Source organism: Nocardioides sp. JCM 18999 (assembly GCF_055391175.1).
Genome location: NZ_AP043887.1, coordinates 2,358,732 through 2,415,233, shown reverse-complemented (window position 1 = coordinate 2,415,233; position 56,502 = coordinate 2,358,732). Strand labels below are relative to the sequence as shown.

Below are 56,502 nucleotides of genomic sequence, written 5' to 3'. Positions count from 1 at the left end.
TTCGCCGCCGGAGGCCTGCTGCTGCTCCTGATGGTCGGCACCGCCTGGCTGGTCGCCCGGCAGGTGGTCAGCCCGGTCGGACTCGCCCGACGCGTCGCCGAGCGGATCACCGCCGGTCAGCTGCACGAGCGGCTCCCGGTGCACGGCGAGGACGACCTCGGCCGGTTGGCGTTCTCGTTCAACCAGATGGCCGACGTGCTGCAACGCCAGATCCGGCAGCTCGAGGACCTCTCCCGGCTCCAGCGGCGCTTCACCTCCGACGTCTCCCACGAGCTGCGCACGCCGCTGACCACGGTCCGGATGGCCGGCGACATGCTGTACGACGGCCGGGAGGACTTCGACCCGGCGACGGCGCGTGCCGCCGAGCTGCTGCAGACCGAGCTCGACCGGTTCGAACGGCTCCTGACCGACCTGCTCGAGATCAGCCGGATCGACGCCGGGGTGGCGGTCCTCGATCACGAGGACATCGACCTGGTCGAGGTGGTCCGACGGGTCGTCGATGCCGCCCGTCCACTGGCCGAGCAGCGCGGACTCGGCGTCCGGATCGACGCCCCGGACGTGCCGTGCCGGGCCGAGGCCGACGTCCGGCGGGTCGAGCGGATCCTGCGCAACCTGGTGACCAACGCGATCGACCACGCCGCCCCGCCGGGTGCCCGCCCCGGCGCCGACGTCGTCGTCACGATCGCCTCGGACCCCGGCGCCACCGCGGTCACCGTCCGGGACTTCGGTGTCGGCCTGGCCGCGGGGGAGTCGGCGATGGTGTTCAACCGGTTCTGGCGGGCCGACCCGGCCCGGGCCAGGACCAGCGGCGGCACCGGTCTCGGGCTGGCGATCGCGCTCGAGGACGCCACCCTGCACGGCGGCTGGCTCCAGGCCTGGGGCGAGCCCGGCCGCGGGGCCAACTTCCGGCTCACCCTGCCCCGCCGCCACGGCGGCGTGCTGCGGCACAGCCCGCTCCCGCTCGCCCCTGCCGACCTCAAGGAGGTCACGTCGTGACCCGCACGGCCCGTCCTGCCCGCCCCGGCCGTCTGATCGCGCTCGCGATCGTGGCCACGGTGGCCGTCGCGACCCTGGTGTCGGGGTGCATGGGCGTTCCGACCGCGGGCCCGATCGTTCCCGTCGGTCCGGGAGACCCGTCGGCGACCACGCCGGGCATCGCGATCGACCCGCGCCCCCCGCGCGAGGGAATGGCCCCCGGCGAGATCGTGGACGGGTTCCTCGAGGCGATGCTCGCTGCGCCCTCGCAGACCGCGACCGCCCGGAAGTTCCTCACCCCCGAGGCCAAGCAGGGCTGGAAGCCGGACACGGAGATCCTCGTCTACTCCGGCCGCGACCAGCCGGTCGCGAGCGGGAACCACGTCACCGTGAACCTCGGACCGACCTGGCGGGTCGACGGGCGGGGCGTGTGGCGCGGCGCGGTCAGCACGTCCGAGCGCTCGTTGGACTTCTCGATGGTGCGCGACGGCGACGAGTGGCGCATCGCCGAGGTGCCCGACGCCCTCCTCGTCCCGGACTGGTGGTTCGAGGGCCGCTACAGCCAGATGTCGCTCTACTACTTCAACACCAGCGAAACGATGCTCGTCCCCGAGCCGATCTTCGTCCCGCGGGGCAACCAGCTGGCCACCGTCCTGGTGCGCAACCTCGTGCTCGGCCCGAGCCACGACCTGGTCGGGATCTCGCACTCCGTGATCCCCGCCGACGTCGGCGACGGCCTGTCGGTGCCGATCGACGACGACGGGGTGGCCGAGATCGAGCTGACCGGCGACCCCGGCCAGGCGCCGCTGACCAGCGACCAGATCAGCCTGATGACCGCCCAGATCGCCTGGACCCTGCGTCAGGATCCGGACATCACCACCGTCCGGCTGTCCATCGGTGGCGCGCCGGTGATCCAGCCCAACGGGCGCAGCGACTTCGACGTCGCCGACGCCGGACCCCAGTTCGATCCCGCCGGCTACCAGTCCACCCCGATGGTCTTCGGGCTGAGCGAGGGTCGTGTGGTCGCGGGGACGCTCCCGTCGCTCAACGCCACCCCCGGCCCGCTCGGTCGGAGCGCGCGGGGTGTCCGCAGCATCGGGGTCGACCTGCGCGGTCAGCAGGTCGCCGCCGTCACGTCGAGCGGGCACACGCTCCTGCTCGGTTCGATGAGTGACGCGGAGGGCGAGACCCAGACGCTGGTGCGCAACGCCGTCGACCTGCTCGAACCGCGATGGGACGGCGAGGGTCGACTCTGGCTGCTCGACCGGCGACGCCGGGGAGCCGAGGTCAGCGTCGTCGTCGACGGCGATCGCCGCACCGTCGACATCCCCGGCATCACCCGGGCCGACGTCCGCCGGTTCCTGGTCTCCCGGGACGGCACCCGGATCCTGGCCGTCGTCCGCGAGGACGGGGTCGACCGGGTCGTCGCCGTCCGGGTCGGGAGCGACGCCTCCGGGACCCCGGTCGTCGCCGGCACCGCCCAGACGATCACCCCCGACCTCGGCCGGATCGACGACATCGGGTGGGCCAGCCCGACCACGGTCACGGTGCTGCACGGTCTCGCCGAGGCGGCGCGGGTCACCACGCTCGCCGTCGACGGCGCCGGGGCCGCGCTCCAGCCCGGCGGCACCCTGGTCGGGGAGCCGCTCTCGGCGCTGGTCACCTCACCCGCCGCCGGCCAACCGGCCTACGGCGTCGAGGGCACCACCCTGCTGAGCCTCTCCGCGGTCGGGCGCGACCAGGTGCTCTCCGCGCCGATCGCGTCCCTCACCTACGCCGGCTGAACCGACTGTCCCCAGCGCGCGCGACGCCGCCGGCGCCCAGTGACCGGATCGGTTCAGGCTGGACCGGTGACCGACCTGCGTGATGCCGTCCTCGACCTCCTGCTCGGGTCGCGGTGCGTGGGCTGCCAGCGACCCGGGCGACCGTGGTGCGACGCCTGCGAGGCCGGCTCGCCGGTGGTCCCGACGCCCAGCTGGCCGACGCCGACGCCGCCGGGCCTGGTGCCGCCGGTCGCCACGGGGGAGTACGCCGCCGGGCTGCGTGCCCTGGTCGTCGCGTTCAAGGAGCACGGTGTCCGGGGCGTGGAGGAACCGCTCGGCCGCCGCCTCGCCGCCTCGGTCGCCGCTCACGGGATCGACGACGCCCTCGTGCTGGTGCCGGTGCCGTCGCGCAGCGCGAGCGTGCGCTCCCGCGGCCTCGACACCACCGCGGTGCTCGCCCGGCACGCCGCCCGCCTGCTGGGCCGCTGCGGAGCCGACGTCAGCGTCTGGCCGGGTCTGCGGCTGCACCGGGTGGTCCGGGACCAGGCCGGGCTCGGGGCCGCGGCCCGGGCGGACAACCTGCACGGCTCGATGGCCACGTCCACGCCGGCGCTGCGTCGCCTCGCCCGCCACCGTACGGCGGCCCGGATCGTGATCTGCGACGACGTGCTCACCACCGGAGCCACCGCTCGAGCGGCCCAACGAGCGCTGTCCGACGTCGGGTTGCAGGTGGCCGGGATCGCGGTCGTCGCGGCCACCCGGCGAAGGTTTTCCTCTCCCGGGGTTGGCTCGCCTTGACCGGGGGTCTACCGTCTCTTCATGGAGTCCGTTCGGGTCCGTGATTGCGTCGCACTGACGCCCGGTCACCGAGCGTCAGCGCGACAAGCCGATGCCAGTCGCAGGCAAAACGGTCCACGTAACCCACGCGAGTGGGGAGCATGGTGCGGCTTAGTCGTAAGTCCTGCCTGGCGGCCGCGGTCAGATACCGCGGAGGTGCTGGAGACGGTGGCGTGGCAGAAGCCGCCAAGCCGCAGCAGGCGAGTGTGGGGTCAAAGATCAGGTCGGCCGAACGGATTTCCATGTCCACACACGGGTCTGCGTGACCCACTCTCCACCCAATCCGGCGGTAGCACCGTCGGGCGCTAGGAGGTCCCTATGGACATTGTTGTTACGGCCCGCAACTGCGAGGTCTCCGATCGGTTCCGTGACCACGTCGCGGAGAAGCTGCACCGCTTGGAGAAGCACGACCATCGCCTGATGCGGGTCCACGTCGAAGTGGATTGTGAACCGAACCCCCGCCAGCACAAGGACGCCGTGCACGTCGAGCTCACGGCTTACTCGAAAGGACCCGTGATCCGGGCCGAGGCGTGTGCCGCCGACAAGATGGCAGCCCTCGACATGGCGCTGGACAAGATGGCCTCCCAGATGCGTCGCGCCTCCGATCGGCGCCGGGTCCACCGCGGACGCCACACGCCCGTCTCCGTCGCTGCTGCGCTCGCCGACATCCAACCCCCCGAGGTGATCGTCGAGTCGGAGACCGAGCGGTCGGTCGGACCGATCGCCGTGCTGGGTGACGGCCCGATGGTGGTGCGCGAGAAGGTGCACCCGGCCGCAGCGATGACCCTGGACCAGGCCCTCTACGAGATGGAGCTGGTCGGCCACGACTTCTACCTGTTCGTGGACAAGGAGAGCGAACGACCCTCGGTCGTCTACCGACGCCGGGGTTACGACTACGGAGTCATCGCTCTCGACCTCGCCGAGTGACCCCCTGACATAGTCCGTCCGGGTGGTTCGTGTTTCGTCTCACAAGACGGCCGAACCACCCGGACGTGTCATGATGAACCCATGGCCGCCGCTCTCGACACCCCAGTCCGGGTGATCATCGTCGACGACCAGGAGCTTTTCCGCCGAGGACTCGCGATGGTCCTGTCCACCGAACCGGGCATCGAGGTCGTCGGTGAGGCCGGTGACGGCGAGGCCGGCACGGCCCAGGCGACCCAGACGTCCCCCGACGTGGTGCTGCTGGACATCCGGATGCCCCGCCGGACCGGGCTCGAGGCGTGTGCTGCGATCAAGGCCGCGGTGCCGGCCGCCAAGATCATCATGCTGACGGTCTCCGACGAGGAGGCCGACCTGTACGACGCCGTCAAGGCGGGCGCCAGCGGCTACCTGCTCAAGGACTCCTCCGTCGAGGAGGTCGTCCAGGCGGTTCGGGTGGTCGCCGACGGCCAGTCCCTGATCAGCCCGTCGATGGCGGTCAAGCTGATCGACGAGTTCAAGCAGATGTCTCGGCCCGAACGGGAGAGCGGCACCGGCTTCAAGCTCACCGAGCGCGAGCTCGAGGTGCTGCGCCTGGTCGCCACCGGGATGAACAACCGCGAGATCGCCAAGCAGCTCTTCATCTCCGAGAACACGGTGAAGAACCACGTCCGCAACATCCTGGAGAAGCTGCAGCTGCACTCCCGGATGGAAGCCGTGATGTACGCCGTCCGGGAGAAGCTGCTCGAACTGCCGTGAGCTCGCTCTCGCGGGCACAGGCCCGCCGGATCGCGCTCGCCGCCCAGGGTTTCCTCGACCCCGCCCACGAGGTGCCGACGATGCGCACCTTCACCCGGACGCTCGAACGTACCGGCGTGCTCCAGGTCGACAGCGTCAACGTGCTCCAGCGGGCGCACTACATGCCGCTCTACTCCCGGATGGGGCCCTACGACACCGACCTGCTGCGTCGCGCCTCCGAGGAGCGCCCCCGCCGGATGGTCGAGTACTGGGCCCACGTCCAAGCACTGATGCCGGTCGAGCTGTGGCCGGTGATGCAGTGGCGGATGCAGCACTACCGGGAGCGGCAGTTCAAGTGGTGGAAGGACGTCCCCGTCGACCTGCACGACGGACTCCTCGCCGAGATCCGCGACCGCGGCGCCCTGACCGCGCGTGACCTGGACACGGGTGCTCCCCGGACCAAGGAGCACTGGGGCTGGAACTGGTCGCAGGCCCGGATCGCGCTCGACTACCTGTACATGACCGGTGAGGTCGCCATCGCCGGACGCACCAGCCAGTTCGAGGTCCGCTACGACCTGCCCGAGCGGGTGATCCCCGCCGCCGTCCTGGACCGGCCCACCCCGACCAGGGAGGAGGCGCAGCGCGAGCTGGTGCGTCGGGCGGTCCGCTCCCACGGGGTCGGCACCGCCAAGGACCTCGCCGACTACTACCGGATGGGTGTCACCGACACGAAGACCGCCCTGGCCGACCTGATCGAGGCCGGCGAGGTGCAGCAGGTCCAGGTGGAGGGATGGCGGCAGCCGGCGTACCTCTTCTCCGGGGCCCGCCTGCCGCGGAAGGTGCAGGCGCGGGCGCTGCTGAGCCCGTTCGACCCCGTGGTGTGGGAGCGGGCCCGCACCGAGGCCCTGTTCGACTTCTTCTACCGGATCGAGATCTACGTCCCCGCCGAGAAGCGGGTGCACGGCTACTACGTGCTGCCGTTCCTGCTCGGGGACCGGATCGTCGCCCGGGTCGACCTCAAGGCCGACCGTCGGCTCGGGGTGCTGCTCGTCCAGGGCGCCTACGCCGAGCCCGGAGCCCCGGCCGACACGGCCGAGGAGCTGGCTGCGGAGCTGCGCCGGCTGGCCCGCTGGCTCGGGCTGGACGACGTCGTGGTTGCGCCCCGCGGCGACCTGGCCCAGGCTGTCGGAGCCGACCTCGCCCGTTCGTAGGCCCGTTCGTAGGAGAGACATGACCCGCACCCGCGCCCACAACATCGCTGTCTCGCTGGACGGCTTCGCCACCGGCGAGGGCCAGTCGCTCGAGACCCCGTTCGGACATGCCGGCATGCGGTTGATGGAGTGGTTCTTCCCGACCCGGACGTTCCAGGCCCAGACCGGGAACCGGGAACGGGTCGCTGTCGATCCCGCCACCGACCCCGACGACGCCTTCGCCGCGGCGGCCTGGGAGGGGATCGGAGCGGAGATCATGGGGGCCAACAAGTTCGGTCCGCCCGGATGGGCCGACGACCCGGAGTGGACCGGCTGGTGGGGTGACGAGCCGCCGTTCCACACCCCGGTCTACGTCCTCACCCACCACCCGCGGCCGTCGATCGTCATGGACGGCGGCACCACGTTCCACTTCCGCGACGCCGCCCCGGCCGACGTCCTGGCCGAGGCGACCCGGGCCGCCGACGGGCTCGACGTGCGCATCGGTGGGGGACCGACGATGGTCCGCGAGTTCGTCGCCGCGGGTCTGGTCGACCACCTGCACGTGGTCGTGGTGCCGATCCTGCTGGGTCGCGGTGTCCGCCTGTGGGACGGCCTCGAGGGGATCGAGTCGTCGTACGACGTGGCCTCGGTCACAACGCCGAGCGGAGTCACCCACATGACTTTCACGCGCCACCGGTAGAGTTCTCCCTCGTGGCCATTCTCGACAAGATCCTCCGCATCGGCGAGGGCAAGATCCTCCGACAGCTCGAGGGGATCGCCCAGGCAGTGAACGCGATCGAGGACGACTTCGTCGCGATGAGCGACGAGGAGCTGATCGGTCAGACCGAGGCTCTCCGTGCCCGCTACCAGGGCGGCGAATCGCTCGACGACCTGATGTACGAGGCGTTCGCGACCGTGCGTGAGGCGGGCAAGCGGGTCCTCGGCATGCGCCATTTCGACGTCCAGATCATGGGTGGTGCGGCGCTGCACCTCGGCAACATCGCCGAGATGAAGACCGGTGAGGGCAAGACCCTCGTCGCGACGCTGCCGGCCTACCTCAACGCCCTGGCGGGCGAGGGCGTGCACGTGGTCACCGTCAACGACTACCTGGCGACGTACCAGTCCGAGCAGATGGGCCGCATCTTCAGCTTCCTCGGGCTGACCACCGGCGTGATCCTGCCCGACATGACCCCGGCGGAGCGCCGGACCGCGTACGGCTGCGACATCACCTACGCGACCAACAACGAGCTCGGCTTCGACTACCTGCGCGACAACATGGCCTCCTCGATCGAGGACTGCGTCCAGCGCGGCCACTTCTACGCCTGCGTCGACGAGGTCGACTCGATCCTGATCGACGAGGCCCGGACCCCGCTGATCATCTCCGGCCCGACCGAGGACGACGTCAAGTGGTACGGCGAGTTCTCCCGGATCGTCGCGAAGATGGAGATCGACAAGCACTACGAGGTCGACGAGAAGAAGCGGACGATCTCCGTCCTCGAGGACGGCATCACCGTCGTCGAGGACCACCTCGGCATCGAGAACCTCTACGAGTCGGTCAACACCCCGCTCATCTCCTTCATGAACAACGCGGTCAAGGCCAAGGAGCTGTTCCGCAAGGACAAGGAGTACGTCGTCATGAACGGCGAGGTGCTCATCGTCGACGAGCACACCGGCCGCATCCTGTCCGGTCGCCGCTACAACGACGGTCTCCACCAGGCGATCGAGGCCAAGGAGGGCGTCGAGGTCAAGGAGGAGTACCAGACGCTGGCCACGGTCACGCTGCAGAACTTCTTCCGGCTCTACGACAAGCTCTCCGGGATGACCGGTACGGCCATGACCGAGGCCAGCGAGTTCGACAAGATCTACGGTCTCGGCGTCGTCCCGATCCCGACCAACAAGCCGATGCTCCGGATCGACCAGGCCGACCTCGTCTACCGCACCGAGGAGGCGAAGTACCTCGCCGTCGTCGAGGACGTCGCGGAGCGCAGTGCGTCGGGTCAGCCGGTCCTGATCGGAACGGTCTCGGTCGAGAAGTCCGAGCACCTCTCCGCGCTGCTGCGCAAGAAGGGCGTGCCGCACACCGTCCTCAACGCCAAGGCGCACGAGAACGAGGCCAAGGTCGTCGCGCTCGCCGGTCACAAGGGCGCCGTCACGGTGGCGACCAACATGGCCGGTCGAGGCACCGACATCATGCTCGGTGGTTCGGTCGAGTTCCTCGCCGACCAGGAGCTGCGTCAGCGCGGCATCGAGCCCACCGGTGAGACCGAGGACGCCTACAACGAGGCCTGGCCCGCCACCGTCGAGTCGGTCAAGGCCCGCGTCGCGGCCGAGCACGACGAGGTCAAGGAGCTCGGCGGTCTCTACGTGCTGGGCACCGAGCGGCACGAGTCCCGCCGGATCGACAACCAGCTGCGTGGTCGTTCCGGCCGCCAGGGTGACCCGGGCGAGTCGCGGTTCTACCTCTCGCTCGAGGACGAGCTGATGCGCCTGTTCAAGTCCGAGTGGGTCGACCGGGTGCTGCAGGCTCTCCGGATCCCCGACGACGTCCCGATCGAGGCCAAGCGCGTCACGGGCGCCATCGCCAGCGCCCAGGGCCAGGTCGAGTCGCAGAACTTCGAGTCCCGCAAGAACGTGCTCAAGTACGACGACGTGATGGACCGTCAGCGCAAGGTCGTCTACTCCGAGCGTCGCGAGGTGCTCGAGGGTGCCGACCTGGCCGAGCAGATCCGCACCTTCCTCGACGACGTCGTCGAGGGCGCGGTGAAGAGCCACACCGAGGAGGTCACCCAGGAGTGGGACCTCGAGCAGCTGTGGACGGACCTCGGCCAGCTCTGGCCGGTGTCGCTGGACCTCGAGGAGCTCGAGGACGAGGCCGGTGGCCGCGAGGGCATGGACCGCGACGACCTGATCGAGGACCTCAAGACCGACGCGCACGCCGCCTACGACCGCCGCGAGGAGGAGATCACCTCCGAGGTCATGCGTGAGCTCGAGCGCCGTGTCCTGCTCTCGGTGCTCGACCGCAAGTGGCGCGAGCACCTCTACGAGATGGACTACCTGCGTGAGGGCATCTCGCTGCGGGCCTACGCCCAGCGCGACCCGCTGGTCGAGTACCAGCGCGAGGGCTTCGAGATGTTCAGCGCGATGATGGACTCGATCAAGGAGGAGGCCGTCGGCTTCCTGTTCAACCTCGACGTCCAGGTCGAGTCCGAGCAGGAGGTGCACTACCACGCCGACGGCACGGCGCACGCCGGGCCGATGCACGAGGGTGCCTTCGCCGAGCCGCCGGCCGGCCTCGTCGAGGCGGCCGCTCCGCAGATCAAGGCCAAGGGTCTGGACACGCCCGCGAAGCCGCGCAACCTCACCTACTCCGCGCCGGACGAGTCCGGGGACGAGTCGGTGGTGAACCCGTCGGCGACGGTCTCCAACGCCGACGACCCGTTCGCCGGCGTGGGTCGCAACGAGGCCTGCCCGTGCGGCAGTGGCAAGAAGTACAAGGCCTGCCACGGTCGTTCCGGTGGACCGACGGGGCAGAGCTCGCGGGTCGGCTGAGCCGGGCCCGTCACGGGCTCAGCTGAAGTCCAGCGCGGTGCAGACCCAGCGGTCGCGCTGACGCTCGAAGCGGGCTGCCACCGCACGGGACCGGTTGCCGTACCGGACGTGCAGGCCGGCTTCGACGATCGCGTCGCTGACGAAGCAGGTGTGCACGCCGACCACGCGCGGATGCACGGGTTGCACCCGTGCCTCACCCGGGTGGTGACCGCCGGCACGAGCCACCAGCTCGGCCCGGCGGCGCAGGTCGGCGAAGACCCGCGGCGCCGTCCACCGCGAGAGCTGGTGCGGCGGGCGGTCCCCGCCCACGATCTCCACGGCCGCCTGGGCGTACCGGGTCGCCCACAGCTCGACCTCCCGTCGCGCTGACGCGCCGATCTCGACGACGTCGGCGCCGGTCCCGGTGGTCGTCGGCCGAGTCCGTGGCGGTTCCCGCCGGGGCTCCAGGGCCAGGGCGAGGGTGCCCTGGACGCTCGCGATCGGAGTGGTCGGCAGGGCGACCACGCGGGCCGAGCTCATCGCCGGCTCCCGACAGCGGCGAGTGCGTCCGGCACGGTGAGCGCCATCCCGGGCAGGATCACGCCCGGGTCGGCGCCGATCAGCTCACGGTTCGCGCGATACAGCTCGTTCCAGCCCCGAGCGACGGCCTCGACGTCGGCGTCGGGAAGCAGGCGCTCGGTGATCCGCCACAGCGAGTCGCCTGGCCGGACCTCCACCCGGCCGTGGGTCGGGTCCTTCTGGTCGCTGCGCGTGCTCGGCTGCTGGCGCGCTCCGGGATCGACGTCGGTGGTGCGGTCCGGCAGCGGCAGCCCTGCGATCAGGGTGGCGATCTGAGCGGCTTCCGGGTCCTGGCCGTGGTCGGTGGCGGCCAGCGCCGGAGCCGCCGCGGCGAGGGTCACGCCGCACGCCAGGAAGACCAGACGACGCAGCCCGGCGGGGACCCCCGGACGCTGTTCCCGAGGACTCGCGCGCCACGCGTCGGCGACACAGGCGAGGACGGCGAGCCAGCCCCAGGCGAGGCAGGCCAGCAGGGCGAGAAGGCAGGCCCGCAGCACCAGGGCATCGAGTCCGAGGGTGCCCGCGGCCGGGCGACGGAGCTCGCCGAGGAGCTGGTGGGCCAGGAGCGCGGCGGCCACGGTGGCCCCGGCGGCGACGGCGAGCGAGCGACAACGAGACGAGCGCATACGAGTCCTCCCGAGATCCGTATCTTTGCGTTTGCGTTTGTTTGACTATCAAACGCCTCGTTTGTTGAGGTCGTCAATGGCGACTCCAGCGGTTGGGGACAAGGCGGGAGTCGGTGCGCCCGGGGGCGGGGCGAGCCTGGCTCGGGTCAGGCGTGGCGGACGGCGGCCAACGCCGCCAGGGCCGTCAGCGTGACGCGCCCGTCGGCGCCGACGACCTCGACGAAGTCCGCCCCGACCCGGGCCAGGACACCCTCCACGGTGCCGCCGTCGGTCAGGTGGACCACGCACGGCGTCCCCGCCTCGGCCAGCCCGCGCAGCGCCGAACCGAGCCCGAGGCGGGCCGTGACCGGCCAGGCGATCTCCGGGACCGCGCGTGGTCGGCTCCCGCGGACGGTCATGATCGCCGCCTGCCGGATCAACCACTCGGCGCGGTGCAGGCGGAGCAGCAGCCAGCCGGTGCCGACCCGGTCGATGGTCCCGTGCAGGGCTCCGACGCCGTGCACCTCGAGGCTGACGTCGTGGCCGACCTCGGCCATCAGTCGGGCTGCGAGGGTGACCTGGAGGTACTCGCTCCGGCTGCGATCGGCGAGCTCGTCGTCGCGGTCGGCCTGGAACGCAGACTCGGCCCGAGCCTCGAGGTCGTCGAGCAGGGCTGCCAGCGCGAGCGGGTCGCTCGGTTCGGCAGGCTCCTCGACCATCGAACGGCTCAGGTGGCGTCGACGTCGAAGGGGGGCTTCTCGCCCGGGCGCAGCGGTCGCTGCCGCGGTGCTCCCGCGGCCGCGCCCTGAGCGGCCATCTCCTCGTCGGTGAGGATCTGGTTCATCTGCTTGCGGACGAACTCGCGCGGGTCCAGGTCACGCAGCTCGAGGTCGGAGTACTCCGGCCCCAGCTCGGTGCGCAGCTGGTCGCGGGCGCCGTCGGCGAAACGCTTGGCCTCCCGGGCGAACCGGCCCGCCTGACGGGCGAACTCCGGGAGTCGGTCCGGGCCGAAGACCAGGATCGCGACGAACGCGATCACGGCGAGCTCCGGCAGGCCGACTCCGAACATGCTGGGAAGCCTAGAGGATCGGGTCGATCAGAACTTGCTGGACGGGGTCAGCCCGAGCTGGAGTCCGGCCAGCCCGCGACCGCGACCGGTCAGGGTCTCCGAGATCCGGACCAGCTCGAGCGCGGCCGGTGCGGTCGGGTCGGCCTCGACGACCGGCTTGCCGGCGTCGCCACCCTCACGCAGGGACATCTCGAACGGCACCTCGCCGAGCAGCGGGACGGGAGTGCCGAAGCGCTGCGACAGGGTCGCGGCGACCCGCTCACCGCCACCGGCGCCGAAGATCTCGAGCCGGTGCTCGATGCCCTCCGCCGTGCAGTGCGGGCACGGCAGGTAGCTCATGTTCTCGACCACGCCGACGACGCGCTGGTGCATCATCTCCGCCATCGTGCCGGCGCGCTCGGCGACCTCGGCGGCCGCCTCCTGGGGCGTGGTGACCACGACGACCTCGGCGTTGGGCAGGTACTGGCCCAGCGAGATCGCGACGTCGCCGGTGCCCGGCGGCAGGTCGAGCAGCAGGGCGTCGAGGTCGCCCCAGTAGACGTCGGCCAGCATCTGGCGCAGGGCCCGGTCGAGCATCGGTCCGCGCCAGGCGACGACCTGGTCGCGGCGCGGCTTGAGCATGCCGATCGAGATCACCGAGACACCGGACGCGGTCGGCACCGGCATGATCAGGTCCTCGACCTGGGTCGGGCGTGAGTCGGCCACCCCCAGCATCGCCGGGATGGAGTGGCCGTAGATGTCGGCGTCGACGATGCCGACCTTGAGCCCGGCCCGGGCCATCGCGACAGCCAGGTTGACCGTGGTCGAGGACTTGCCGACGCCACCCTTGCCGGACGCGATCGCGAAGACGCGGGTCAGCGATCCGGGCTGGGCGAACGGGATCTCACGCTGGGCCGCGCCGCCGGAGAGCAGGTTGCGCATCTCGGTGCGCTGCTCGTCGGTCATCACGCCGAGCTCGAGGTTGATCCCGGTGACGCCGTCGACCGCGTCCAGCGCCGCGGTGACGTCCCGGTTGATCGTGTCCTTGAGCGGGCAGCCCGACACGGTGAGGAGGACCTTGACGTCGACGACGCCGTCGGCGGAGACGTCGACGCTGTCGACCATCCCGAGCTCGGTGATCGGCCGCTTGATCTCCGGGTCGTTGACCGTCGCCAGTGCCGCCTGGATCCGCTCGAGCAATGCTTCGTTCCCCGTACTCACGAGGGGAGAGCCTACGCGCCCGGTGCCTCGCGTCCCGCTTCGGTGTCTCGGTCCCGCTGGTCGCCGCGATCCTCACGTTCGTCGAGCTCGGCCAGGAGCGAACGCAGCTCGGAGCGGAGGAAGTCACGGGTGGCGACCTCGCCGAGCGCCATCCGGAGCGAGGCGACCTCGCGGGCGAGGAACTCCATGTCGGCCTGGGCCTGGGCGTTGACCCGGCGGTCCTGATCGGCGATCACCCGGTCGCGGTCCTCCTGGCGGTTCTGCGCGAGCAGGATCAGGGGGGCGGCGTACGACGCCTGCAGGCTGAGGATGAGGGTCAGGAAGGTGAACGAGTAGGGGTCGAAGCGTGCTTCCTCGGGCGCCAGTGTGTTCCACAGGAACCAGACGACGACGAACGCGGTCATCTGGATGAGGAACTTCGCGGTGCCCATGTAGCGGGCGAACCGCTCGGCGAAGACTCCGAACTCGTCGGTGTTCAGGGTGGGACGCCTGATCAGTCGGCTGCGACGCAGGTCCCGCGGCGTGTCGAGCCGGGGGCGCGGGGTCGGGTCCGAGGTCTTAGCCATGGCTGCGCACCGCCTTGTCACGCCAGTCGTCGGGAAGCATGTGGTCGAGCAGGTCGTCGACGCTCACGGCGCCGACCAGGCGTCCGTTGTCGTCCACGACCGGTGCTGCGACGAGGTTGTACGTCGCCAGGTGGGCCGCCACCTCGTCCAGCGTGCTGCCGGGACGCAGCGCCTGGAGGTCGGTGTCCATCGCCCCGGCGACCAGGCTCGAAGGAGGTTCACGGAGGAGCCGCTGGATGTGGGCGACGCCCAGGAACTTGCCGGTCGGTGCCTCCAGCGGCGGGCGGCAGACGTAGACCAGCGCGGCCAGGGCCGGGGTGAGCTCGGGGTTGCGGACGTGGGCCAGTGCGTCGGCCACGGTCGCGTCGGGTCCGAGGATGACCGGTTCGGGGGTCATCATGGCGCCGGCGGTGTCCTCGGCGTAGGACAGGAGCCGCTTGACGTCCTCGGCCTCCTCGGGCTCCATCAGGTCCAGCAGCGTCGCCGCGGTCTCGGGAGGGAGCTCGGCGATCAGGTCGGCGGCGTCGTCCGGCGACATCTCCTCGAGCACGTCGGCGGCGCGCTCGGAGTCGAGCGCCTCGAGGATCTCGACCTGGTCGTCCTCCGGGAGCTCCTCGAGCACCTCGGCGAGCCGCTCGTCGTCGAGGCTGGCCGCCACCTGGCGACGACGCTCGACGGGGAGGTCGTGGATCAGCTGGGCGGCGTCGGCCGGCCGCATCTCGGAGATCGCCTGGACGAGCTGGGTCGCCGCCTGGGTGGGGGAGCGCTGCGACAGCCCCGCGACGTCCTGCCACTCCACGACGTGGGTCTGGCCGCGGCGCCGCAGGCCCTTGGAGGGCTCCTCGACGGCCACGCGGGAGAGCACCCAGTCCCGGTTGCGGGCCTGCTCCATCGCGACGTCGTAGACCGTCCCCTCGATCCCGTTGGTCGTGATCGTGACCTGCCGGTCGAGCATCTGGCCGATCACCAGGGTCTCGGTCGGACGCTGCTCGAAGCGGCGCATGTTGACCAGCCCCGTGGTCGTGAGCTGGCCCGAGTCGATGCTCGTCACCCGGGTCATGGGGACGAAGATCCGGCGTCGACCGAACACCTCGACCAGGACCCCGAGCACCCGAGGCTGACTGCCTTCGGCTCGGACGCTGACGACCAGGTCGCGGACCTTGCCGACCTGATCGCCGACCGGGTCGAAGATCGGCAGCCCGACGAGTCGGGCGACGTAGACGCGCGTCGGTGTGGTGCTCACGTGCCAACGCTAGTGGAACAGTCGGATCGCCCGCCCGTAGGTGGTCGGTGTCGGCAGGGCGGGATGCCCGATCAGGGTGGTCACGATGTTCGCCACGTTCGCGTTGCGCAGCGGCTGCGCCCCGCCGTACCCGGGCCGCGTCGTGCCCGGATCGCGGAAGGTCGGGTTCAGCTGGTAGAGGTCACCGACCGTGATGCCGTGGCCCCAGACCACCAGCGGAACCTGGTAGTTGGTGAGGGCGCTGCCGGTGGTGCTGCGGCCGCTCCCGCCGCCGCTGGAGGTCAGCACGACGGCGGTGGAGCTCGCCAGTGCGGGCGTGGAGCGGATCAGGGCGATGATCCGACCGACCCGGGCGTCGGCCCGCCGGACGGCGCTCAGGTACTTCGTGCCGAAGAACCCGTGGGCCTCGCCGACGAGGCGGGGATTCGAGAGCTGGACGTAGGAGACGGTGCGCGGGTTCGAGGTGAGCTGCTTGGTGAGCACCGTGATCGCCTCGGAGTCCTTGGCCCGGATGCTGGCGGCGGTCAGCTTGTTCGTGCCGTAGTCCACGCCCTGGCTGTCGGCGAGCCCGGCGCGGGCGCTCCGGATCACGATCGCGGCGTTGGGGTCGGTCGACATGAAGCTGGTGCTGCCGCCCTGGTTGTGCACGGTGTCGAAGAGCGTGTTGACGTAGGCGCCGGTCTTCGACTTCAGGGTGCGGTACGACTTCAGCCGGGGCTTGTCCTGGGCGAACGAGACGTTGTGCCCGCCGAGCGACGTGCTCACCGGGCGGCCCGTCAGGGTGGTGACCAGGTTCGGCAGGGAACCGACGTTCTCCGCGGTCGTGCGCGCGTTGAGGGTGCTGACGCCCGTCGCCCGCAGGGCGGCGATCCGGGGCGCGTAGCCGGCCCGGGCACCGCTGATCGCGGCCGAGGGCAGCCCCTCCACGTCGAGCACGACGACCCGCTTGATCCCCGAGCGCTGGACGGCGGGGGCGGCGATGGTCGTGTCGGCCCAGATCACCGGGTGGTCGGTGGTCTTCTTCACGTACGCCGAGCGCACCGACTGGTAGCCGTTCCACTGCACGTCCGGGGTGGTCATGATCCAGTCGATCTGCGGCGACTTCGGCAACGTGCAGCTCTTCGTGGTGCGGATGCCGCCGTTGACGGCCCGCATCGAGGTCTTCGCGGTGAAGCGGCAGTAGAACTTCGACCGGTCGTTCATGTCACCGGTGAAGATGATCGGCGTGGTCGGGTGCTGGGCACGGAGCGCGTTGAACGTCGCGGCCTGGATGTCGACCGACTGGTCGCGGTACTTCTGCGCGTTGCCCTCGGTGTTGGCCGGGTTGTGCGTGTTCGTCACGTACACCTGCTGACCGGTCGCTCTGTTCTGCAGCAGCACGATCGGCTTCACCACGTTGCGTCCGCTGAAGTAGGGCGCGTTGTAGTAGCTCTTGCTGATCGCGGTCCACAGGTCCTTGCGCCAGGCGATCGAGTTGTCGTTGACGTTGCCCTGGTTCTTGCCGGCGAACGATCCACCCGGCCACAGCTCGAAGCTGGCGCCCATCTCGGCCTTGAAGACGGCGATCTGAGGGACCTGCATCTCCTGGAACCCGATGATCTGGAGGTTGTTCGCCCGGATGATCTGGTTGGCCTGGGACTGGCGGGCGCGGCCGTCGAGCCAGCCCTTGCGGTAGCCGCTCCGGCTGGGGTCGGTGTGCGAGTAGCCCAGCACGTTGAACGTCGAGACCCGGGCGGTCGTCGGCAGCCACGGCGCGGTCGGCGTCGGCGGGCTGGTCGGGCTCGGGCTGGTCGTCGTCGAGCTCGATGCCGAGGCGGAGCCTGACCCTGCGGCCAGTGTTGCCTGCGGTGCCGTAGCGGGGGTGTGGGCCGCGAGGACCAGCGCTCCGCCGGTGGCGATGACGACGAGGCTGACGCCGAGGGCGATCAGGGCGCGCCAGGAGAACCCTGGTGCGCGCGCCGACTCGGCGCTCTGGTCGGGGTGGGACTGCATGAGGTCTCCAGACCTTCGGGAAGCGATCCCAGCCGATACTAATGTGACAGCAGTGATTTCTGAGGCGGCCGGACGCGGGAAAAGACCGTCCTGGGTCGGAAGCCGCGGGTAAGATCTGGCGGTGCCTCGCCTCTCCCGCTCGCTCGTCCTCGACGTCTCCGTCGTGGCCGCGATCCTGATCCTGCTCGCAGGACTGGTCGGCGCCGGGATCTGGTTCAACCGGTCGACCTCGGAGGCCGGACCGCCTCCGAAGGCGGTTGCCTCCGGCACCGTCCAGCACTCCTCGCTCGGGCCGTCGCCCTCGGCCAGCCCGGCCTCGCAGGACCCGTCGCCGAGCGCCTCGGCCGCAACCGCGCCGACGACTCCGGCCGGACCGGGCATGCCCCCAGCCGCCTCCCAGGCCGCGCTCGCCCAGCGCGCGCAGGCCGGGGCCGACGCCGGGCTGGTCTTCCGGTTGGCGACGTTCAACGTGCTCGGCGCCTCGCACACCACGAAGAAGGGCGACTCGCGGATCAAGCGGCCCTACACCGAGCGGATGAACTACGCGATCCAGGTCCTGGCCGCGCACAAGGCCGACGTCGTCGGGTTCCAGGAGTTCGAGTCGCCCCAGGCACGACTGTTCACCAACCTGGTCGGTCCGGTGTGGGGGCTGTGGCCGCCCGCCGGCGGCGGGGGAGCCGACGGACGCAACTCCATCGGCTACCTCAAGGAGAAGTGGGAACTGGTCACCGGGACGTCGCTGAGCATCCCCTACTTCAACGGGCACGGTTTCGCCTCGCCGGTCGCGCTGCTGCGTGACCGGAGCACCGGCCGGACCGTCTGGTTCATCAACGTGCACAACCCCGCCGACACCTGGAAGTACCACGGTCAGGCTCCCTACCGGGCCGCTGCGGTGCGCAAGGAGCTCGCGGCGATGCGCGAGCTGTCCGCCGACGGGACGCCGGTGGTGCTGCTCGGTGACATGAACGCGAAGGACGCCTTCTACTGCGCTGCGGTCGGGTCCGGGCTCGGCCTGACCTTCCCGAACCCGGGCGGCGTCGACGCCTCAGGCACCTGTGTGGGTCCCCGCCCCAGCACGATCGACTGGATGGTCGGGACCCGCGGCATGGTCTGGTCGGGCTACGTCAAGGACCGCAGCGACCTGACCCGGCTGGCCACCGACCACCCGGTCTACTCGGCCTCGGTCAGCGTCGGGTCCGGGCAGAACCAGTAGGTCTCGGAGTGGCGCCGGTAGCTCTTGCAGCCGTTGTCGCCGGCCGCCGGCTCGATCGTGGCGGTCGAGGTGATGATCGGGTGGTCGGAGATCTTCGGTGAGCTCCGAGGGCGGTAGTCCCGGTTGTAGTCGCTGAAGGACACCTGGTCCCCGCTGCCCCAGACCCAGTCGATCCACAGGCTCCCCGACGGGTTGCAGGAGCCACCGTCGGCGTGCGAACCGTCGGCCGACCTCATCCCGGCACCGACCGCGATCCGGCACACCACCGCGGACCGGTCGTTGAGGTCCCCGGTGAAGAAGACCGGGGTGCCGTCAGCGTGCAGCGCCTTGATCTTGGCGACCTCGATGCCGATCGCCCGCGACCGCCAACCGCCGCACTTGCAGCCGAACACGTCGGCCGGGTTGTGCACGTTCATCCACCAGATCATCCGGCCGGTCTTCGCGTGCCGGAGCAGGACGATCGGCATCGCCCGCTTCTTGCCGAAGAAGTAGGGGATGTCCTGGAGCTGTCCGTCGACGAGCTCCCAGACGTCCGGGTCCCAGGCGATCGAGTTCTCGCCCTCCAGCCGGCTCCCGGTGTCCGGGTAGGAGACCATGCCGGCGTTGGACAGGAACGCGGAGCGCTGGTTGGACTGGAACTCCTGGAGACCCACGACGCTGACGCCCTTGGCCTTGGTCAGCGCGCCGGCACGGGCGGCCCGCCCCGGACCGTTCTTCAGATGGCTGGAGCCGAGGATGTTGAAGGACGACGCGACGAAGGTGGTCGGCTTGCGGGGGTTCCCGCTCACGTAGCTCATGCCCTTGGCCGCGAAGCGCTTCTTCAGCTCCGCCAGGGTGTAGATCCGGGTGGTGAAGTTCACCCCGGCGACGACCGGTGCCGGCGCCTTCGACACCGACCCGGCGGTGCGCTCGGCGGTGTCGGCCGCCATCGGGCCGACCCGGACGGCCAACCCGAGGAGGACCAGGCCGGCGGTGACCAGCAACGCGGCGATCGCCACCCCCGGGGACAGCGGGAGTCGGTTCGCCGATCGCGAAGCCGAGTGCTGTCCCATGCCGGCGAACTTTACGTCGGCCTGCCTGACCCGTGGGATTCCTCACAACCACGGCCCCATACCTGCGAGTAACATCCGCACGTTAACTCTGTTGCGCTTGTGAAGGAGCTCCACCATGGGTCGTCTCGCCCAGACCGAAGGACTGACCGAGGATCAGGTCGCGATCCTCAGCGTCATCCACGACTTCGTCGAGGACAAGATCATCCCGGTCGCCCAGGAGCTCGAGCACTCCGACACCTACCCGACCGAGATCATCGAGGGGCTCAAGGAGCTCGGCGTCTTCGGCCTGACCATCCCCGAGGAGTTCGGGGGCCTGGGTGAGTCGCTGCTGACCTACGCGCTGGTCGTCGAGGAGATCGCCCGCGGCTGGATGAGCGTCTCCGGCGTGATCAACACCCACTTCATCGTGGCCTACCTGCTGATGCAGCACGGCACCGAGGAGCAGAAGGCGAAGTACCTCCCGCGGATGGCGACCGGCGAGGTGCGCGGCGCCTTCTCCATGTCGGAGCCCGGTCTCGGCTCCGACGTCTCGGCCGTCTCCACCAAGGCGACCCGGCTCGAGGACGGTTCGTACTCGATCACCGGCCAGAAGATGTGGCTCACCAACGGTGCGACCTCGACCCTGGTCGCCGTCCTGACGAAGACCGACGAGGGTTCGGACTCGGTCTACAAGAACATGACCACCTTCCTCGTCGAGAAGGAGGCCGGCTTCGGCCAGACCGCTCAGGGCATCACCGTCCCCGGCAAGATCGACAAGATGGGTTACAAGGGCGTCGAGACCACCGAGCTGGTGATCGAGGGCCACCAGATCGGTGCCGACCAGATCCTCGGCGGCGAGCCCGGCAAGGGCTTCTTCCAGATGATGGACGGCGTCGAGGTCGGCCGGGTCAACGTCGCCGCCCGCGCCTGCGGCCTGCAGATCCGCGGCTTCGAGCTCGGTGTGGCCTACGCCCAGCAGCGCAAGACGTTCGGCAAGCAGATCGCCGACCACCAGGCCGTCCTGTTCCGGCTCGCCGAGATGGCGACCAAGGTCGAGGTCTCGCACACGATGATGGTGCGCGCGGCGAAGCTCAAGGACACCGGGAAGCGGATGGACGTCGAGGCCGGGATGGCCAAGATGGTCGCCTCCGAGTACGCCAACGAGGTCGTGGAGGACTCCTTCCGGATCCACGGCGGCTACGGCTACTCCAAGGAGTACGAGATCGAGCGCCTCATGCGTGAGGTCAAGTTCATGCTGATCGGTGAGGGCACCTCCGACATCCAGAAGATGATCATCGGTCGTCAGCTGCTCAAGGAGTACAAGCTCTAGTCGGTCCTCGACTAAAGTCACCGGCGGCTGGACACGGACCGGAGTTGGTCCGGGAGAGCTGCACGGAGGAACCATGAAGTGGCGCGGACGCGTCGCCGTCCCCTTGACGGCGATCGGGGTGCTGGTCACCGCGACCCTGGTCCTCGTCGACGGTGCCGGCGCTCGCAGTGCGCCGACACCGGAGGTGGCGGCCCGGCCGAACATCATCGTGGTCATGGCCGACGACATGCGTCAGGACGAGATCCGGACGATGCCGCACCTGCGCTCGCTCGTCGTGGATCGTGGCGTGGAGTTCATGAACTCCTTCTCGCCGTACCCGCTGTGCTGCCCGGCCCGGGCGAGCTTCCTCACCGGCCAGTACGCGCACAACCACGACGTCCTCTCCAACGCCGCGCCGTTCGGCTTCGGGGCGTTCGACGACTCCTTCACCCTGGCCACGGCGATGCAGCAGGTCGGGTACAACACCGCGATGCTCGGCAAGTACCTGAACAACTACGGCACCGCCCCGTCGCGAGTCACGGGGAAGAGCTCGGTGCACTACGTGCCGAAGGGCTGGACCCGGTGGCAGGGTTCACTCACCCACAACCGCGCCGCCGGCATCACCGGTGACACGTACAACTACATGCACACCGCCTACAACGTGAACGGCCGCACGGTCGACACCCGGGGCTACCAGACCAACGTCCTCGGCCGCGCCGGACGCCAGGTGGTCACCGACTTCTCGAAGTCGTCGAAGCCGTTCTTCGTCTGGTTGTCCTTCATCGCGCCGCACGTGGGCTCGCCCCGCGAGGCCGACGACCCGAAGGGGCTCAAGACCCCCGCGCGTCCGGAATCGGTCCGTGGCGACTTCGACCGCCGGATCACCAAGGCGCCCGGACTGTCCCGGTCGGGGGAGTCCGAGAAGGACGTCAGCGACAAGCCGGCCGCGATCCGCCAGGGCCGTGAGCCCGGGGCCCGGATGGCGAAGAAGATCCGCGCCGTGGCCCGCCAGCGCGCCGAGGCGCTCTCGGTGCTCGACGGTCAGATCGCCAAGCTGGTCCAGACGCTGCGCCAGACGGGCGAGCTGTCCAACACGGTGCTGATGTTCACCTCCGACAACGGCTTCTTCCTCGGGGAGCACCGCAAGCCGCAGGGCAAGGTGATCAACTACGAGCCGGCGCTGCGGGTCCCGCTGGCCCTCGCCGGCCCGGGCATCCCCGTCGGGGAGCGTCGCTACGACCCGATCTCCACGATGGACCTGACCGCGACCATCACCGCGATGGCCGGGGCCAGCACCCTGATGGCGGATCACCACGACCCCGACGGCTCCTCCCGGCTCGGCGTGATCCGCAACGGTGACATCGGGTGGCGGCACCCGCAGCTCACGGAGAGCGTGCTGGGCAGCCTCACCGACCGGAACAAGGCCCCCGGATTCGGGGTCCGCTCCCAGATCGGCATCCGGACCGCGCGGTACCAGTACACCCGCAACGCTGGCGACCGCACCGAGCTTTACGACCTGCTCAAGGACCCCAACGAGCTGTCGAACGTCAGCGGAGACGCGGCCTACGCCGGCGTCGAGGACCAGCTCGCCGCGCTGTGGGCCGACCTCAAGGACTGCCGCGGCAAGGCGTGCCGGCCCACCCTGTCCGCCGAGCTGGCCGTCACGGCAGCCGAGAACCGCGACCTCACCCAGGCGCAGTTCGCCGGGGTGAAGGCCCGCACCGGGCGTCCGTGGCGCTGAGCGTCTGAGCCCGGACCGATAGGCTCCGCAGCGTGTTCGCGTGCAGGAGGAAGTCCCATGGCTGAGCGGGTCGTCCTGCACGTCGGACTGATGAAGTCCGGAACGTCCCACGTCCAGGCACGGCTCGGCGGTGCTGCGGAGAGTCTCGCCGCGGCCCGGATCCTCTTCCCCGGCGCCGAGTGGCGCGACCAGGTGAACGCCGTCAGCGACGCGCTGGGGCGCCGGCAACGAGCGCACGGCACCTTCGACGACGCGTGGGGCCGGATGGTCTCCGACATCGCTGCCCACGACGGCACCGCGGTGATCTCGATGGAGTTCCTCGCCGCCCCGCCCGCCGAGAAGCTGCAGCGGGTCGTCGACTCCTTCCCCGGAGCACGGCTCGAGGTGGTCGTCACGGCACGCGACCTCGGTCGGACCATCCCGTCGATGTGGCAGGAGACGTTGAAGAACGGCCGGACCTGGTCCTGGGCCGAGTACGTCGACGGGGTCCGTCACCGCCGCGGGCCCGGTGAGTCCTTCTGGGCCGAGCAGGACACCGCCGCGGTGGTCACCAAGTGGGCCGGCCTGGTCGGGGCTGACGCGGTCAGCGTGGTCACGCTGCCCCGTCCCGGTGCGGACTCCGAGGAGCTGTGGCGCCGGTTCTGCGAGGCCGCCGGACTACCGGTCGACTGCGCGGCCCCACCCCGCCACGGCAACGAGTCCCTGGGCGTCGCCTCCGCCGCCGTCCTGGAGCGGCTCAACACCCGACTCGCGGGCCGCCTGGAGTGGCCCGACTACTCCCGCCACGTGAAGTTCGGTCTGGCCAAGACCCTCCTGGCCGACCACCGCAGCGACGAACCCGGCATCGCGTTCCGGGTCCCGCGCTGGCTGCGCTCGAGCGCCGACGACCAGCGGGCGGCGCTGACCGCCTCCGGAGCCCGGATCGTGGGGAGCCTCGACGAGCTCACGCCGCTCTCCTCCGAGGGTGTCTCCCCGGACCGGATCGGGCAGGAGGCCGAGCTCGACGCGGCCCTGGCCGCGATCGAGGCGCTCGTGCTGCGCTCGGTCAAGGCCGACCCCGAGCACCGGACGCAGGGGCTCTAGGTGGCGCAGCGGGTCGTCCTCCACGTCGGCGTGATGAAGTCCGGCACCACCTCCCTCCAAGCACTCCTCGTCGCCCGGCGGGACGAGCTGGCCGACCAGGACGTCCTGGTCCCGGGCTCGGCGTGGACCGACCAGGTCCGCGCCGTCCGCGACCTGCTGACGCCGTCCGGCACCCCTCGGCCCTCCTGGGCCGCGCTCGTGGCCGAGGTCGAGGCCTGGCCCGGGACCGCCGTGGTCTCGATGGAGTACCTCGGAACGTTCCGCGAGAGCCAGGTCGCCGAGGCGGTCAGCAGCTTCGCCCCGACCCCGGTCGAGGTGGTGGTCACGGTCCGCGACCTCAACCGCTCCCTGGTCTCGATGTGGCAGGAGACGGTGCAGAACGGCCGCAGCTGGTCCTGGCCCGACTACCTCGCCGGCGCCCGGCAGGCCCGGCCACGGCGCGGGCTCGACCCGGCCACGCGCAGCGAGGCCGGCCGCACCTTCTGGCGGCAGCAGGACGTGGTCCGGATCGTCCGGCGCTGGGGTGCGGCGGTCGGACCGGAGAACGTCACGGTGGTCACCGTCCCGTGGTCGGGCGGTGACCGGAACGCCCTGCTGGTCCGGTTCGCCCGCGCCGTCGGCTTCGATCCCGCCGGACTCGCAGCGCCGCCGAGCGCGAACGCCTCCGTGGGCGCCGCCTCCGCAGTGATGCTGCACCGGCTCAACGCCGTGCTGGATGACGCCGGCACCGCGTCGGCCGCCGAACGCACCGTGCGCAAGGAGGTGCTCGCCAAGACCGTGCTGGCGCCGCGCGCCGGCGACGAGCCCCGGCTCGGCCTGCGGATCTCCTGGTGGGTGCGGCGCCAGTCGGCCCGGATGCTCCGCGACCTGCGTCGCACCGGCTGCCGGCTCGAGGGCTCCTGGTCCGACCTGGTCCCCGCCGACGCCGTCGGGATCGACCCGCAACGGGTGAGCGAGGCCGACATCGCGGCCGCAGCCCACGCAGGACGGGTCGGGCTCGCCGCCGAGCTCGGCCACCCGGCACCCGAGTCGGCACCCGAGTCGGCACCGTCGGACGCCGCCAGCGAGATCGCCGCCCTGGCTGCCCTGATCCGGCCGGCAGGCACCGAGACCGGAACTGGAAGGATCGCGCCATGAGGTTCTTCTCCCGTGGCTCGACCACCGACGGCGAGCTGCGCGACCGGGACTGGCAGCGGCCGAGTGGACCCGCGACGGTCGCGATCCTCACCATGGCCCGCGACGAGGGCGCGATGCTCGGAGCCTGGGTGCGTCACCACGCCGCGCTGGTGGGCGTCGACAACCTGCTGGTCCTCGACGACAACTCCTCCGACGGCTCCACCCGCGGCCTGCCCTGCACGGTGCAGCACCTCCCGTCGCTGGACCCGCAGCCGTTCGAGCGGACCCGGATGCGGCTGCTGAGCGGATTCGCTGCCGGCCTGCTGCACGCCTACGACTACGTGGTGGCTCTCGACGCCGACGAGTTCCTCGTGGTCGAGCCCGAGTTCGGCACGCTCGCCGCGCTGCTCGAGGCGCGTGGCTACCCGGCCACGATGGGGGTCCTCGGCCTCAACGTCGTGCACACGCCGGGGGAGGCGCCCCTCGACCTCGAGGCGCCGCTGCTGGCCCAGCGTGCCCATGCGATCTTCGCGCCGGTGATGTGCAAGCCGGCGATCAAGCGCACCTCGGCCCGCTGGGCGTTGGCCTCGCACGGGCTCGGGGCGCCGTACGTCCCCGACCCGGCGGCGTTGATGTTCCACTTCAAGTTCGCCGACCGTGACCGGGTGGCCGAGATCGCCGCCGTGCGGCACGAGCTCTTCCTGGCCACCGGACGGGCGAAGGCCTCGAGCTGGAGCAAGGAGCCGGACGACATCGTCGCCGCCCTCGACGCGGCGGTGCAGGGCCTCGACGCCCGCGTGGTGCCGGAGTTCGACGCCAGCACGATCGACCTGGCGAGCCTCGTCCTGAACGAGGACGGGGTGCACCGTTCCCCGCGGCAGGGACAGCTGGAGGCCCTGCGCCGCGAACCGCCCACCCGGATCCCCGACCGCCTGCGAGGACTGGCATGACCCGTCGTCTGATCGTCCACCTCGGCTGCAGCAAGACCGGGACCTCCTCGCTCCAGGCCGGGCTGTGGGAGTCCATCGACGACCTCGCCGCCGTCGGGGTCGGGGTGCCCTTCCGCAACCGGGCCGAGCACCTGGCGCACCTGGTCGTCCCGCTCGGGTGGCGCCCCGTCGAGGCGTACGGCGGCCCGCGGGACGAGGCCGCCCTGGCCGAGCTGCCGCAGCGCCTGCGCAGCACGCCCGGTGACGTCCTGCTGATCAGCAACGAGGACCTGGCCGAGATCGATCGGGCAGGCGCCGAGACCCTGACCGCCGCCGCCGAGGCGGCCGACACCGAGCTCCACCTGATGATCACCGTGCGCGGCTGGGCGCTGCAGCTGCCGAGCGAGTACCAGCAGTTCCTCAAGCACCGGATGGCGCTCAGCTACGCCGAGTTCGTCGACGCCGTCCGTGACCGGACCGGGATCTGGGCCGAGCGGTACTGGAACCGGCAGGACGCCGTCGGCGTGATCGAGACGTTCAGCGGCCTGGTCCCGACCGACCGGATCCACCTGGTGCCGATCGACACCGGCGACCCGGAGGCGATCTTCACCGCCACCGCCGACCTGCTCGGCGTCGACGCCGGAGCGATCCGGCGGCCCGGACGCGCGGTCAACACCTCCTTCGGGGCGGTCGAGGCCGAGGTGTTCCGCCGGGTGACGGGCGCGGTGGACGCGCAGGACTCGCTGCCGGTCTACCGCGACTTCGCCCGGCTGGTCCGACGGCCGTTCGTCCGCGGCGTCCTGCCCGCCGGGGCGAGCGGCAAGCTGCGGCTCCCGCCCGAGCACCTGGACTGGGTCGCGACCTACACCGACGGGGTGATCGAGCGGATGGGTGCCGACGGCATCGACGTGCGTGGTGACCTCGAGGTGCTCCGGCCGCGGTCCGAGCAGACCGGTGCGATCCCGGAGGTCTCCGAGGCCGAGGTCGCGCGGGTCGCGATCGAGACCCTGGCGCGGTACGCCGCCTACCGGAGCGAGGCACGACCCGGCCCGAAGCACGAGCCGACGCCCACTCCTCGGGCACCGTGGTGGCGTCGGTCCGGACGCAACTAAGTTGCTGACGAGCACACATCCGAAGGGACCCCAGTGAGCAAGACCAACCCCGGCCACTTCTTCGAGGACTTCGCGATCGGCCAGATCCTCGACCACGCCACCCCGCGCACGGTCACTGAGGGTGACCGAGCGCTCTACGGCGCGATCTACCCGACCCGCTTCGCCCTCCCGAGCTCGGCCGAGTTCGCCACCTCGGTCGGGCTCGCGGCCCACCCGGTGGAGGACCTGATCGCGTTCCACATCGCGTTCGGCAAGACCGTCCCCGACATCTCACTGAACGCGGTCGCCAACCTGGGCTACGCCGAGTGCCGCTTCCACCAGCCCGTCCTCACCGGGGACACGCTCTCGACGACGAGCGAGGTGATCGGCCTCAAGGAGAACTCCAACGGCAGGAGCGGCGTGGTCTACGTCCGCTCCACCGCGACCAACCAGCGCGGCCAGATCGCCCTGGAGTGGGCCCGGTGGGTGATGGTGCACAAGCGGGACGCGGCCTCGCCCGCGCCCGAGACCGTGCTGCCCACGCTCGCTCCCGTCGTCCCCGCGACGGACCTGGTCCTGCCCACCGGGATCAACTTCACCCTCTACGACTTCGCCGCTGCCGGCGAGCCGCACCGTCTCGGCGACTACACGGTCGGGGAGAAGATCGACCACGTCGACGGCGTCACGCTCAGCGACGCCGAGCACATGATGGCCACCCGGTTGTGGCAGAACACCGCCAAGGTGCACTTCAACACCGAGGCCCGGCCCGACGGCCAGCGGCTGGTGTACGGCGGCCACATCATCTCCCTGGCACGGGCGCTCTCCTTCAACGGACTCGCCAACGCCCAGCTGGTCGCCGCGATCAACGCCGGCTCCCACGTCGCCCCCGCCTTCGCCGGTGACACCGTCTACGCCTGGTCGGAGGTGCTCGACGTGGCCGAGACCGCCGCACCGGGAGTCGGCGCGATCCGGCTGCGCCTCGTCGCCACCCGCGGACGGGACGAGTCCATGACGCTGCGCGGTGACGACGGCAAGTACGTCGACGGCGTCCTGCTCGACCTCGACCTGTGGGCCCTGATCCCGCGATGAGTGCCGCGCCCGCCGCCCTGTCGTCCGAGCTGTGGATCGTCCGCCACGGCGCGACCGCCTGGTCGCTGTCGGGGCAGCACACCAGCCGCACCGAGCTGCCGCTGGAGCCCGTCGGGGAGGAGCAGGCCCGAGCGCTCGGGCCGCGGTTGGCGGACACCGAGTTCGCTCTCGTCCTGACCTCGCCGCGTCAGCGGGCCCGGCACACCGCCGAGCTGGCCGGTTTCCCCGACGCCGAGATCGAGCCCGACCTGGCCGAGTGGGACTACGGCATCTACGAAGGGATCACCACCGCGGAGATCCAGCGCACCGTCCCCGGGTGGTCGACCTGGGACGGTCCGACGCCGGACGGGGAGACGGCCGAGGAGATCGGGATCCGGCTCGACCGGGTCGTCGCCCGAGCCCGCGCCACTCCCGGACGGACGCTCGTGTTCGCCCACGGCCACAGCCTGCGCGCCCTCGCCGCCCGGTGGGTCGGTCGCAGCGCGGCGGAGGGCCGGATCTTCCGGCTCGACACGGCCACGATCTCGGTGCTCGGGTGGGACCGTGACCACCCCGTCGTGACCCGCTGGAACGTTTAGCCTCCGATCCGGCCCAGGATCTACGCTGGGTCGGTGCGCATCGACCTCCACACCCACTCGCGGGTGAGCGATGGCACCGACACGCCGACCGAGCTGGTCGCCGCCGCCGAGCGGGCCGGCCTCGACGTGGTCGCCCTCACCGACCACGACACCGCGGTCGGCTGGGACGAGGCGTTCCGGGCCGCCGCCGACCGAGGCATCACCCTGGTGCCGGGGATGGAGCTCTCCACCCGGCACCGCGGCCACGGGGTGCACCTGCTCGGCTACCTCTTCGACCCGACCTTCGAGCCGCTCGACGCCGAGATCGGCCACATCCTCGCCGGGCGGGAGGACCGGCTCGCGCGGATCGTCGAGCAGCTCAACGGGGTCGGCGTCGAGATCACCTTCGACGACGTCCTGGCCGAGTCCAGCGACGCCGTCTCCACGGGGCGTCCGCACGTGGCCGACGCCCTGGTCCGACGCGGTGCCGTCGCCGATCGCGAGGAGGCCTTCGACCGGTTCCTCGGGTGGGGTCGCCCCGGGCACGTGCACCGGTACGCCTCGGACCTGGTGACGATGATCGGGCTGATCGGCGGCGCCGGCGGGGTCAGCGTGCTCGCCCATCCGTGGGGGCGCACCCGGCCCGACTACCGGATGGACGAGGCGGGCTTCGCCGCCCTGGCCGATCTCGGCCTGCACGGGATCGAGGTCGACCACCAGGACCACGACGCGGCGATGCGGGCTGACCTGCGCGCCATCGCCACCAACCTCGGCCTGGTGATCACCGGCTCGAGCGACTACCACGGGAGCGGGAAGAAGGGGCACGACCTCGGCGTGAACACCACCGCCCCGGACCAGTTCGCCGATCTGCTCGACCGCGCCGCGCTCGCGGCCACGGCCAGTGGCCGTCGTACTCCTGAGGTGAGGATGCCGCGATGAACGTGACCCTGATGGTCGAGGTCTTCGTGACGCTCTTCGTGATCATGGACCCGGTCGGGACCATCCCGATCTTCTTGTCCCTGACCGCCGGGCGGACCCCGCAGATGGTGCGCAAGGCCGCCTGGCAGGCGGTCACCGTCGCGTTCTGCGTGATCGTCGTCTTCGCACTCTTCGGGCAGGGGATCCTCAACTACCTCGGCATCACGCTGCCCGCGATGCAGGCCTCGGGCGGCCTGCTGCTGCTCCTCGTCGCGCTCCAGCTGCTGACCGGGGAGGACGAGGACGGCAGCCCCGCGCACTCGAAGAACAAGAACGTCGCGCTCGTGCCGCTCGGGACGCCGCTGATGGCCGGCCCCGGTGCGATCGTGGCCACGATGCTCTTCGTCCACCAGGTCGACGGGGTCGGCGACGCCGTCGCGATCGCCCTGGGCATCATCGGGGTGCACGTCACGCTCTGGCTGATGATGCGGTTCTCGCTGCCGCTCCAGCGCCTGCTGGGGGAGAGCGGCATCCTGCTCGTCACCCGGATCGCGGGCCTCCTGCTCGCCGCGATCGCGGTCCAGATGGTCGCCAACGCCGTCGAGGCGTTCATCAAGGCCGCGTAGCGGCTCCTACTTCCGGCCCAGGGACTGGAAGCGCTGGAGGACCGGCTTCGGCATGAACTTCGTGACGCTCACGACCGTCTTGTAGCGCCACGACGGGATCGAGAAGACGCGGCCCTTCTCGAAGTCCGCGATCGCGGTGGCGACCAGGTCGTCCACGTCGAGCCACATGAACGACGGCGCGGAGTCGCGGGCCACGCCCATCCGCTCGTGGAACTCGGTCTTTGTGAAGCCCGGGCACAGCGCCATCACGTGCACGCCGTCGGGTTCGTACTCGACGCTGGCCCACTCGCTGAACGAGTTCACCCACGCCTTCGACGCGCTGTAGCTGCCGCGCGGCAGGAACCCCGCCACGCTGGAGACGTTGATGATCCCGGGCTTCAGCCCGTCGACGGCCGGACGTCCCGCCATCGCGCCGAGGGCGGCGTGGGAGAGCCGCAGCACCGCCACCACCAGGACCTCGAGCATCTCGGTCTCCTGGTCGGCGGTGTTGGTGAGGAAACGACCCTTGAGCCCGAAGCCGGCGTTGTTGACCAGCAGGTCGATCGGCGTCTCGGTCCCACCGCCGGGGACCGCGACCCGGGCCTCGACCCGCGCCAGCTGGGTCCGGTCGCTCAGATCGGCAGCGAGGACCTCCACCTCGACGTCGTACGACGTCCGCAGCTGCTCCGCGGTCTCCTCGAGCCGGGCGGCGTCGCGAGCGACCAGGACGAGGTCGTGGCCCCGCGCGGCGAGCTGCCGGGCGAAGGAGAGGCCGATGCCGGCGGTGGCGCCGGTAATGAGTGCGGTGGGCATGAGGGACACCTTAGAGTGGGCCGCGCCATGACGATCACCCTCGCAGTCGCCAACCAGAAGGGCGGCGTCGCCAAGACGACGTCGGTCGCCTCGATCGGCGCAGCACTCGCCGAGCTCGGCCAGCGGGTCCTGCTGGTCGACCTCGACCCCCAGGCCTGCCTGACGTTCTCCCTCGGCATCGATCCGGAGGATCTCGAGGTGTCGGTGCACCAGGTCCTGACCAAGGGCATGGCGCCCGGCGAGGTGATCCTGGAGACCGAGGACGGCGTCGACCTGATGCCGGCCACGATCGAGCTCGCCCGCGCCGAGGCCGACCTGCTCACCCGGACCGGTCGGGAGCACGTGGTCCGCGGCGTGATCGAGGACCTCGCAGGAGCGGGGGAGGCCTACGACTGGATCCTGCTGGACTGCCCGCCCTCGCTCGGCGTGCTGACGGTGGCCGCGTTGACCGCCGCCGACGGCGTCCTCATCCCGCTGCAGTGCGAGACGTTGTCGCACCGCGGGGTGGGCCAGCTGCTCGACACGGTGCACGACGTGCGCCGGTTCACCAACAAGGACCTCGAGGTCTGGGGCGTGCTGCCGACGCTGTTCGACGGACGCACCACCCACGCCCGCACGGTCCTGGAGACGATCAGCGAGACCTACGACCTCGCCGTCATCGAGCCGCCCATTCCCAAGACGATCAAGTTCGCCGAAGCGCCGGCCGCGGGTCGTTCGATCCTCGCCACCTCACGCTCGAGCAAGGGCGCGAAGGCCTACCGCGACGTTGCCGCGAATCTGATCGCCCGGGGGAAGTAACCCGTCGACTTCGCCGGGGCCATCTGCCTATGGTGGCTGGCATGAGTGAAACCTCGAAGGGCGCCAACGACGACCTCAAGGCGAAGATGCGCGAGGCCCTCGACCGCAAGCAGTCAGCCGATCCCGGCGTCACCCACGAGTCCCACGACCGGGGTCATGCCGAGGAGCACGGGGCCGCCGGAGGCAAGCGCGTCCACCGCCGCAAGTCCGGCTGAGCCGAACCGGCTCGCCCGCGAAATTCACACATTTGTACGACGACACCCCGCGGCCTCGAAGGGCCAGCGGGGTGTCGTTGAACAAATGTGTGAAAGTGGCGGCTACTCGGCGGCGGGCGCAGCAGCGTTGCCGCTGCCCGAGGGACGCCGGCGACGACGACGGTTGCGCGAGGGACCCGCCGGCTTCTCGGCACCACCCTCGGCGGCGGGGGCTGCCTCGACGGCAACCTTCTCCGCGCCGGCCTCGGCGGCGACCGACTGGCCACCGCGCGAACGGGTCCGGTTGCGCTCGGTGCGCTGACGCGGGGCCCGGTCGCCCGAGCCCGCCTCGCGGGCGCTGGGGCGCTCCTTGCGCTCGGCGGGGGCAGCAGCCTTGATCCGGCCCTTGGTGCCCTTGACGATGGCGTGGTCGGTGAGGAAGTTCTCCGACGAGGAGTAGGTCTCGACCGGGTCGTCGAAGTCCAGCTCCAGCGCCTTGTTGATCATCTTCCACTTGTGGATGTCGGCCCAGTCGACGAACGTGACCGCGATGCCGGTGGCGCCGGCGCGACCGGTGCGACCGATCCGGTGGACGTAGGTCTTCTCCTCGTCCGGGGTCGTGTAGTTGATCACGTGCGAGACGCCGGTGACGTCGATACCGCGGGCGGCGACGTCGGTGCAGACCAGGATCTGGATCTTGCCGTCACGGAAGCGCTGCATGGCCTTCTCGCGGGCGACCTGGGCCATGTCGCCGTGCAGCGAGCCGGCGTTGAAGCCGCGCTCGACCAGGTCGTCGGCGACGCGCTGGGCCTGACGCTTGGTCCGGGCGAAGACGACGACCTTGTCGACGCCACCCTCGGGGGAGCCCTGCAGCAGGCGGCCGATCATCTCGGGCTTGTCCAGGTCGTGGGCCTGGTAGACGTACTGCGTCGTGGTCTTGTGGGTGGCGTTCTCGTACGACGCCTCGGCCCGGATGTTCATCGGGCTCACCAGGTGCGTGCGCGCCAGCGAGATGATCGCCGACGGCATGGTCGCGCTGAACAGCATGGTCTGACGCGTCTTCGGCGTCTTGGAGAGGATCTTCTCCACGTCGGGCAGGAAGCCCAGGTCGAGCATCTCGTCGGCCTCGTCGAGGACGAGCGTCTTGATCTGGGAGAGGTCGAGGTGGCCACGGTTGACCATGTCGATGATCCGGCCGGGCGTACCGACGACGATCTCGACGCCGGTCTCCAGGGCCTCGATCTGGGGCTCGAAGCCGACGCCGCCGTAGATGGCCATCACGCGCAGGCCGAGGTTGGAGGAGATCAGCTCGACGTCGCCGAAGACCTGGAGCGCGAGCTCGCGGGTCGGCGCCACGATGAGGGCCTGCGGCTTGCCGTTGGCCTGGGTGCCGATCCGCTGGACGGCGGGGATGCCGAAGGCGAGGGTCTTGCCGGTGCCCGTGCGGGCCTGGCCGATCAGGTCGGTGCCGTCGAGGGCGACCGAGAGGGTCATCTCCTGGATGGCGAAGGGCTCGATGATGCCCTTGGAGTCGAGGGCGTCGCAGATCTCGGGCATGACGCCCAGGTCGCGGAAAGTAGGCATAGTGAAGTTGGCAGCTTTCGTGTTGAGAACAAGCGGCCGACTCTTCGTCCCGCCAGCCGGTCGGCCGGGGATCGCGCGTCTGCCGCGCACATACAGGGCGGAGTCTATCGGTAGGGTGAGACCGTGGTGGCATCGACACAAACTCCCCCCGCCGACCCGTTCAACGACCCGGTCTACACCGCGGCGGTCATCGACCTCCTCGGTGCGATCGGCTACGGCGAGGTCTCAGCGTTCGAGCGGCTGACCGCCGACGCCGCGATGGCTCCCAGCCTGGCCGACAAGGTCGCCCTCCTGGGGATGGCCAACCGGCAGTACGCCAAGGTCGAGCCGGTGCGCGCGCGCCTGGCCGAGCTCACCGAGGACCCGTACGCCGCGATGACGCCGTTCGCCGAGGCGATCGACTCGTTCCACAGCTTCACCGCGCCGCACGACTGGTGGGAGGCCCTGGTCAAGGCGTACGTCGGCGACGGCATCGTGGCCGACTTCTACCGCGAGATCAGCGCCTACCTCGACGCGGCCACGGCCGGCCTGATCCAGTCCACGCTCAGCGACGAGGGCGAGACCGACTTCGCCGTCGAGCGGATCGGTGAGGCGATCGAGGCCGACCCGAAGCTCGGTGGACGCCTCGCGCTGTGGGGACGCCGGCTGATGGGGGAGGCGCTGACCCAGACCCAGCACGTCGCCGCGTCGCGCGACTCGCTGACCGAGATCCTGGCCGGCAACGCCAGCGTCGCCGGTCTCGACCTGGCGGGGATCTCCGAAATGTTCACGAGGGTGACCGCCCGTCACATCGAACGGATGGCCACCCTCGGGCTCGAGCACTAGAGGCTCGACACGGAACTCAGCTGCGGAAGCCGACCACGTTCGCGGTCGTGCTGCCCAGCTCGATGTAGGTGATCTTGGCCGCCGGCACGAAGGTCTTCTTGCCCTTCGTGTCGGTCAGGCTGAGCACGCTGTCGGCGGCGAGAGCCGCGGTGAACGCGCTCTCGATCGCCTCGGGGGTCTCGTCGCTTTCGACGATCAGTTCACGGACGGCGTACTGAACGCCGATCTTGACCTCCACGGTCACTCCTTCGTTGGTGCTCAGGGTCACGACTTGGGATATCCACCGATGCCGCGCCAGGCCAGGCCCGACACCAGTGCAGCAGCCTGCTCACGTCCGAGGCCACTGTTGGACTCCAGCCAGAACCGCGAAGACTGCTGCGCCATTCCTACCAGCGAGACCGCGAGCAGGAGGGAGGCGGCCCGGGGCAGGCCGGTGTCGTCGGCGATGACGTCGGCGATCGCCTCGGCGCACTCGTTGGTCACCCGGTCGATCTGGTCGCGCACGGCGGGCTCGTTGGGCAGGTCGGACTCGAAGACCAGCCGGAACGCGCCGGACTCGTTGGCGACGTAGGAGAAGAACGCGCTGATCGTCGCCTCGACCCGGCGCTTGTTGTCGGTGGTGATCGCCAACGCGTCGCGGACGTGCTCGATCACGTTGTCGCAGGACTGCTCCAGCAGCGCCAGGTAGAGGTCGAGCTTGCCGGGGAAGTGCTGGTAGAGCACCGGCTTGGAGACGCCGGCACGCTCGGCGATGTCGTCCATCGCGGCGGCGTGGAAGCCCTGGGCGACGAAGACCTCGAGCGCGGACTCCAGCAGCTGCGCGCGCCGTTCCCGGCGAGGCATCCGCCCGCTGCGCGGACGGGTCTCAAGGTCGTACTCGGTACTCACGTGCTCCTGCTTCCCGTCATGGTCGGTCAAGGCTACCGCTCGGTAGGCCGCGCGTCCGGATGACGGGACACCGTGTCGGGCACTGAACCGCTCGGGGAACAATGGTGGACGGTGTCGCGTTCCTCCTGCTGCGAGGACCGGCGCCGCCGGAACCCACAGATCTAACGGAGGAGTGCGCCGTGACCGTGCCGCCGCTCGTCGAGCCCGCCAGCGAGCTCACCATCGATGAGGTGCGTCGCTACAGCCGCCACCTGATCATCCCCGACGTCGGCATGACGGGGCAGAAGCGCCTGAAGAACGCCAAGGTGCTGGTCATCGGCGCCGGCGGCCTCGGCTCGCCTGCGCTGCTGTACCTGGCCGCCGCCGGTGTCGGGACCCTCGGCATCGTCGAGTTCGACGAGGTCGACGAGTCGAATCTGCAGCGCCAGATCATCCACAAGCAGTCCACGATCGGGCAGCCGAAGGCGGACTCGGCGGCCCAGGCCGTCGCGGAGGTCAACCCGTACGTCAACGTCGTGCTCCACCCCGAGCGCCTCGACAACGACAACGTCTTCCGGATCTTCGAGGGCTACGACCTGATCATCGACGGGACGGACAACTTCGCCACCCGGTACATGGTCAACGACGCGGCCTACTTCCTCGGGATCCCCTACGTGTGGGGCTCGATCTACCGCTTCGACGGTCAGGCCTCGGTCTTCGCCGCCGGCCTGCGCAACTCCAAGAACCCGGAGCTGGCCGCCGCCGCGGCCGACGCGCCGTGCTACCGCTGCCTCTACCCCGAGCCGCCGCCGCCGGGGATGGTGCCGTCCTGCGCCGAGGGCGGTGTCCTCGGTGTGCTGTGCGCCAGCATCGGCTCCATCCAGGTGACCGAGGGGATCAAGCTCCTCACGGGCATCGGCGACCCGCTCGTGGGTTCGCTGATGATCTACGACGCGCTCGAGATGGAGTACCGCAAGGTCCGCCTGCGCAAGGACCCCAACTGCGCGCTCTGCGGCGAGCACGCCACGGTCGACTCGCTGATCGACTACGAGGTCTTCTGCGGTGCGGTCTCCGAGGAGGCCGCCGACGCTGCCGTCGGTTCGACGATCGCGGTCGGCACCCTGGAGCACTGGCTCAAGGAGCGTTCCGAGGGCACCCGGGACTTCGTCCTGGTCGACGTGCGTGAGCCCAACGAGTACGAGATCAACCAGATCCCCGGCGCGGTGCTGGTGCCCAAGGGTGAGTTCCTCACCGGCGACGCCCTGGCGACGCTGGCCGAGCTCACCGCCGACGGCCAGAAGCAGCTCGTCCTGCACTGCAAGTCCGGCGTCCGCTCGGCCGAGTGCCTCGCGATCGCCAAGGGCGCGGGGTACGGCGACGCCGTCCACGTCGGCGGCGGCGTGGTCGCCTGGGTGAACCAGATCGACCCGTCTCAGCCGTCCTACTGAGTTCAACCGAACGGACCTTTCCCGCACGGGCGGGTCGCGGCTAGCGTCGCGGCACGCCATCGCGGGGGAGGTCCGTTCGTTGTTGCTGGAGTCAGCGTTGTTGCCGGGGTGCGCGGTGACCACCCCCGAGGGTCACCTGCTCGGCTCGCGGTGGGACCTCGACGCCCGGGTGCTGCTGGAGGAGTGGGACCTGGTCGACCCGGTCGGCCGGATCCGGGTCGAACGTTTCACCGCCGACCCCGCCGGATACCCGGTCACGGTCCACCAGGTCGACGGTGGCTGGATCGTCGCCGTCGGAGAGGCGTCGCTGCTCAGCCGTGCCGAGCTGGCGGCGACCGCCGCGTCGGTGAGCGCCGTGCTGGAGCAGCGCAGGATCCAGCGCACCGATCGGACCCGGCACTGGCAGGGCGCCTGGACGCCGCTCCTGGCCGGTGCCGGCGACGCGGAGATGCTCGGCTGGTCCGAGGACCAGCCCCTGGTCGTGATCGCCCTCGGTGCCGACCCCGACGGCCGGCCCACCCGGGCCGACGCGGCCTGGGACCGGCTGGTCGAGCACTGGTCCCGTGCGCTCGGTGAGCTCACCACGCCCGAGGCGCCCGCCTGCCTGGTGGAGGTGCCCTCGGGCCTGCGGATCATCGCGCCCGTCCTGGTGGTCCCGGCGATCGACCAGATCGGCGTTCGGATCGCGCAGGAGATGGCCGGCGCCCGGCCCTTCGCCGTCGGTGTCAGCCGGGTGAGCGCGGGCATCGCCGACATCCCGCGCGCGGTCGAGGAGGCCGATCGTGCCCTCGACCTCGACCGCTGGCGCGGCGACGGCCGGGCGACGTACTTCCACCGGATCGGGCTCGAGCGGCTGCTCGCCCGGGTCCCCGATGCGGATGCCGCCGACTTCGCCACCGACATGCTGGGCCCGCTGGCCGCCGACACCACGGAGGCCGCCGGGCTGCGCCGCACCCTCGACCTGCTGCTGGAGACCGACTTCAACATCGCCGAGACCGCCCGCCGGCAGTTCCTGCACTTCACCACGGTCCGCTACCGGGTCGCGATGTTCGAGGGCTGGTTCGGTCCGATCGCCGACGACCCGGCCCGGAGGGTCGATCTCGCCGTGGCGCTGATGGTGGTCGAACGCACGCACTGAACCGTCCCGCCGAACCAGGCAGGATCGTGTCGGTGCGATGTGCTTGAGTGAGCCACGAGATGACGAGCTATCGCCTGGGACCGAGCACCACGCCGCCGACCGTGCCCCAGCTGGACGAGCACCAGCAGCGCGTCGTCGACCACGGCGACGGGCCGCTCCTCGTCCTGGCCGGCCCGGGGACCGGGAAGACCACCACCCTGGTCGAGGCGATCGTCGACCGGATCGCGGTGCGCGGCGCCGCCCCCGAGTCGGTGCTCGCCCTGACGTTCTCGCGCAAGGCCGCCGAACAGCTGCGTGACCGGATCACCGCTCGGCTCGGTCGGACCCTCACCGCCAACCCGTGCATGACGTTCCACTCCTTCGCCTACGGGTTGGTGCGCGAGTTCGCGCCGGCCGACCTCTACGAGGGCCCGTTGCGGCTGCTGAGCGCGCCGGAGGCCGACGTCGTGCTGCGTGACCTGCTGGCCGGCACGCCCGCGGGCCGGTGGCCGGAGTCGATGAACCGGGCGATGCAGACCCGTGGGTTCGCTCGCGAGGTCCAGGCGGTGCTGGCGCGCGCCCGCGAGAAGGGGCTCGAGGGTGTCGACCTGGCCCGGCTTGGGCGCGCCGAGGGCGTGCCCGAGTTCGTCGCCGCCGGACTTTTCCTCGAGGAGTACCTGACCAACCTCGACGCCCAGGGGGCGCTCGACTACCCGGACCTGATCCGTCGTGCCGTGCTCGAGGCCGAGGTGCACCGCGCCGAGCTGCGGGAGCGGTTCGCGCACGTCGTCGTCGACGAGTTCCAGGACACCGACCCCGGCCAGCTCGCCCTGCTCCAGGCGCTCGCCGGGGACGGGCGCACCCTGATCGCCGTCGGTGATCCGCACCAGTCCATCTACGGCTTCCGGGGAGCCGAGGTGCGCGGGATCCTCGAGTTCCCGACCACCTTCCCGACCGTCGACGGCAGCCCCGCCCCCGTGGTCGCGCTCCGGACGACCCGCCGCTTCGGGGACCGGATGCTGGTGGCCGCCCAACGCGTGGCCGGCCGGATCGGCCTGCCCGGCACCATCGACGCCGCCGCCCGGGAAGCCTTCCTGGCCCCGGTCGCGTCGGCGGCAGGTGGTCGGGTCGAGGTGCTCACCTTCGACACCGAACGGGCCGAGGCCGAGCACCTGGCCGACCTGCTGCGGCGGGCCCACCTCGAGGACGGCATCGGCTGGGACGAGATGGCGGTGCTGGTCCGCTCCGGTCGCAGCTCGATCCCGCCGCTGCGCCGTGCCCTCGGTGCCCTCGGGGTCCCGGTCGAGGTGGCGGGAGACGAGCTGCCGCTGGTCCGCGACCCGGCGGTCGAACCGCTGCTGAGTGCACTGCGGGCCGCGCTCGACCTCGACCTGACCGACCCGCTCCTGGCCGGCTACCTCGACGCCACCCAGGTCACCGCCCTGCTCACCGGCGCGTTGGGTGGGCTGACCGCCCCCGAGGTCCGCCACCTCGCCCGGATGCTGCGGCTGCGGGAGAAGGAGGCGGCCGCTCACCAGGACCGACGGGTACGCAGCTCACCCGAGCTGCTCCGCGAAGCACTGGTCGACCCGTCCTTCCTGGACGGGGTGGAGGCCCCGCGGGCCCGAGCCCTGGTCACGCTGATCCATCGGGTCCGCCAGCTCGCCGAGGACGGCGCCAGCCCCGAGGACCTGCTCTGGGAGCTGTGGGACGGCACCAGCTGGCCCGAGCGGCTCCGTCGCGGCGTCGAGGCCGGCGGTGCCAGCGCCCGCCGGGCGCACCGCGACCTGGACGCGATCGTGGCGCTCTTCGAGTCGGCGGCCCGGTTGCAGGCCGCCCGTCACCATGCCGACGCCCGGGTCTTCCTCGAGACCGTGGGAGCCCAGCAGATCCCCGCCGACACGCTCGCCGAGCGGGGCGCCCGCGGCGCCGCCGTACGCCTGCTGACGGCGCACCGCTCCAAGGGTCTGGAGTGGCGGCTCGTCGTCGTGGCGCACGTCCAGGCCGAGGCGTGGCCCGACCTGCGTCGGCGCTCCACGTTGCTGCGACCCGACCGGATCGGTGCGGGGGAGCTCGTCCCGCCGCTCGGGGTCCGGGAGATGCTCGCCGAGGAGCGACGGCTCTTCTACGTCGCCGCCACCCGGGCCCGGGAGCGGCTGATCGTCACCGCGGTCGCCTCCGACGCCGACGACGGCGAGCAGCCGAGCCGGTTCCTCGCCGAGCTCGGGGTGCCCGTCGACCGGATCGTCGGGCGCCCACGGCGTCCGCTCTCCCTCGGCGGCTTGGTCGCCGAGCTGCGTCGCACCCTCGCCGACCCGACCAGCTCACCGCCGCTGCGCGACGCGGCCGCCCGCCGGCTGGCCCGCCTGGCCGACGAACGTCGCGGGGAGCGCCCGCTGGTGCCCGCCGCCGACCCCGCGACCTGGTGGGGACTGCGGGGGCTCTCCCGTGCCGCACGGCCGCTGCGTCCGGCCGACGAGCCGTTGCCGATCTCGGCCACCGTCCTGGAGGGCATGATCGAGTGTCCGTTGCACTGGTTCCTGGAACGGGAGGCGGGCGGTGCCGCGGCGAGCCACCAGGCCGCCAACGTCGGGTCGATCGTGCACGAGCTCGCCGAACGCGTCGCCAACGGTGCCCTGGCGCCGGACCTCGCGGTCCTGATGAGCCACGTCGACCTGGTCTGGGGTCGGCTCACGTTCCGGACCAGCTGGTCCGAGGCCCGGGAGCGGGCACGGATCGAGCGCGCGCTGGAACGCTTCCTCGAGTGGCACCAGCGCAACCCGCGGACGTCGCTGGGCACGGAGGTCGCCTTCGCGACGACCGTGACCCTCGAGGGCGGTGAGGTGCTGCGCCTGCGTGGCCGCGCCGACCGGCTCGAGATCGACACCCAGGGCCGGGTCGTCGTGGTCGACTTCAAGACCGGGCGCAGCCTGCCCAGCGGGCCCGCGGTGGAGCGCAACACCCAGCTCGCGCTCTACCAGCTGGCCATCGACCACGGCGCCGTCGGCGAGCTCGCGCCCGGCGCGACCAGCGGGGGCGGCGAGCTGGTCCAGCTGGGCGACAAGGAGCTGGGCAACCCGGTGAAGGTGCAACCGCAGGCGGTGCACACCGACGTCTCGCCCGAGCGCACCGTGCTCACCGCCGAGCTCGCAACGGCCGCTGCCCGGCTGCGTGCCGAGGAGATGCCGGCGATCCTCGGGGCGCACTGCGAGCGGTGCGCCTTCGAGAGCCTCTGCCCGGCCCGTGGCGCTGCGGCGGTGACGGTGTGAGCACGTCGATCCGGATCGAGACCCCTGCCGACCTGCAGCGGGTGATGCAGGAGGACCACCCGGCCTCCGACGAGCAGTGGGCCGCGATCACCGCGCCCCTGGAGCCGGCTGTCGTCATCGCCGGTGCAGGGTCGGGCAAGACCACCCTGATGGCCGCCCGCGTGGTCTACCTCGTGCTCACCGGGCAGGTCCGGCCCGAGGAGATCCTCGGCCTCACCTTCACCACCAAGGCGACCGCCCAGCTACGGGCCAAGATCCGTGCCGCCCTGCTGGCCGCGGGTGCGTTGGAGGAGGACGGCGACGGGGAGATCCTCGAGCCGACCGTGGCGACGTACAACGCCTATGCCGCGACCCTGCTGAGCGAGCACGGACTGCGGATCGGGCACGAGCCCGACACCCGGGTCGTCACCGATGCGGCCCGCTACCAGCTCGGGGCCCGTGCCATCGACCGGCACCCCGGCCAGGTCGAGGTGCTCAGCGACCACCCGCCGACCGTGATCCAGAACCTGCTCGCCCTCGACAGCCAGCTCAGCGAGCACCTGCGCACCCCCGTCGAGGTCCGTGCCTACGACGCCGAGGCCGCCGAGGGGTTCGAGCGCGCCCGCCAGGCCGAGCTCGCCGGCAAGGGTCGCAAGACCTACGTCGAGGCGTGCGCGACCGCGATCTCGGCGATCACCCGCCGGGGTGAGCTGCTCGACCTGGTCGAGACCTACCGGCGGCTCAAGGGCGAGCTCGGCCTGATGGACTTCAGCGACCAGATCGCCCTCGCTGCCCGGCTGGCCGATGAGCAGCCCGACGTCGGGGCGAGTGAACGAGCGAAGTTCAGGGTGGTCCTGCTCGACGAGTACCAGGACACCTCGACCGCTCAGGCGATCATGCTCTCGCGGCTCTTCGGCGCCGGCCACGCGGTGATGGCCGTGGGTGACCCCAACCAGGCGATCTACGGCTGGCGGGGTGCCTCGGTGTCGAACATCCTCGGTTTCGACGAGCACTTCCCTCCGGCTGCGGGCGGTGCCGCGCTCCGGTTCAACCTCACTGTCAACCGGCGGTCGGGCAGCGAGATCCTCGGCGTCGCCAACGACCTCGCCGCCCCCTTGTACGACGCCACGCCCGGTGTCCTGCCCCTGGTCGCCGACCCGCGTCGGGGTGAGGGATCGATCGACGTGGCGGTGCTGGAGACCCAGGCCGAGGAGCACGCCTGGCTCGCCGCGGAGATCCTGCGTGCCCATGACGAGGGGGCCGGTCTGGCGTGGTCCGACATCGCGGTCCTCACCCGGGACAACGGATCGGCGGCCCGGATCTTCGACGTGCTCGCGTCCGCAGGCGTCCCGGTCGAGATCGTCGGCCTCTCCGGACTGCTCCGGTTGCCCGAGGTCGCCGAGATCGTCGCGGTGCTGCACCTGCTGCACGACGTCACCGCGAACGCCGCCGTCCTCACCCTGCTGGCCGGCCCGCGGTGGGCGGTCGGTCCGCGCGACCTGAAGCTCCTCGCCGAGCGCGCCGACGAGCTCGCCCGTGGCTCGCAGGGCCGAGCGACGACTGATGGACCGGTCGCGATCGAGGACGCGTTGGAGGCGATCGCCGACGGCGTCGACCCGGCCGAGATCGCCGCCCTCGACGACGCCCTCGCCGATCCGGGAGAGGCCGACTACTCGCCCGAGGCCCGCGAACGCTTCGGGCTGCTGGCCGGTGAGCTGCGGCAGCTGCGCGCCCACGCCGGGGAACCGCTGCTCGACGTCGTCCGGCGGGTGATCGACACCACCGGCGTCGACGTCGAGCTGTCCTCGGCCGTCGCGCCGGCCGCCGCCGCGCGCCGCGACAACCTCGACCTGTTCGTCAAGGCGGTCGCCGACTTCCAGGCGATCGACGGGGACGTCTCGATGGCCGCGCTGCTGGCCTACCTGACCGCCGAGGAGGAGCAGGGCAGCGGGATGGAGATGGTCGCCCCCAGCGCTGCTGACTCGGTCAAGATGCTCACCGTCCACCGGTCCAAGGGGTTGGAGTACCGCCAGGTCTTCGTCGCCGGCGTGTGCGAGACGGTGTTCCCGAGCAACCGGGGCCGGCCGCTGTGGATCTCGACCCCGTCCGAGCTGCCGTCCCGCCTGCGCCGTGACGCCCACGACCTGCCGCACCTGGAGGGCTGGGACCGGACCGCGATCGAGGCCTACCGGGCCGCGGTCCGCGCCCACGGTCAGACCGAGGAGCTGCGGCTGGGCTACGTCGCGTTCACCCGCGCCGAGGACCGACTCGCGGTGTCGGGCTACCTCTGGAAGGAGACCAAGTCCCCGCTCGGGCCCTCGGCCTACCTCGGGGTCGTCGCCGAGCGGCTCCGCCGTCGCGGGGAGCCGCTGCGCTGGCTCGACCGACCGGCCAACGGCAGCCCGAACCCGGTCGCCGACCAGTCCCGACCGGCGCCATGGCCGAGCTCGGGCCCCGGCGCCGAGGTGCTCGCCCGACGAGCCGCCGCGGACGCCGTCGCTGCGGCTGACGTCGACCTGCTCGACCACGACCTCGACATGATCGAGGCGGCCCAGGTCGCGCAGTGGGACACCGAGATCGAGCGGCTGCTGAGCGAGGCACGCGCCGACGTCTCCGAGGAGGTGGTCGTGCAACGGCCGGTCTCGCTCTCGGCGACCGCGCTGTCGCGTTGGCGCGACGACCCCGAGGGGTTCGCCCGCGACCTGGCCCGGCCGATGCCGCGCCAGCCGTCGTCGGCGGCCCGCTTCGGGACCCGGTTCCACGCCTGGGTCGAGGCACGCTTCGGCCAGCAGGACCTGTTCGACCTCGACGAGCTGCCCGGCGCGGCCGACGCCGGCATCGGTGACGAGGCGGACCTGGCCGAGGTGATCGCCGCGTTCGAGGCCGGACCCTTCGCCGACCGGCCACCCGCTCACGTCGAAGCGTCGTTCGCCCTCGTGCTGGCCGGGCAGGTGGTGCGCGGCCGGATCGACGCGGTCTACGCCGAGCCCGACGGCAGCTGGCTGATCGTGGACTGGAAGACCAATCGGAACGCCGGGGCGGACCCGCTCCAGCTGGCGATCTACCGGCTCGCCTGGGCCGAGCTGCGCGGGATCGACCCCGCACAGGTCCGGGCCGCGTTCTACTACGTCCGTTCGGGACGGCTGGTGGAGCCGACGGGGCTGGCCGACCGCGCCGAGCTGGAGGAGCTGCTCGGCTGACGCGGTGCCTGTCCCGGCGTCCGGTCGAGCCAGGCGGCGACGCCGCGGGCGGCGAAACGTCCCGCTCGGTTCGCGCCGATCGTCGACGCGGACGGGCCGTAGCCGACGAGCTGCACCCGCGGGTCGGCCACGGCCGTCGTGCCGAAGCGGTCGAGCTGGATCCCGCCGGAGTCGCTGCGCAGGTGCAGCGGCGCCAGGTGACGCAGCGCCGGGCGGAACCCCGTGGCCCACAGGATCACGTCCACCGGCTCGAACGCGCCGTCGGCCCAGCGCACCCCGTCGGGCTCGATCCGGGCGAACATCGGACGCCGTGCGTCATAGACGCCGAGGCGACGGGCCGCCTCCTCCTGGGCGCGCAGCGCCAGGCCGGTGACCGAGACCACCGACGTCGGGGGCAGTCCGGCACGCACCCGCTCCTCGACCCGGGCGACGACCTCGGTGCCGATCTCCGCGGTGAACGGACCGGTCCGCCAGACCGGCTCGCGTCGGGTCACCCAGACCACGTCGGCGATCGGGGCGAGCAGGCCCAGGAACTGGACCGCCGAGGCGCCGCCGCCGACGACCAGGACCCTGCGGCCGCGGTAGCGCTCGGGCGAGCTGAAGTCGTGGGTGTGCACCTGCTCGCCGCGGAACGTCTCCTGCCCGGGGTAGTGCGGCCAGTGCGGTTGGGTCCAGGTGCCGGTCGCGTTGACGATCGTGCGGGTCAACCACTCCTGATCCGCGGCCCGGACGTGGAGCAGGCCCGCAGTGTCGGACTCGACCCGCTCCACGGTGACCGGCCGGAGCACCGGCAGGTCGTGGTCTCGTTCATAGGCGGAGAAGTACGACGGCACCGCGACGTTGGCCCGCTCGGGCGAGGTCGGCAGCTCGACGGCCCCGGGCAGCTCGGCGATCCGGTGCACGTCCTGCATCGTCAGCGCGTCCCAACGGTGCTGCCAGGCACCACCCGGGCCGGGGTTGGCGTCGACGACCAGGTGACGCAGGCCGCGGCGACGCAGGTGGTAGCTGGCCGACAGGCCCGCCTGACCCGCCCCGATGACCACGCTGTCGAAGAGCTGCACGCAGGTTCCAACATCGGATGACCCGTGAATATTCACCCGCTACGGTGGGCGCGTGACCCATCCCCACCAGCGCCTGCACGCCAGTGCCCACGACCGGGTGGGGGAGCGGCGCTCCGACGAGGAGTGGCTCGCTGCACGGTGGGAGGACCCGGCGACACGGGTCCTGGTCGTCGGTGGGACGCGGATCGCGTCGCCGATCACCTGGGTCGCCCCGGCCGACGCGCCCGCAGGGGAGAGGGTCCTCCTCGGCGAGGTCGACGGCCTGGCCCACTTCGCGGTCCTCGCCGGGCGCAAACATGCGGGGGAGGACTGGCAGCCGCTGCGCGGCCTGCTCGGCGACCTCACGACGGCCGACCCGGGCGTGGCACCGCTGGTGCTGCACGCGATCGGGATCGCCGAATGGGTCGCGGTGACGCGGTTCTGCCCGCGCTGCGGTGGACCGCTGGTGCTCCAGGCCTCCGGCCACGAGCTCGCCTGCAGTGAGGGCCATCTCCAGTTCCCGCGCACCGACCCGGCGGTGATCATGCTGATCACCTCGGGCGACCCGGGGTCGGCGGACGAGCGCTGCCTGTTGGGGCGGCACCCGCAGTGGCCCGCTGGGCGCTTCTCCACCCTGGCCGGCTTCTGCGAGCCGGGGGAGACGCTCGAGGACGCCGTCCGGCGCGAGGTGGGCGAGGAGACCGGCGTGAGCGTCGGCGCGGTCGCCTACGTGGGCAACCAGCCGTGGCCGCTCCCGGCGTCGCTGATGCTCGGCTTCACCGGGGTGGCGACGTCGACCGACCTGAAGGTCGAGTCCAGCGAGCTCGCCGAGGCCGGGTGGTACACCCGGGACGAGCTGATCGCCGGCGCGGCCGACGGCACGCTGCTGCTCCCCGGCGGGGTGTCGATCAGCCACTCGCTGATCGAGGGCTGGGTCGGCCGTCCGCTGCCCGCCTCCTGGTGAGGCGGGCGACGGAGCAACGCGTCAGGCAGCGAGCTCGGCGAGCTTGGCCTTGATCTGCATCAGGCTCGGGTTGGTGTGGGCGCTGCCGTCGGCGAAGACCAGGGTCGGCACGGTCTGGTTGCCGTTGTTGACCTGCTCGACGATCGCTGCGGCACCCTCGACCTGCTCGATGTCGATCTCCTCGAAGGTGATCCCCTCGCGTCCGAGCTGCCCCTTGAGGCGCTGGCAGTAGCCGCACCACGGGGTGGTGTACATGACGAAGGCGGGGTCGCTGATGTCGCTCACGCTCATGTGAACACGGTAGGGGCCACCCGCATTCCGGAGGGTCTTTTTCGGACCTCAGCCGCGCCAGGACGGATCACGGCCGATGAACCCCATCAGGCGGTCCACCGCGGGCGCGTCCGTCGGGACGTCGACGGCCGGACCGTACTGGCCCGAACCGCGCAGCATCTCCTCGATCGGTTCCATCCCGGCCAACAGGTCCGCCGCCTCGGCCTCGGGCAGGCCGGAGGACCGCCCTGCCGCCTCGGCGAGGTCCCAGGTGTGCATGAAGACGTCGGTCGTGTAGAACTGGTCGATCGCCGCGTCGAGCGGGCGGGTGCCCAGGTGCGGGTGGGTGAAGTCGCGGCCGGCGTCGGGTCCCGTCAGGAGCGCCTGGACCGCGGCAGCGTGCTCGGTCCACGCGGCACGGGGGTCCTCGGAGGTCGGTGTCACCGGTCCGAGCGCCACGTCCCCGGCGGCGAGCAGGCCCGGCAGCCAGGTGACCAGGTGGTCGACGACGTCACGCGCGGTCCAACCGGCGACGGGGGCCGGGGCGTCCCAGTCGTCGACCGCGCCGACGTGCTCGCCGAACCGTTCGGCGATCTCGGCGTGCCGCTCCGCGGGGCTCACAGCGCACCCGAACCGAGCAGGTCGTCGAGCTTGGCGTAACCAGCGTTGACGCCGCCCTCCATGCCGCTGGCGAGCATGCCGTCGCGGGCCTCGAAGCTCTCGAAGACCGAGCGCACCTCGAGCCGGGTGCGCCCCGGCTCGACCTCGGTCAGGGTGAGCGTCTCGAGGGAGACCGCCTCGGGCATCCCCTCCCAGGTGAAGGTCTGCACGATCCGACGCTCGCTGACGTCGTGGAACGAGCCGAAGAAGCCGTGCCCGCCGTTGACGAACCGCCAGGACCCGCCGGTGCGGGCGTCCCAGCGGTCGATCTCGGTGGTGTAGCCGTCGGGGCCGATCCAGCGGACGTAGACGTCGGGGTCGGTGTGGGCGCGGAAGAGCTGCGCCGGGGTGCCGGCGAAGTCACGCGTCATCTGGATCACCGGGACATCGGTGGGTGCGTCGATGGCGACGCTGGCGTGGTGCAGTGCTGAGCTCATGATGCGGTGCCTTCCTGCAGGTGGGTGCGGTCGTTCATCTCGTCGAGCACGGCATCGAGACGCTGGTAGCGCGCCTCCGCCGTCGCCCGGTACCGGTCGATCCAGGCCGTCATCAGGTCGAACACCTCGGCCTCGAGGTGGACGGGCCGGGTCTGGGCGGCGCGCCCGCGGGTGACCAGACCGGCCGACTCGAGCACCCGGAGGTGCTTCGAGACCGCCTGCAGGCTCACCTCGTACGGCGCCGCGATCTGCCCCACGGTCGCGTCGCCCTGCGCCAGCCGGGCCACGATGTCGCGCCGGGTGGGGTCGGCCAGGGCTGCGAACACCTTCGAGAGGTCATCCGTCATCACCGAGCTCCTGTTCTCAACCGTGGGGTTGACAACAGCATGGAACGCCGCGAGCCCGTTGTCAACCATCGGGTTGACAACGGGCTCGCGGGCGTCGGGTCGATCAGGTCAGCGGCGGACGACCTTGCGCACCGGGCTGGTCGCGGCGGTGCTGGTCTTCGTCGCGGAGACGGTGATCTTCCAGCGGCTCGTGCCCTTCGGCACCTTGGTGGTGAACCGGATCTGGCCGGTCGTCCCGGTCGTGAGGGTCTTGGCGACCTTCCACGAGCAGGTCTTCGGCTTCTTCTTCGTCTTCACCGTGCAGGTCTCACGCTGGAGCTGGGCCGCGCGTCCGGCGGCCGGCTTCACGGTGGCGGCGAAGACCAGGGACTTCTTCCGGGTGGTGACCTTGCCGCCCTTGAAACCGCTGATCACGGTCGTCGTGGGCTTCGGCGTCGGCGTCACCGGAGGAGTGACCGGGGGAGCGTTCTGGGTCCACAGCGCGACGGTGCTCTTGTCGAAGCTGGAGAAGACCAGCTCGTCGGTGCCGTCGCCGTCGTAGTCGGCGACCATGCCGCCGCCGGACTGGCCGAACTTCTCGCCGGGCGCGGTCAGGGTGTGCAGCAGCGTGGAGCCGTCACCCTTCTGCTCGATCCAGAACAGGCGGTGGTCGCCGTCGCCGGCCACCGTGATGTCGATGTCGCCGTCACCGTCCACGTCGCCGTAGCTGAACACGCCGGGGGCGGCCTGACCGGGAACCGCCCGCGAGGTGATGCTGTCCCCGGGGAAGATCATGTTGCGGTCGGCCTTGAACTCAGCCGGGCAGCTGGTGTCCGGGGTCGCCGGGTTCGACAGGGTCGTGCGGTCCCACGGGTCGGTGATGTCCTCGCCCGGGGTGAACTCGAAGACCGCCTCCTGGGCCTGCGGGGTGGAGAAGGTGCAACGACCCGTGTGGTTGGTGCCGATCCACGCGAGCTTGCCGTCGCCGCGGAAGTCCGGGACGGGGCGGATCGCGAAGCCGGGTCCGGTCTCGCCGATCGTGGCGATCGGGTGGAAGGTGAAGTCGCCCGGCTCGATCCCCGGGGTGTCTCCGGAGTCGCCGGTCTGCTCCCACCACAGGAACGACGCCTCGGTCGGGTGGTCGGCCGCAGATCCGGTGCCGAAGTACTGCGACGAGATGATGTCCATGTCCCCGTCCTCGTCGACGTCGGCCACGACCGGGACGCTGCCGCCCTGGTCGCCGATCGTGATCGGCGCGGCGAACTGGGGCTTGCCGTTCTCGTCGTCGCCGGTGCCGAGGAACACCTCGAGAGCGACCACGTCGTCGTTCAGCTCGGGAGCCGTCTTGGCCTCCTCCGACGTGGTGACGAGGTCCTTGATCTCGTCGCCGTCGAGGTCGACGTGCTTGACGCCGTGGTAGCTGCCGGGCTGACCGGTGATCACGTCGTGGCGCACGAACGGGATCGCAGCTCCCGCTGGGGTCTCGCCCTTGTTCTCCCACCAGGTGATCGCGGCGCGGAGCTTCGGCGTCTTGGGGGCCGCCAGGGTGCCGGGGTCGGTGTCGAAGAAGTAGCCCGAGGGCAGGAGCAGGTCGGTGTCACCGTCGCCGTCCATGTCGGTCAGCGTGACCTGGTTGGGGAAGATGATCCCGTCGCTCGCCTTCACGACCGAGACCCTCGTCCACGTGCGCAGGTCCTTGCCGGGGCGGAAGATGTCGAGCGTCCCTCCGCCGGAAGGGCCACCTCCCACCAGAGCGCCGTAACCCGAGACCACGATGTCCTCCTCGCCGTCGAAGACCTCGCCGGAGGCGCTGAACGACGCGCCCGTCACGGTGCCGACGTCGATCCGTGTGAAGACGGGAGCTTCCTCGGGATCGGCCGGGGTCCCTGCGACGGCGGACGAGGCCAGCGCAGGCAGCGCGACCAGCGCCGCAGCCGCGGCGAACAGGAATGGTGCGGGGGGTCGGTGCATGGAGCTCCCTCTCAGCGTGAACGTAGTCGTATATATGATATTCGAACTCGTCAACACTGTGACTCGAATCGCAACTCCGGCCGGGATGGAACGATGGAGCGGTGACCACGTTGAACGTCGCCGCGATCCAGGACGAGCCACGCCACGGCGAGATCGAGGTGAACGTCCGGACGGCCGCCGCGTGGGTCCGACGGGCCGCCGACGAGGGCGCCACGGTCGCGCTCTTCGCCGAGACCTTCCTGTCCGGCTACGACCAGACGCTCTTCGCAGGAGATCTGCCCGGCCGGCACGACCACGCCTGGCTCGACCCGATCCGCTCGGCCGTCGCCGAGACCGGCACCACCGCGATCGTGAACGCGGCCGTGCGTGAGGGTGGCCGCGCCACTCTCACCGACCTGGTCGTCGACGCCGACGGGGTGCGGGCGGTCTACGACAAGCAGCACCTCTACGCCGCCGAGCAGGAGTTCTTCGACCCCGGCCCGACCAGCACCTCGCTCCTGATCGACGACGCCGAGCTGGCGCTGTCGATCTGCTACGACGCCAACTTCCCCGAGCACGCCGCGGCCGCGGCCGCGACCGGCACCGCGTTGGCCTACCTCAACAGCGGTGCTTACTTCCCCGGGGGCGAGCACCGCCGCGACCTGCACCACGCCGCTCGCGCGCTCGACAACGGGATGTACGTCGTCTTCGCCGGTCTCCTCGGTGGCCCGCACCGGTTCGTCGGGGGCACCGCGATCTTCGACCCGCTCGGACGGGCCGTCGTGCACCTGGCCGACGAGGTCGGCATGGCGGTCGCCACCCTCGACTCCGAGCAGGTCGTCGAGGCCCGCGCCGCCCAGCGGATGTGGGCCGACCGCCGCCCCGACCAAGGGCCGCGGCAGCAGGTCGCGGTCCCGCGGATCGGCGTTGTCGGCGGCGCCGTCTAGGGTTTCGGCCATGCCCGATCCCGACGCCCTGCTCGACGCTCTCGACCCGGAGCAGCGGCGGGTCGCGGAGACGCTGCGCGGCCCGGTCCGGGTGCTGGCCGGAGCAGGGACGGGCAAGACCCGCGCGATCACCCACCGGATCGCCTACGGCGTCGCCACCGGGGTCTACGCCCCGAGCGAGATCCTGGCGGTCACCTTCACCACCCGCGCAGCCGGCGAGATGCGGCAACGCCTGCGGGGGATGGGGGCCGGGGCGGTCCAGGCACGCACCTTCCACTCGGCCGCCCTGCGCCAGCTGCGCTACTTCTGGCCGCACGTCTACGGCACCGAGGTGCCGACCCTGACCGAGTCGAAGCTCCCGATGGTGGCCCAGGCCGCGCGGCAGCACCGGCTCTCCGTCGATCAGGCCGCCCTGCGCGATCTCGCCTCCGAGATCGAGTGGTCCAAGGTCAGCAACGTCCATCCCGACCGCTACGCCCAGACCGCGCCCGGACGGGGCCGCTCCGTCGACGGCTTCGATGCCGGCACCGTCGCGCGGGTCTTCGGCAGCTACGAGGAGATCAAGCGCGGCCAGGCCCGGATGGACATGGAGGACGTCCTCCTGCTCACCGCCGGCATGCTGGCCGAGGACGAGCGGGTCGCCGCCCAGGTCCGCCGGCAGTACAAGTGGTTCGTCGTCGACGAGTTCCAGGACGTCTCGCCGCTGCAGTCGGCCCTGCTCGACCTGTGGCTGGGCGGGCGCAACGAGATCTGTGTCGTCGGCGATCCGGCCCAGACCATCTACTCGTTCGCCGGCGCCGATGCCGACTACCTGCGCACCTTCGCCCGTCGGCACGAGGGCTGCGTCTCCATCGACCTGGTCCGCAACTACCGCTCCACCCCCGAGATCGTCACCGCCGCCAACACCCTGCTCAGCGGCACGCCGTCGGCCGGGGTCGAGCTGAGGGCCCAGCGTCCGGCCGGTCCCGCGATCCGGTACGTCGGCCGCCCTGACGAGGTCGCGGAGGCCTCCGCCGTCGCGGCCCAGATCAAGGCCCTGCGTGCGGAGGGGCGGCCCTTCTCCGAGATCGCTGTGCTGTTCCGGATCAACGCCCAGTCCGAGGCCTACGAGGAGGCCCTGGCTGCGGCCGGCGTGCCCTACACGGTCCGCGGGGCCGGACGATTCTTCGACCGGCCCGAGGTCCGCGAGGCCGTCACCCGTCTGCGCGGCTCGGCCCGGTCGGCCGAGCGTGGCGCCGAGCCGATGGTCGAGACCGTGCACGCCACCCTCGCGGCGATGGGGTGGACCCAGCAGCCACCCAACGCCCGCGGGCAGGTCCGCGACCGGTGGGAGTCCTGGCAGGCCCTGATCGACCAGGCGGTCGCGTTCGCCCAGGCCGCGGGGGATCAGGCCGACCTCGGCGACTTCGTCGACGATCTCGACCGTCGCGCCGCCGACCAGCACGCCCCGGTGGCCGACTCGGTCACGCTGGCCACCTTCCACGCCGCCAAGGGGCTGGAGTGGGACTCGGTCTTCCTGGTCGGTCTCCAGGACGGCACGCTGCCGTTCTCCTACGCACTCGAGTCCCCGACGGCTCTGGAGGAGGAGCGCCGACTGCTCTACGTCGGGATCACCCGCGCCCGGCGGGACCTGGCGCTGTCGTGGGCACTCGCCCGCCAGCCCGGGGGACGGGCAAGCCGCAAGCCGTCCCGGTTCCTCGACCCGCTGCTGCCGGCCGACGCCCAGCCGCGGCCGAGCCAGAGCGGCAGCCGGGGTGCGCGGATGTGCCAGGGCTGCGGACGCCCGCTGGCCACGGCGAGCGAGAAGGCCCGCCGACGTCACGAGGACTGCCCGGCGCCGTACGACGAGGCGCTCTTCGAGGCGCTGCGGGCCTGGCGCAAGGCCACGGCCGACGAGATCAGCAAGCCCGCCTTCGTCGTCTTCACCGACGCCACCCTGGAAGCGATCGCCGAGGCGGTGCCCGGCTCGGAGCGCGAGCTCCTCCGGCTGCACGGGGTCGGCAAGAGCAAGCTCGACGCCTACGGCGAGGCGATCCTCGACCTGATCCGCGAGCACGCCGGCGCTTCCTAGGACCCTCTCGGGACGTTGTTCCCAGCCGAATCCCCACCCATTCCGCCGTGGCAGAAATTCATTTCGGAATTGGTCGATAAATGATTTGCGCGGCTGTGAGTGGCCGCCCTAAGGTCTGAACATCCCGTAAAAGCACGAGAAGATCTCGCGCTGTGATTCCGCCGAAGGAGGTGGCCCCGATGGAGAAGAAGTACACGTTTACGTGCGCCATGGATCTGAAGCCGGCGTACAACGCTGTCTCCGTGACGTCTATTTCCACGATCGCCACCCGCGGCCACTGGACGCTCACGACCCGTCTGGGTTCTCCCGCCTGGAGCCCGCCGACCGTCTAGACGACGATCAGCAGCCCTCCAGGCCGCGGAACCCGACACCGGGATCCGCGGCCTTTTTCTTTCCCCGCAGATCACTCACCACACAGACCACCGCAATGAAGACACGAAACGAAGTAGAAGAAGGAGGAGGTGGAACGTCATGACGACCAGCGTTCTCGACCGCACTGACCTGGTGCTCGAGGCTGGGCTCGCCCACCCGGCGAGCAGTGTCATCGGCGAAGCACTGCCGTGCCGGGCCAACAACCCGGAGCTGTGGTTCGCCGAGTCGCCGCACGACGTGGAGATGGCCAAAGCCCTCTGCGTCGCATGCCCAGTCCGCGCGATGTGCCTCGACGGGGCACTCGATCGCCGCGAGCCGTGGGGCGTGTGGGGCGGCGAGCTCTTCCTCCAGGGGGTTGTGATCCCCCGTAAAAGGCCGCGTGGCCGGCCCCGCAAGGACGCCGCTGCATGAGCCGACGAATCCGACCAAGACTGAACACCATTCGAAACAGGAGACCTGAGATGGAGTCCTTCCACGAGGACTGGGCGCGCGTCCACTGCGCGGCCAGGCTCGAAGAGGCGCAAGAGATCCGGCGAAGCTATGAGATCGCCCGGGCTCGACGCCTCAGCCGCAAGGCGGAGAAGGCGGCTCAGCAGGCGCGACTCGCGCTCGCTCGAGCCCTCTGACCCGCATGTCGACTAGCGTGCCAGCATGATCACCTGGCTGACCGCCACGATCGACCTTCCCGATGAGACCTTCGGCATCGGCAAGGCGTTCTGGGGCGCTGTGACCGGTCATCGACCGATCCTTCCGCCCGGCAACGATCCGAACTACTCGATCCTGCAGCCACAGGTGGGGGCTCCCCACCTGTGGCTGCAGCGTTTGATCGATGGTGACCCGCGCGTCCACCTCGACCTCGACGTGCCGCGCGACGAGCTCGGCGCCTTCGTCGACCGCGCGAAGGAGCTCGGTGCGCAGGTGCTCACCCGGCCGTCGTACGTCGTCCTCGAATCTCCCGGTGGCGTGCCCTTCTGCCTCCTCCCGACCGACGGCGACACTCCGGAGCCGGCACCGCCCGCCGAGTGGCCCAGCGGGCGCTCACGGGTCGACCAGGTCTGCCTGGACCTGGCCCACGACGCGTGGGACGTCGAGGTCGGCTTCTGGGGTGAGCTGACCGGATGGCGGCTCGAGCACGACGAGCGCTGGGCGCGGCTGTGGACCCCCACCGAGTTCCCGCTGCGCGTGCTGCTGCAACGCCGCGACGAGGGCGGGACGACCGCCCACCTCGACGCGTCGGCCACCGACCGCGTCGCCGAGACCCGGCGGTGGGTCGACCTGGGCGCCAGGGTGATCGGCGAAGGGCCACGCTGGACGGTGCTCGAGACCCCGGGCGGGCTGATCGCCTGCGTCACCCAGCGCGACCCGGCGACCGGGCTGTTGCCCGTCGACGTCTGACTACGCGCGCTCCTCGGTGAGGACCAGGTCCCACACGCAGCTGCAGTCGGGATGGCGGAGCCAGTCGGTCCGCACCGGGATCCCGACCGCGGGGACGTGCACGGTCGCGGACCAGGTCGCTGGCGTGTCCCCGTCGATCCACGCGACCACCTCGCGTGCCACGACCGCCAGCGCCAGCTGCTGCAGCGTGGGCGACAGCGGTGCCGTCCCCGGCCGCGATCGCCGGGCCCATTGATCCATCACCCACGGCAGGCGAGGGTCGCTCGCGCTGCGGGCCGCGTCGATGCAGCGTAGGCACGCGGTGCTGCCCGGGACGACGAGCGGGCCGACCTGCCATCCCTGCGGGGCGGCGGTCACCGCCAGGTGGGGGCCGGGGAGCGCGTCGAGCAGGTCGCGACGCAGCGAGGTCTCGCCGGTGATCACGATCAGCTGGTCGGGGGAGACCTCGTGCAGGTGCTCGGGATCGACCGGCTCGGTGCCGACCCCCTCCTCGGCGAGCAGGCTCCGCAGCGGGCCGGTCACGGTGCTCGGTCCGGCGAGCGCGACGGTGGCTCCCGAGCGGGCCGCGACGCGGGTCGGCCAGCTGGTCCCGTGCTGACCCGCGAGTCGGCGCTCGACCTCGTGCATCGGGGCCGCCACGACCAGCCCGTGCTCCAGCAGGTCGTCCAGGGCGCGGATGGCCCGCGGTGTCGTCGGACTCCGCCAGGGGCGGGTCGGGTCGGTGAGGTCGTCGAGCAGGCGGCGTACGTCGGGGTCGTCGGGCAGGAGTGCGCTCGGCAGCTGATCGCCGCCCACCTGGAGCCGCCCGTCCCCGCGCGGCACCGGCACCTGTCCCGGCCGCAGCACGGGCCGGGACGCGAGCACGGGAGGACGGGTCCGGGTCATGCGCTCGAGCGTCGCACGCCGCGCCGATCCGGGGAGCGCACTCTCCACAGGGGGGAGCGCCGCTAGTGTTCCGGTCCATGACGACGCCGGCCCGGGGCAGGGCCATCACGCTGAACGACATCGTCGGCGCCATGGCCTTCGCCGCGATGGGCGTATCGGTGGTCGCGACCGCGGCGAGGATGATCGGCGAGGTCTCCGGGGTCGGACTGCGTCCGTCGTGGTCGGTGGTGCTCGAGATGGTGGTCTTCGTCCTCGTGGGAGGGGGCGTCGGAGCCGCGGTCGCCGCGGTGGTCTGGAGGCAGGACGATGACGACCCGGCCGAGGTCGAGCTGAGCGACACCAGCGAGGAGGTGCGCGACGGGAGGTGGCGGCGCGTGTTCTACCTCACCGGATGGATCGCCATTGGTTCCTACGTCGGTCTTCACGTCCTGGACCTGGTCCTCGTCACCCCTGGTCAGCACGTCGACCTGGCCATGTGGCAGCAGGTGCTCGCGGGCGTCGTCGGTGCGGTGGCGGGATTCGTCATCGCCGGCCCTTACCTGCTGGACCGATCACGAGTCCGGCAGCTGGCCTGACACCTGCGGTTGAAATGCCGAACGGCGGCACCCCCGAGGGGATGCCGCCGTTCACGTCAGCTGGACGAGCTCAGGCCTTGCCGAGGATCCGGTTGAGGTTGGTGCTGCAGACGGGGCAGACAGCCTTGGCCATCTTGGTGCCCTTGTCGTTCACCTTGATCTCGCCGGTGGCCTCGCGCTTCTCCTTGCACTTCACGCAGTAGAACTCGCCGCTCCAGGTCTCCGCCATGATGGCCTCCCATTGTCTATCTCGTTGGTCATCGCGACGGGGTTGAGATGGGGAAGCCCGTCGGAGTCCAGCGGCACGGTGCCGCAAGACCGACTCGACCCTACGGCACGCTCACGCGTGACGCACGCTCAGGGCGCCCCGCGTGTTTCCGCGTGTCGCGCTCGGTGCTGGGCCGAGATGAAGCGAGACCCCCGGTGTCCTGGATCGTCCTGGGCCTTCCCCTTGCTCAGGACGTCCGGCGGCGCCGGGGGTCTCATCTGAGGAAGAAACCTAGAAGGGCTGGTTTACCTGAGTCAACGGATGCATCCCTAGTCCTGTGGACACATCTGTGGACATCCTGTGCGAAACGCCGGAAAGGCTGTCGACAACCGGGGGATAACCGGGGGAGAAGTGGGCCTG

Annotated in this window: 54 protein-coding genes (1 of these 54 cut by a window edge); 33 read left to right on the top strand and 21 right to left on the bottom strand. The window is 71.1% G+C overall.

What is annotated here, in order from left to right; translation table 11 throughout:
- From mtrB to secA, 8 genes are all read left to right on the top strand, one after another.
- Nucleotides 1-996: the 3' portion of an MtrAB system histidine kinase MtrB gene (gene mtrB, locus ACZ5J1_RS11835; RefSeq protein WP_464558991.1), read on the top strand. Its footprint begins 606 nt before the window's first position; only the last 996 of its 1,602 coding nucleotides appear in the window; the start codon falls outside the window, past its left edge; the stop codon is at nt 994-996.
- A complete protein-coding gene (locus ACZ5J1_RS11830; protein WP_464558989.1) occupies nt 993-2,759 on the top strand; it encodes an LpqB family beta-propeller domain-containing protein in 1,767 nt (588 codons plus the stop codon). Before mtrB ends, ACZ5J1_RS11830 begins: the two co-directional genes overlap by 4 nt.
- A gap of 66 nt (nt 2,760-2,825) precedes the next feature.
- Nucleotides 2,826-3,536, top strand: a complete 711-nt coding sequence (locus ACZ5J1_RS11825; RefSeq protein ID WP_464558987.1) for a ComF family protein — start codon at nt 2,826-2,828, stop codon at nt 3,534-3,536.
- A 357-nt stretch (nt 3,537-3,893) separates the two neighbouring features.
- Nucleotides 3,894-4,502: a ribosome hibernation-promoting factor, HPF/YfiA family gene (gene hpf, locus ACZ5J1_RS11820; protein WP_464558985.1), complete on the top strand. Its 609-nt coding sequence runs from the start codon at nt 3,894-3,896 to the stop codon at nt 4,500-4,502.
- Between the two features lie 81 nt (nt 4,503-4,583).
- On the top strand, nt 4,584-5,255 hold the full coding sequence (locus ACZ5J1_RS11815) for a response regulator (protein ID WP_464558983.1): 672 nt from the start codon (nt 4,584-4,586) through the stop codon (nt 5,253-5,255).
- Entirely contained in the window at nt 5,252-6,445 is a 1,194-nt protein-coding gene (locus ACZ5J1_RS11810; RefSeq protein WP_464558981.1) for a winged helix-turn-helix domain-containing protein, read from the top strand. The genes ACZ5J1_RS11815 and ACZ5J1_RS11810 overlap by 4 nt, the downstream gene beginning before the upstream one ends.
- 19 nt (nt 6,446-6,464) lie before the next feature.
- The gene (locus tag ACZ5J1_RS11805) at nt 6,465-7,124 is read left to right on the top strand and encodes a dihydrofolate reductase family protein (RefSeq protein ID WP_464558979.1); all 660 of its coding nucleotides are present in this window, start codon (nt 6,465-6,467) and stop codon (nt 7,122-7,124) included.
- Nucleotides 7,125-7,135: 11 nt separating this feature from the next.
- Entirely contained in the window at nt 7,136-9,973 is a 2,838-nt protein-coding gene (secA, locus tag ACZ5J1_RS11800; protein WP_464558977.1) for a preprotein translocase subunit SecA, read from the top strand.
- Between the two features lie 18 nt (nt 9,974-9,991).
- Here secA and ACZ5J1_RS11795 read toward each other — a convergent pair whose 3' ends face one another.
- The 8 genes from ACZ5J1_RS11795 to ACZ5J1_RS11760 form a co-directional block, all read right to left on the bottom strand.
- Entirely contained in the window at nt 9,992-10,492 is a 501-nt protein-coding gene (locus ACZ5J1_RS11795) for an Rv3235 family protein (RefSeq protein WP_464558975.1), read from the bottom strand.
- Entirely contained in the window at nt 10,489-11,157 is a 669-nt protein-coding gene (locus tag ACZ5J1_RS11790; RefSeq protein ID WP_464558973.1) for a LysM peptidoglycan-binding domain-containing protein, read from the bottom strand. Before ACZ5J1_RS11790 ends, ACZ5J1_RS11795 begins: the two co-directional genes overlap by 4 nt.
- 146 nt (nt 11,158-11,303) lie before the next feature.
- On the bottom strand, nt 11,304-11,855 hold the full coding sequence (locus ACZ5J1_RS11785; RefSeq protein WP_464558971.1) for a hypothetical protein: 552 nt from the start codon (nt 11,853-11,855) through the stop codon (nt 11,304-11,306).
- A gap of 8 nt (nt 11,856-11,863) precedes the next feature.
- A complete protein-coding gene (locus ACZ5J1_RS11780) occupies nt 11,864-12,205 on the bottom strand; it encodes a sec-independent translocase (protein WP_464558969.1) in 342 nt (113 codons plus the stop codon).
- Nucleotides 12,206-12,232: 27 nt separating this feature from the next.
- Complete coding sequence (locus ACZ5J1_RS11775) at nt 12,233-13,405, bottom strand: Mrp/NBP35 family ATP-binding protein (RefSeq protein ID WP_464558967.1); 1,173 nt, start codon at nt 13,403-13,405, stop codon at nt 12,233-12,235.
- A gap of 11 nt (nt 13,406-13,416) precedes the next feature.
- Nucleotides 13,417-13,971: a DUF1003 domain-containing protein gene (locus tag ACZ5J1_RS11770; protein WP_464558965.1), complete on the bottom strand. Its 555-nt coding sequence runs from the start codon at nt 13,969-13,971 to the stop codon at nt 13,417-13,419.
- Complete coding sequence (locus ACZ5J1_RS11765) at nt 13,964-15,214, bottom strand: magnesium transporter MgtE N-terminal domain-containing protein (protein ID WP_464558963.1); 1,251 nt, start codon at nt 15,212-15,214, stop codon at nt 13,964-13,966. Before ACZ5J1_RS11765 ends, ACZ5J1_RS11770 begins: the two co-directional genes overlap by 8 nt.
- 9 nt (nt 15,215-15,223) lie before the next feature.
- Nucleotides 15,224-17,206, bottom strand: coding sequence for an endonuclease/exonuclease/phosphatase family protein (locus ACZ5J1_RS11760; protein ID WP_464558961.1), 1,983 nt, complete (start codon nt 17,204-17,206; stop codon nt 15,224-15,226).
- Between the two features lie 121 nt (nt 17,207-17,327).
- Between ACZ5J1_RS11760 and ACZ5J1_RS11755 the strand changes: the two genes are divergently transcribed.
- Nucleotides 17,328-18,419: an endonuclease/exonuclease/phosphatase family protein gene (locus ACZ5J1_RS11755; protein ID WP_464558959.1), complete on the top strand. Its 1,092-nt coding sequence runs from the start codon at nt 17,328-17,330 to the stop codon at nt 18,417-18,419.
- Here the strand turns inward: ACZ5J1_RS11755 and ACZ5J1_RS11750 are convergent.
- The gene (locus tag ACZ5J1_RS11750) at nt 18,377-19,471 is read right to left on the bottom strand and encodes an exonuclease/endonuclease/phosphatase family protein (RefSeq protein ID WP_464558957.1); all 1,095 of its coding nucleotides are present in this window, start codon (nt 19,469-19,471) and stop codon (nt 18,377-18,379) included. The two genes, ACZ5J1_RS11755 and ACZ5J1_RS11750, sit on opposite strands and share 43 nt — an antisense overlap.
- 115 nt (nt 19,472-19,586) lie before the next feature.
- On the opposite strand from ACZ5J1_RS11750, the gene ACZ5J1_RS11745 reads away from it, so the two are divergent.
- From ACZ5J1_RS11745 to ACZ5J1_RS11700, 10 genes are all read left to right on the top strand, one after another.
- Nucleotides 19,587-20,780: an acyl-CoA dehydrogenase family protein gene (locus tag ACZ5J1_RS11745; RefSeq protein WP_464558955.1), complete on the top strand. Its 1,194-nt coding sequence runs from the start codon at nt 19,587-19,589 to the stop codon at nt 20,778-20,780.
- Between the two features lie 73 nt (nt 20,781-20,853).
- A complete protein-coding gene (locus tag ACZ5J1_RS11740) occupies nt 20,854-22,500 on the top strand; it encodes a sulfatase family protein (protein WP_464558953.1) in 1,647 nt (548 codons plus the stop codon).
- Between the two features lie 57 nt (nt 22,501-22,557).
- On the top strand, nt 22,558-23,583 hold the full coding sequence (locus tag ACZ5J1_RS11735; protein WP_464558951.1) for a hypothetical protein: 1,026 nt from the start codon (nt 22,558-22,560) through the stop codon (nt 23,581-23,583).
- On the top strand, nt 23,584-24,720 hold the full coding sequence (locus ACZ5J1_RS11730) for a hypothetical protein (RefSeq protein ID WP_464558949.1): 1,137 nt from the start codon (nt 23,584-23,586) through the stop codon (nt 24,718-24,720).
- Nucleotides 24,717-25,649 carry a glycosyltransferase family 2 protein gene (locus ACZ5J1_RS11725; RefSeq protein ID WP_464558947.1) on the top strand — a complete coding sequence of 311 codons (933 nt, stop codon included), beginning with the start codon at nt 24,717-24,719 and terminating at the stop codon, nt 25,647-25,649. The genes ACZ5J1_RS11730 and ACZ5J1_RS11725 overlap by 4 nt, the downstream gene beginning before the upstream one ends.
- Nucleotides 25,646-26,740 carry a hypothetical protein gene (locus ACZ5J1_RS11720; RefSeq protein ID WP_464558945.1) on the top strand — a complete coding sequence of 365 codons (1,095 nt, stop codon included), beginning with the start codon at nt 25,646-25,648 and terminating at the stop codon, nt 26,738-26,740. Before ACZ5J1_RS11725 ends, ACZ5J1_RS11720 begins: the two co-directional genes overlap by 4 nt.
- A gap of 33 nt (nt 26,741-26,773) precedes the next feature.
- Nucleotides 26,774-27,808, top strand: a complete 1,035-nt coding sequence (locus ACZ5J1_RS11715) for a MaoC family dehydratase (protein ID WP_464558943.1) — start codon at nt 26,774-26,776, stop codon at nt 27,806-27,808.
- The gene (locus tag ACZ5J1_RS11710; RefSeq protein ID WP_464558941.1) at nt 27,805-28,386 is read left to right on the top strand and encodes a histidine phosphatase family protein; all 582 of its coding nucleotides are present in this window, start codon (nt 27,805-27,807) and stop codon (nt 28,384-28,386) included. The genes ACZ5J1_RS11715 and ACZ5J1_RS11710 overlap by 4 nt, the downstream gene beginning before the upstream one ends.
- Nucleotides 28,387-28,419: 33 nt before the next feature.
- Entirely contained in the window at nt 28,420-29,304 is an 885-nt protein-coding gene (locus ACZ5J1_RS11705) for a PHP domain-containing protein (RefSeq protein WP_464558939.1), read from the top strand.
- Entirely contained in the window at nt 29,301-29,909 is a 609-nt protein-coding gene (locus tag ACZ5J1_RS11700) for a MarC family protein (protein WP_464558937.1), read from the top strand. Before ACZ5J1_RS11705 ends, ACZ5J1_RS11700 begins: the two co-directional genes overlap by 4 nt.
- A gap of 6 nt (nt 29,910-29,915) precedes the next feature.
- Here the strand turns inward: ACZ5J1_RS11700 and ACZ5J1_RS11695 are convergent, their stop codons facing one another.
- Nucleotides 29,916-30,701 (bottom strand): SDR family NAD(P)-dependent oxidoreductase, encoded by a 786-nt coding sequence (locus ACZ5J1_RS11695; RefSeq protein ID WP_464558935.1) that lies wholly within the window; start codon nt 30,699-30,701, stop codon nt 29,916-29,918.
- A gap of 27 nt (nt 30,702-30,728) precedes the next feature.
- Between ACZ5J1_RS11695 and ACZ5J1_RS11690 the strand changes: the two genes are divergently transcribed.
- Together ACZ5J1_RS11690 and ACZ5J1_RS11685 are read left to right on the top strand one after the other, a co-directional pair.
- Complete coding sequence (locus ACZ5J1_RS11690) at nt 30,729-31,499, top strand: ParA family protein (RefSeq protein ID WP_464558933.1); 771 nt, start codon at nt 30,729-30,731, stop codon at nt 31,497-31,499.
- Between the two features lie 41 nt (nt 31,500-31,540).
- Nucleotides 31,541-31,714 (top strand): DUF5302 domain-containing protein, encoded by a 174-nt coding sequence (locus tag ACZ5J1_RS11685; RefSeq protein ID WP_464558931.1) that lies wholly within the window; start codon nt 31,541-31,543, stop codon nt 31,712-31,714.
- A gap of 102 nt (nt 31,715-31,816) precedes the next feature.
- Here ACZ5J1_RS11685 and ACZ5J1_RS11680 read toward each other — a convergent pair whose 3' ends face one another.
- A complete protein-coding gene (locus ACZ5J1_RS11680) occupies nt 31,817-33,277 on the bottom strand; it encodes a DEAD/DEAH box helicase (protein ID WP_464558929.1) in 1,461 nt (486 codons plus the stop codon).
- Nucleotides 33,278-33,400: 123 nt separating this feature from the next.
- On the opposite strand from ACZ5J1_RS11680, the gene ACZ5J1_RS11675 reads away from it, so the two are divergent.
- Complete coding sequence (locus ACZ5J1_RS11675) at nt 33,401-34,102, top strand: ferritin-like fold-containing protein (protein WP_464558927.1); 702 nt, start codon at nt 33,401-33,403, stop codon at nt 34,100-34,102.
- Between the two features lie 16 nt (nt 34,103-34,118).
- On the opposite strand, the gene ACZ5J1_RS11670 is transcribed toward ACZ5J1_RS11675, so the two are convergent.
- Together ACZ5J1_RS11670 and ACZ5J1_RS11665 are read right to left on the bottom strand one after the other, a co-directional pair.
- On the bottom strand, nt 34,119-34,340 hold the full coding sequence (locus ACZ5J1_RS11670) for a DUF3107 domain-containing protein (RefSeq protein ID WP_464558925.1): 222 nt from the start codon (nt 34,338-34,340) through the stop codon (nt 34,119-34,121).
- Between the two features lie 26 nt (nt 34,341-34,366).
- Nucleotides 34,367-34,945, bottom strand: a complete 579-nt coding sequence (locus ACZ5J1_RS11665; RefSeq protein WP_464564784.1) for a TetR/AcrR family transcriptional regulator — start codon at nt 34,943-34,945, stop codon at nt 34,367-34,369.
- Nucleotides 34,946-35,169: 224 nt separating this feature from the next.
- On the opposite strand from ACZ5J1_RS11665, the gene moeB reads away from it, so the two are divergent.
- From moeB to ACZ5J1_RS11645, 4 genes are all read left to right on the top strand, one after another.
- Nucleotides 35,170-36,417, top strand: coding sequence for a molybdopterin-synthase adenylyltransferase MoeB (moeB, locus tag ACZ5J1_RS11660; RefSeq protein ID WP_464558923.1), 1,248 nt, complete (start codon nt 35,170-35,172; stop codon nt 36,415-36,417).
- A gap of 115 nt (nt 36,418-36,532) precedes the next feature.
- Complete coding sequence (locus ACZ5J1_RS11655; protein WP_464558921.1) at nt 36,533-37,555, top strand: PucR family transcriptional regulator; 1,023 nt, start codon at nt 36,533-36,535, stop codon at nt 37,553-37,555.
- Nucleotides 37,556-37,614: 59 nt separating this feature from the next.
- Nucleotides 37,615-40,803, top strand: a complete 3,189-nt coding sequence (locus ACZ5J1_RS11650) for an ATP-dependent helicase (RefSeq protein WP_464558919.1) — start codon at nt 37,615-37,617, stop codon at nt 40,801-40,803.
- A gap of 44 nt (nt 40,804-40,847) precedes the next feature.
- Nucleotides 40,848-43,982, top strand: coding sequence for an ATP-dependent helicase (locus ACZ5J1_RS11645; protein ID WP_464564782.1), 3,135 nt, complete (start codon nt 40,848-40,850; stop codon nt 43,980-43,982).
- Here ACZ5J1_RS11645 and ACZ5J1_RS11640 read toward each other — a convergent pair.
- Complete coding sequence (locus ACZ5J1_RS11640; protein WP_464558917.1) at nt 43,907-45,043, bottom strand: flavin-containing monooxygenase; 1,137 nt, start codon at nt 45,041-45,043, stop codon at nt 43,907-43,909. The two genes, ACZ5J1_RS11645 and ACZ5J1_RS11640, sit on opposite strands and share 76 nt — an antisense overlap.
- Before the next feature lie 52 nt (nt 45,044-45,095).
- Between ACZ5J1_RS11640 and nudC the strand changes: the two genes are divergently transcribed.
- On the top strand, nt 45,096-45,986 hold the full coding sequence (gene nudC, locus ACZ5J1_RS11635) for an NAD(+) diphosphatase (RefSeq protein ID WP_464558915.1): 891 nt from the start codon (nt 45,096-45,098) through the stop codon (nt 45,984-45,986).
- 21 nt (nt 45,987-46,007) lie between these two features.
- On the opposite strand, the gene ACZ5J1_RS11630 is transcribed toward nudC, so the two are convergent.
- From ACZ5J1_RS11630 to ACZ5J1_RS11610, 5 genes are all read right to left on the bottom strand, one after another.
- A complete protein-coding gene (locus ACZ5J1_RS11630) occupies nt 46,008-46,277 on the bottom strand; it encodes a mycoredoxin (protein WP_464558913.1) in 270 nt (89 codons plus the stop codon).
- A gap of 48 nt (nt 46,278-46,325) precedes the next feature.
- Nucleotides 46,326-46,877 carry a TIGR03086 family metal-binding protein gene (locus tag ACZ5J1_RS11625; protein ID WP_464558911.1) on the bottom strand — a complete coding sequence of 184 codons (552 nt, stop codon included), beginning with the start codon at nt 46,875-46,877 and terminating at the stop codon, nt 46,326-46,328.
- Nucleotides 46,874-47,353 carry an SRPBCC family protein gene (locus ACZ5J1_RS11620; RefSeq protein WP_464558909.1) on the bottom strand — a complete coding sequence of 160 codons (480 nt, stop codon included), beginning with the start codon at nt 47,351-47,353 and terminating at the stop codon, nt 46,874-46,876. Before ACZ5J1_RS11620 ends, ACZ5J1_RS11625 begins: the two co-directional genes overlap by 4 nt.
- A complete protein-coding gene (locus tag ACZ5J1_RS11615) occupies nt 47,350-47,700 on the bottom strand; it encodes an ArsR/SmtB family transcription factor (RefSeq protein WP_464558907.1) in 351 nt (116 codons plus the stop codon). Before ACZ5J1_RS11615 ends, ACZ5J1_RS11620 begins: the two co-directional genes overlap by 4 nt.
- 108 nt (nt 47,701-47,808) lie before the next feature.
- Nucleotides 47,809-49,650, bottom strand: a complete 1,842-nt coding sequence (locus ACZ5J1_RS11610) for an FG-GAP repeat domain-containing protein (protein ID WP_464558905.1) — start codon at nt 49,648-49,650, stop codon at nt 47,809-47,811.
- A gap of 101 nt (nt 49,651-49,751) precedes the next feature.
- On the opposite strand from ACZ5J1_RS11610, the gene ACZ5J1_RS11605 reads away from it, so the two are divergent.
- The 5 genes from ACZ5J1_RS11605 to ACZ5J1_RS11585 all read left to right on the top strand — a co-directional run bounded on the left by ACZ5J1_RS11605 (nt 49,752) and on the right by ACZ5J1_RS11585 (nt 54,414).
- Complete coding sequence (locus ACZ5J1_RS11605; RefSeq protein WP_464558903.1) at nt 49,752-50,576, top strand: carbon-nitrogen hydrolase family protein; 825 nt, start codon at nt 49,752-49,754, stop codon at nt 50,574-50,576.
- A 10-nt stretch (nt 50,577-50,586) separates the two neighbouring features.
- Nucleotides 50,587-52,647, top strand: coding sequence for an ATP-dependent helicase (locus tag ACZ5J1_RS11600; RefSeq protein ID WP_464558901.1), 2,061 nt, complete (start codon nt 50,587-50,589; stop codon nt 52,645-52,647).
- A 471-nt stretch (nt 52,648-53,118) separates the two neighbouring features.
- Nucleotides 53,119-53,430 carry a WhiB family transcriptional regulator gene (locus tag ACZ5J1_RS11595; RefSeq protein WP_464558899.1) on the top strand — a complete coding sequence of 104 codons (312 nt, stop codon included), beginning with the start codon at nt 53,119-53,121 and terminating at the stop codon, nt 53,428-53,430.
- Between the two features lie 50 nt (nt 53,431-53,480).
- Nucleotides 53,481-53,645, top strand: coding sequence for a hypothetical protein (locus tag ACZ5J1_RS11590; RefSeq protein ID WP_464558897.1), 165 nt, complete (start codon nt 53,481-53,483; stop codon nt 53,643-53,645).
- A 25-nt stretch (nt 53,646-53,670) separates the two neighbouring features.
- Nucleotides 53,671-54,414 carry a VOC family protein gene (locus ACZ5J1_RS11585; protein ID WP_464558895.1) on the top strand — a complete coding sequence of 248 codons (744 nt, stop codon included), beginning with the start codon at nt 53,671-53,673 and terminating at the stop codon, nt 54,412-54,414.
- Here the strand turns inward: ACZ5J1_RS11585 and ACZ5J1_RS11580 are convergent, their stop codons facing one another.
- A complete protein-coding gene (locus ACZ5J1_RS11580) occupies nt 54,415-55,299 on the bottom strand; it encodes a hypothetical protein (protein ID WP_464558893.1) in 885 nt (294 codons plus the stop codon).
- A gap of 77 nt (nt 55,300-55,376) precedes the next feature.
- Between ACZ5J1_RS11580 and ACZ5J1_RS11575 the strand changes: the two genes are divergently transcribed.
- Nucleotides 55,377-55,874 carry a hypothetical protein gene (locus ACZ5J1_RS11575; RefSeq protein ID WP_464558891.1) on the top strand — a complete coding sequence of 166 codons (498 nt, stop codon included), beginning with the start codon at nt 55,377-55,379 and terminating at the stop codon, nt 55,872-55,874.
- Nucleotides 55,875-55,944: 70 nt separating this feature from the next.
- On the opposite strand, the gene ACZ5J1_RS11570 is transcribed toward ACZ5J1_RS11575, so the two are convergent.
- Nucleotides 55,945-56,103 (bottom strand): DUF5679 domain-containing protein, encoded by a 159-nt coding sequence (locus tag ACZ5J1_RS11570; protein WP_227782839.1) that lies wholly within the window; start codon nt 56,101-56,103, stop codon nt 55,945-55,947.
- Nucleotides 56,104-56,502: the final 399 nt, after the last annotated feature.

Excerpts from the sequence above, each read along its gene's own strand:
- hpf (WP_464558985.1), top strand. The coding sequence starts at position 3,894 with ATGGACATTGTTGTTACGGCCCGCAACTGCGAGGTCTCCGATCGGTTC.
- ACZ5J1_RS11815 (WP_464558983.1), top strand. The coding sequence starts at position 4,584 with ATGGCCGCCGCTCTCGACACCCCAGTCCGGGTGATCATCGTCGACGAC.
- ACZ5J1_RS11805 (WP_464558979.1), top strand. The coding sequence starts at position 6,465 with ATGACCCGCACCCGCGCCCACAACATCGCTGTCTCGCTGGACGGCTTC.
- ACZ5J1_RS11795 (WP_464558975.1), bottom strand. The coding sequence starts at position 10,492 with ATGAGCTCGGCCCGCGTGGTCGCCCTGCCGACCACTCCGATCGCGAGC.
- ACZ5J1_RS11790 (WP_464558973.1), bottom strand. The coding sequence starts at position 11,157 with ATGCGCTCGTCTCGTTGTCGCTCGCTCGCCGTCGCCGCCGGGGCCACC.
- ACZ5J1_RS11785 (WP_464558971.1), bottom strand. The coding sequence starts at position 11,855 with ATGGTCGAGGAGCCTGCCGAACCGAGCGACCCGCTCGCGCTGGCAGCC.
- ACZ5J1_RS11780 (WP_464558969.1), bottom strand. The coding sequence starts at position 12,205 with ATGTTCGGAGTCGGCCTGCCGGAGCTCGCCGTGATCGCGTTCGTCGCG.
- ACZ5J1_RS11770 (WP_464558965.1), bottom strand. The coding sequence starts at position 13,971 with ATGGCTAAGACCTCGGACCCGACCCCGCGCCCCCGGCTCGACACGCCG.
- ACZ5J1_RS11760 (WP_464558961.1), bottom strand. The coding sequence starts at position 17,206 with ATGCAGTCCCACCCCGACCAGAGCGCCGAGTCGGCGCGCGCACCAGGG.
- ACZ5J1_RS11750 (WP_464558957.1), bottom strand. The coding sequence starts at position 19,471 with ATGGGACAGCACTCGGCTTCGCGATCGGCGAACCGACTCCCGCTGTCC.
- ACZ5J1_RS11745 (WP_464558955.1), top strand. The coding sequence starts at position 19,587 with ATGGGTCGTCTCGCCCAGACCGAAGGACTGACCGAGGATCAGGTCGCG.
- ACZ5J1_RS11740 (WP_464558953.1), top strand. The coding sequence starts at position 20,854 with ATGAAGTGGCGCGGACGCGTCGCCGTCCCCTTGACGGCGATCGGGGTG.
- ACZ5J1_RS11735 (WP_464558951.1), top strand. The coding sequence starts at position 22,558 with ATGGCTGAGCGGGTCGTCCTGCACGTCGGACTGATGAAGTCCGGAACG.
- ACZ5J1_RS11725 (WP_464558947.1), top strand. The coding sequence starts at position 24,717 with ATGAGGTTCTTCTCCCGTGGCTCGACCACCGACGGCGAGCTGCGCGAC.
- ACZ5J1_RS11720 (WP_464558945.1), top strand. The coding sequence starts at position 25,646 with ATGACCCGTCGTCTGATCGTCCACCTCGGCTGCAGCAAGACCGGGACC.
- ACZ5J1_RS11710 (WP_464558941.1), top strand. The coding sequence starts at position 27,805 with ATGAGTGCCGCGCCCGCCGCCCTGTCGTCCGAGCTGTGGATCGTCCGC.
- ACZ5J1_RS11700 (WP_464558937.1), top strand. The coding sequence starts at position 29,301 with ATGAACGTGACCCTGATGGTCGAGGTCTTCGTGACGCTCTTCGTGATC.
- ACZ5J1_RS11695 (WP_464558935.1), bottom strand. The coding sequence starts at position 30,701 with ATGCCCACCGCACTCATTACCGGCGCCACCGCCGGCATCGGCCTCTCC.
- ACZ5J1_RS11690 (WP_464558933.1), top strand. The coding sequence starts at position 30,729 with ATGACGATCACCCTCGCAGTCGCCAACCAGAAGGGCGGCGTCGCCAAG.
- ACZ5J1_RS11685 (WP_464558931.1), top strand. The coding sequence starts at position 31,541 with ATGAGTGAAACCTCGAAGGGCGCCAACGACGACCTCAAGGCGAAGATG.
- ACZ5J1_RS11680 (WP_464558929.1), bottom strand. The coding sequence starts at position 33,277 with ATGCCTACTTTCCGCGACCTGGGCGTCATGCCCGAGATCTGCGACGCC.
- ACZ5J1_RS11665 (WP_464564784.1), bottom strand. The coding sequence starts at position 34,945 with ATGCCTCGCCGGGAACGGCGCGCGCAGCTGCTGGAGTCCGCGCTCGAG.
- ACZ5J1_RS11650 (WP_464558919.1), top strand. The coding sequence starts at position 37,615 with ATGACGAGCTATCGCCTGGGACCGAGCACCACGCCGCCGACCGTGCCC.
- ACZ5J1_RS11645 (WP_464564782.1), top strand. The coding sequence starts at position 40,848 with ATGCAGGAGGACCACCCGGCCTCCGACGAGCAGTGGGCCGCGATCACC.
- ACZ5J1_RS11630 (WP_464558913.1), bottom strand. The coding sequence starts at position 46,277 with ATGAGCGTGAGCGACATCAGCGACCCCGCCTTCGTCATGTACACCACC.
- ACZ5J1_RS11620 (WP_464558909.1), bottom strand. The coding sequence starts at position 47,353 with ATGAGCTCAGCACTGCACCACGCCAGCGTCGCCATCGACGCACCCACC.
- ACZ5J1_RS11615 (WP_464558907.1), bottom strand. The coding sequence starts at position 47,700 with ATGACGGATGACCTCTCGAAGGTGTTCGCAGCCCTGGCCGACCCCACC.
- ACZ5J1_RS11610 (WP_464558905.1), bottom strand. The coding sequence starts at position 49,650 with ATGCACCGACCCCCCGCACCATTCCTGTTCGCCGCGGCTGCGGCGCTG.
- ACZ5J1_RS11600 (WP_464558901.1), top strand. The coding sequence starts at position 50,587 with ATGCCCGATCCCGACGCCCTGCTCGACGCTCTCGACCCGGAGCAGCGG.
- ACZ5J1_RS11595 (WP_464558899.1), top strand. The coding sequence starts at position 53,119 with ATGACGACCAGCGTTCTCGACCGCACTGACCTGGTGCTCGAGGCTGGG.
- ACZ5J1_RS11590 (WP_464558897.1), top strand. The coding sequence starts at position 53,481 with ATGGAGTCCTTCCACGAGGACTGGGCGCGCGTCCACTGCGCGGCCAGG.
- ACZ5J1_RS11585 (WP_464558895.1), top strand. The coding sequence starts at position 53,671 with ATGATCACCTGGCTGACCGCCACGATCGACCTTCCCGATGAGACCTTC.
- ACZ5J1_RS11580 (WP_464558893.1), bottom strand. The coding sequence starts at position 55,299 with ATGACCCGGACCCGTCCTCCCGTGCTCGCGTCCCGGCCCGTGCTGCGG.
- ACZ5J1_RS11575 (WP_464558891.1), top strand. The coding sequence starts at position 55,377 with ATGACGACGCCGGCCCGGGGCAGGGCCATCACGCTGAACGACATCGTC.
- ACZ5J1_RS11570 (WP_227782839.1), bottom strand. The coding sequence starts at position 56,103 with ATGGCGGAGACCTGGAGCGGCGAGTTCTACTGCGTGAAGTGCAAGGAG.